The sequence below is a fragment of the Acetobacterium wieringae genome (genome assembly GCF_026646375.1).
Classification (GTDB): Bacteria; Bacillota; Clostridia; order Eubacteriales; family Eubacteriaceae; genus Acetobacterium; species Acetobacterium wieringae_A.
Map to the genome: position 1 here is coordinate 1 of NZ_JAIPPU010000004.1, position 57,671 is coordinate 57,671.

At 44.8% G+C, this 57,671-nt stretch carries 52 protein-coding genes, 2 tRNA genes, 1 pseudogene and 1 riboswitch (1 of these 56 running past the window's edge); of the genes and pseudogenes, 16 read left to right on the forward strand and 39 right to left on the reverse strand.

The window, feature by feature from the left end:
- Positions 1-214: 214 nt before the first annotated feature.
- Together Q7P33_RS04790 and Q7P33_RS04795 are read right to left on the reverse strand one after the other, a co-directional pair.
- Positions 215-291, reverse strand: a tRNA-Arg gene (locus Q7P33_RS04790).
- Positions 292-389: 98 nt separating this feature from the next.
- Entirely contained in the window at positions 390-1,256 is an 867-nt protein-coding gene (locus Q7P33_RS04795) for a hypothetical protein (protein WP_303867883.1), read from the reverse strand.
- A 124-nt stretch (positions 1,257-1,380) separates the two neighbouring features.
- On the opposite strand from Q7P33_RS04795, the gene Q7P33_RS04800 reads away from it, so the two are divergent.
- The 6 genes from Q7P33_RS04800 to Q7P33_RS04825 are packed head-to-tail and all read left to right on the forward strand — an operon-like array spanning position 1,381 to position 5,951.
- Positions 1,381-2,133, forward strand: coding sequence for a hypothetical protein (locus Q7P33_RS04800; protein WP_303867885.1), 753 nt, complete (start codon positions 1,381-1,383; stop codon positions 2,131-2,133).
- Positions 2,126-2,317 carry a hypothetical protein gene (locus tag Q7P33_RS04805; RefSeq protein ID WP_303867887.1) on the forward strand — a complete coding sequence of 64 codons (192 nt, stop codon included), beginning with the start codon at positions 2,126-2,128 and terminating at the stop codon, positions 2,315-2,317. The genes Q7P33_RS04800 and Q7P33_RS04805 overlap by 8 nt, the downstream gene beginning before the upstream one ends.
- A 9-nt stretch (positions 2,318-2,326) precedes the next feature.
- On the forward strand, positions 2,327-3,010 hold the full coding sequence (locus Q7P33_RS04810) for an Ig-like domain-containing protein (protein ID WP_303867889.1): 684 nt from the start codon (positions 2,327-2,329) through the stop codon (positions 3,008-3,010).
- Positions 3,011-4,024 (forward strand): iron ABC transporter permease, encoded by a 1,014-nt coding sequence (locus tag Q7P33_RS04815; RefSeq protein ID WP_303867890.1) that lies wholly within the window; start codon positions 3,011-3,013, stop codon positions 4,022-4,024. It begins immediately after the preceding gene.
- Between the two features lie 5 nt (positions 4,025-4,029).
- Positions 4,030-4,833, forward strand: coding sequence for an ABC transporter ATP-binding protein (locus Q7P33_RS04820; protein ID WP_303867892.1), 804 nt, complete (start codon positions 4,030-4,032; stop codon positions 4,831-4,833).
- A gap of 35 nt (positions 4,834-4,868) precedes the next feature.
- A complete protein-coding gene (locus tag Q7P33_RS04825; RefSeq protein WP_303867894.1) occupies positions 4,869-5,951 on the forward strand; it encodes an ABC transporter substrate-binding protein in 1,083 nt (360 codons plus the stop codon).
- A gap of 62 nt (positions 5,952-6,013) precedes the next feature.
- Here Q7P33_RS04825 and Q7P33_RS04830 read toward each other — a convergent pair whose 3' ends face one another.
- The gene (locus Q7P33_RS04830) at positions 6,014-6,736 is read right to left on the reverse strand and encodes a gamma-glutamyl-gamma-aminobutyrate hydrolase family protein (protein WP_303867896.1); all 723 of its coding nucleotides are present in this window, start codon (positions 6,734-6,736) and stop codon (positions 6,014-6,016) included.
- A gap of 214 nt (positions 6,737-6,950) precedes the next feature.
- On the opposite strand from Q7P33_RS04830, the gene Q7P33_RS04835 reads away from it, so the two are divergent.
- Positions 6,951-7,664 carry a hypothetical protein gene (locus Q7P33_RS04835; RefSeq protein ID WP_303867898.1) on the forward strand — a complete coding sequence of 238 codons (714 nt, stop codon included), beginning with the start codon at positions 6,951-6,953 and terminating at the stop codon, positions 7,662-7,664.
- Between the two features lie 53 nt (positions 7,665-7,717).
- On the opposite strand, the gene Q7P33_RS04840 is transcribed toward Q7P33_RS04835, so the two are convergent.
- A complete protein-coding gene (locus Q7P33_RS04840; RefSeq protein ID WP_303867900.1) occupies positions 7,718-8,335 on the reverse strand; it encodes an NUDIX hydrolase in 618 nt (205 codons plus the stop codon).
- Positions 8,336-8,499: 164 nt separating this feature from the next.
- Between Q7P33_RS04840 and Q7P33_RS04845 the strand changes: the two genes are divergently transcribed.
- Complete coding sequence (locus Q7P33_RS04845) at positions 8,500-8,886, forward strand: desulfoferrodoxin family protein (protein WP_070372740.1); 387 nt, start codon at positions 8,500-8,502, stop codon at positions 8,884-8,886.
- A gap of 68 nt (positions 8,887-8,954) precedes the next feature.
- Here the strand turns inward: Q7P33_RS04845 and Q7P33_RS04850 are convergent, their stop codons facing one another.
- Positions 8,955-9,689, reverse strand: coding sequence for a glycoside hydrolase family 25 protein (locus tag Q7P33_RS04850; protein WP_303867909.1), 735 nt, complete (start codon positions 9,687-9,689; stop codon positions 8,955-8,957).
- A 232-nt stretch (positions 9,690-9,921) separates the two neighbouring features.
- Here Q7P33_RS04850 and larE point away from each other — a divergent pair, with 232 nt between their 5' ends.
- On the forward strand, positions 9,922-10,737 hold the full coding sequence (gene larE, locus Q7P33_RS04855) for an ATP-dependent sacrificial sulfur transferase LarE (protein WP_303867911.1): 816 nt from the start codon (positions 9,922-9,924) through the stop codon (positions 10,735-10,737).
- On the opposite strand, the pseudogene Q7P33_RS04860 reads toward larE, so the two are convergent.
- The 3 genes and pseudogenes from Q7P33_RS04860 to Q7P33_RS04870 form a co-directional block, all read right to left on the reverse strand.
- Positions 10,734-12,364 (reverse strand): annotated as a pseudogene (locus tag Q7P33_RS04860) (ABC transporter ATP-binding protein). The gene larE and the pseudogene Q7P33_RS04860 overlap by 4 nt on opposite strands.
- Before the next feature lie 138 nt (positions 12,365-12,502).
- Positions 12,503-13,444, reverse strand: a complete 942-nt coding sequence (locus tag Q7P33_RS04865) for an SPFH domain-containing protein (protein WP_303867913.1) — start codon at positions 13,442-13,444, stop codon at positions 12,503-12,505.
- Between the two features lie 15 nt (positions 13,445-13,459).
- Positions 13,460-13,915, reverse strand: coding sequence for an NfeD family protein (locus Q7P33_RS04870; RefSeq protein WP_303867915.1), 456 nt, complete (start codon positions 13,913-13,915; stop codon positions 13,460-13,462).
- 142 nt (positions 13,916-14,057) lie between these two features.
- Positions 14,058-14,239: riboswitch (cobalamin riboswitch) on the forward strand.
- A gap of 92 nt (positions 14,240-14,331) precedes the next feature.
- On the opposite strand from Q7P33_RS04870, the gene thiC reads away from it, so the two are divergent.
- From thiC to Q7P33_RS04900, 6 genes are all read left to right on the forward strand, one after another.
- Positions 14,332-15,633 carry a phosphomethylpyrimidine synthase ThiC gene (gene thiC / locus Q7P33_RS04875; protein WP_303867917.1) on the forward strand — a complete coding sequence of 434 codons (1,302 nt, stop codon included), beginning with the start codon at positions 14,332-14,334 and terminating at the stop codon, positions 15,631-15,633.
- A 2-nt stretch (positions 15,634-15,635) separates the two neighbouring features.
- Positions 15,636-16,919, forward strand: coding sequence for a B12 lower ligand biosynthesis ThiC-like protein BzaB (gene bzaB, locus Q7P33_RS04880; RefSeq protein WP_303867919.1), 1,284 nt, complete (start codon positions 15,636-15,638; stop codon positions 16,917-16,919).
- Between the two features lie 206 nt (positions 16,920-17,125).
- Positions 17,126-18,214, forward strand: coding sequence for a nicotinate-nucleotide--dimethylbenzimidazole phosphoribosyltransferase (gene cobT / locus Q7P33_RS04885; protein ID WP_303867922.1), 1,089 nt, complete (start codon positions 17,126-17,128; stop codon positions 18,212-18,214).
- Positions 18,195-19,247: a class I SAM-dependent methyltransferase gene (locus Q7P33_RS04890; RefSeq protein WP_303867924.1), complete on the forward strand. Its 1,053-nt coding sequence runs from the start codon at positions 18,195-18,197 to the stop codon at positions 19,245-19,247. Before cobT ends, Q7P33_RS04890 begins: the two co-directional genes overlap by 20 nt.
- 33 nt (positions 19,248-19,280) lie before the next feature.
- Entirely contained in the window at positions 19,281-20,609 is a 1,329-nt protein-coding gene (bzaD, locus tag Q7P33_RS04895) for a B12 lower ligand biosynthesis radical SAM protein BzaD (protein ID WP_303867927.1), read from the forward strand.
- A complete protein-coding gene (locus Q7P33_RS04900; RefSeq protein WP_303867929.1) occupies positions 20,606-22,090 on the forward strand; it encodes a radical SAM protein in 1,485 nt (494 codons plus the stop codon). Before bzaD ends, Q7P33_RS04900 begins: the two co-directional genes overlap by 4 nt.
- 60 nt (positions 22,091-22,150) lie before the next feature.
- On the opposite strand, the gene Q7P33_RS04905 is transcribed toward Q7P33_RS04900, so the two are convergent.
- The 25 genes from Q7P33_RS04905 to Q7P33_RS05025 form a co-directional block, all read right to left on the reverse strand.
- Positions 22,151-23,407 carry an HlyC/CorC family transporter gene (locus Q7P33_RS04905; protein ID WP_303867931.1) on the reverse strand — a complete coding sequence of 419 codons (1,257 nt, stop codon included), beginning with the start codon at positions 23,405-23,407 and terminating at the stop codon, positions 22,151-22,153.
- A gap of 179 nt (positions 23,408-23,586) precedes the next feature.
- Positions 23,587-24,768, reverse strand: a complete 1,182-nt coding sequence (locus Q7P33_RS04910) for a sugar diacid recognition domain-containing protein (RefSeq protein WP_303867933.1) — start codon at positions 24,766-24,768, stop codon at positions 23,587-23,589.
- Entirely contained in the window at positions 24,769-25,938 is a 1,170-nt protein-coding gene (locus Q7P33_RS04915) for a glycerate kinase (RefSeq protein WP_303867936.1), read from the reverse strand. It abuts the gene before it with no gap.
- Between the two features lie 88 nt (positions 25,939-26,026).
- Complete coding sequence (locus tag Q7P33_RS04920; RefSeq protein ID WP_303867938.1) at positions 26,027-26,836, reverse strand: alpha/beta fold hydrolase; 810 nt, start codon at positions 26,834-26,836, stop codon at positions 26,027-26,029.
- A gap of 357 nt (positions 26,837-27,193) precedes the next feature.
- A complete protein-coding gene (locus Q7P33_RS04925) occupies positions 27,194-28,345 on the reverse strand; it encodes a toxic anion resistance protein (protein WP_303867940.1) in 1,152 nt (383 codons plus the stop codon).
- A 52-nt stretch (positions 28,346-28,397) separates the two neighbouring features.
- Positions 28,398-29,678, reverse strand: a complete 1,281-nt coding sequence (locus Q7P33_RS04930) for a 5-bromo-4-chloroindolyl phosphate hydrolysis family protein (protein ID WP_303867942.1) — start codon at positions 29,676-29,678, stop codon at positions 28,398-28,400.
- Between the two features lie 169 nt (positions 29,679-29,847).
- Positions 29,848-30,579 carry an energy-coupling factor ABC transporter ATP-binding protein gene (locus Q7P33_RS04935; protein WP_303867944.1) on the reverse strand — a complete coding sequence of 244 codons (732 nt, stop codon included), beginning with the start codon at positions 30,577-30,579 and terminating at the stop codon, positions 29,848-29,850.
- A 12-nt stretch (positions 30,580-30,591) separates the two neighbouring features.
- Positions 30,592-31,389: a cobalt ECF transporter T component CbiQ gene (cbiQ, locus tag Q7P33_RS04940; RefSeq protein ID WP_303867946.1), complete on the reverse strand. Its 798-nt coding sequence runs from the start codon at positions 31,387-31,389 to the stop codon at positions 30,592-30,594.
- 116 nt (positions 31,390-31,505) lie between these two features.
- Positions 31,506-32,519 carry an energy-coupling factor ABC transporter permease gene (locus Q7P33_RS04945; protein WP_303867948.1) on the reverse strand — a complete coding sequence of 338 codons (1,014 nt, stop codon included), beginning with the start codon at positions 32,517-32,519 and terminating at the stop codon, positions 31,506-31,508.
- A gap of 230 nt (positions 32,520-32,749) precedes the next feature.
- Positions 32,750-34,165, reverse strand: a complete 1,416-nt coding sequence (locus Q7P33_RS04950; RefSeq protein WP_303867951.1) for a D-alanyl-D-alanine carboxypeptidase family protein — start codon at positions 34,163-34,165, stop codon at positions 32,750-32,752.
- Positions 34,166-34,187: 22 nt separating this feature from the next.
- Positions 34,188-37,142 (reverse strand): insulinase family protein, encoded by a 2,955-nt coding sequence (locus Q7P33_RS04955; RefSeq protein ID WP_303867954.1) that lies wholly within the window; start codon positions 37,140-37,142, stop codon positions 34,188-34,190.
- Between the two features lie 25 nt (positions 37,143-37,167).
- Entirely contained in the window at positions 37,168-38,496 is a 1,329-nt protein-coding gene (locus Q7P33_RS04960; RefSeq protein ID WP_303867958.1) for a replication-associated recombination protein A, read from the reverse strand.
- 58 nt (positions 38,497-38,554) lie between these two features.
- Positions 38,555-40,618 (reverse strand): N-6 DNA methylase, encoded by a 2,064-nt coding sequence (locus tag Q7P33_RS04965; RefSeq protein ID WP_303867961.1) that lies wholly within the window; start codon positions 40,616-40,618, stop codon positions 38,555-38,557.
- Positions 40,619-40,776: 158 nt separating this feature from the next.
- On the reverse strand, positions 40,777-42,150 hold the full coding sequence (locus tag Q7P33_RS04970) for a chitobiase/beta-hexosaminidase C-terminal domain-containing protein (protein WP_303867965.1): 1,374 nt from the start codon (positions 42,148-42,150) through the stop codon (positions 40,777-40,779).
- A gap of 367 nt (positions 42,151-42,517) precedes the next feature.
- Complete coding sequence (locus Q7P33_RS04975) at positions 42,518-42,802, reverse strand: hypothetical protein (RefSeq protein ID WP_303867969.1); 285 nt, start codon at positions 42,800-42,802, stop codon at positions 42,518-42,520.
- 222 nt (positions 42,803-43,024) lie between these two features.
- A tRNA-Leu gene (locus Q7P33_RS04980) sits at positions 43,025-43,109 on the reverse strand.
- A gap of 90 nt (positions 43,110-43,199) precedes the next feature.
- Entirely contained in the window at positions 43,200-43,481 is a 282-nt protein-coding gene (locus Q7P33_RS04985) for a DUF1294 domain-containing protein (protein ID WP_303867971.1), read from the reverse strand.
- 13 nt (positions 43,482-43,494) lie between these two features.
- Positions 43,495-44,184 (reverse strand): GntR family transcriptional regulator, encoded by a 690-nt coding sequence (locus tag Q7P33_RS04990; protein WP_303867973.1) that lies wholly within the window; start codon positions 44,182-44,184, stop codon positions 43,495-43,497.
- Positions 44,185-44,198: 14 nt separating this feature from the next.
- Positions 44,199-44,897 carry a GntR family transcriptional regulator gene (locus tag Q7P33_RS04995; RefSeq protein WP_369693287.1) on the reverse strand — a complete coding sequence of 233 codons (699 nt, stop codon included), beginning with the start codon at positions 44,895-44,897 and terminating at the stop codon, positions 44,199-44,201.
- Positions 44,893-45,573: a B12-binding domain-containing protein gene (locus Q7P33_RS05000; protein ID WP_303867975.1), complete on the reverse strand. Its 681-nt coding sequence runs from the start codon at positions 45,571-45,573 to the stop codon at positions 44,893-44,895. The genes Q7P33_RS04995 and Q7P33_RS05000 overlap by 5 nt, the downstream gene beginning before the upstream one ends.
- Positions 45,557-46,930 (reverse strand): trimethylamine methyltransferase family protein, encoded by a 1,374-nt coding sequence (locus Q7P33_RS05005; protein WP_303867977.1) that lies wholly within the window; start codon positions 46,928-46,930, stop codon positions 45,557-45,559. Before Q7P33_RS05005 ends, Q7P33_RS05000 begins: the two co-directional genes overlap by 17 nt.
- Before the next feature lie 92 nt (positions 46,931-47,022).
- Positions 47,023-48,507, reverse strand: coding sequence for a BCCT family transporter (locus tag Q7P33_RS05010; protein ID WP_303867979.1), 1,485 nt, complete (start codon positions 48,505-48,507; stop codon positions 47,023-47,025).
- A gap of 150 nt (positions 48,508-48,657) precedes the next feature.
- On the reverse strand, positions 48,658-49,461 hold the full coding sequence (locus tag Q7P33_RS05015) for a methyltetrahydrofolate cobalamin methyltransferase (protein WP_303867980.1): 804 nt from the start codon (positions 49,459-49,461) through the stop codon (positions 48,658-48,660).
- Positions 49,462-49,573: 112 nt separating this feature from the next.
- Positions 49,574-50,206 (reverse strand): B12-binding domain-containing protein, encoded by a 633-nt coding sequence (locus Q7P33_RS05020; RefSeq protein ID WP_303867981.1) that lies wholly within the window; start codon positions 50,204-50,206, stop codon positions 49,574-49,576.
- An 87-nt stretch (positions 50,207-50,293) separates the two neighbouring features.
- On the reverse strand, positions 50,294-51,751 hold the full coding sequence (locus Q7P33_RS05025) for a trimethylamine methyltransferase family protein (RefSeq protein WP_303867983.1): 1,458 nt from the start codon (positions 51,749-51,751) through the stop codon (positions 50,294-50,296).
- Positions 51,752-52,040: 289 nt separating this feature from the next.
- Between Q7P33_RS05025 and Q7P33_RS05030 the strand changes: the two genes are divergently transcribed.
- Positions 52,041-53,333, forward strand: a complete 1,293-nt coding sequence (locus Q7P33_RS05030) for an MFS transporter (protein WP_303867985.1) — start codon at positions 52,041-52,043, stop codon at positions 53,331-53,333.
- Positions 53,334-53,477: 144 nt separating this feature from the next.
- Here Q7P33_RS05030 and glyA read toward each other — a convergent pair whose 3' ends face one another.
- The 6 genes from glyA to Q7P33_RS05060 all read right to left on the reverse strand — a co-directional run.
- Positions 53,478-54,719, reverse strand: coding sequence for a serine hydroxymethyltransferase (gene glyA / locus Q7P33_RS05035; protein ID WP_303867988.1), 1,242 nt, complete (start codon positions 54,717-54,719; stop codon positions 53,478-53,480).
- A gap of 22 nt (positions 54,720-54,741) precedes the next feature.
- Positions 54,742-54,930 (reverse strand): hypothetical protein, encoded by a 189-nt coding sequence (locus tag Q7P33_RS05040; RefSeq protein ID WP_148636259.1) that lies wholly within the window; start codon positions 54,928-54,930, stop codon positions 54,742-54,744.
- A 223-nt stretch (positions 54,931-55,153) separates the two neighbouring features.
- Complete coding sequence (locus Q7P33_RS05045) at positions 55,154-55,591, reverse strand: MOSC domain-containing protein (protein ID WP_303867994.1); 438 nt, start codon at positions 55,589-55,591, stop codon at positions 55,154-55,156.
- 20 nt (positions 55,592-55,611) lie between these two features.
- Entirely contained in the window at positions 55,612-56,109 is a 498-nt protein-coding gene (gene moaC, locus Q7P33_RS05050) for a cyclic pyranopterin monophosphate synthase MoaC (protein ID WP_303868362.1), read from the reverse strand.
- A gap of 19 nt (positions 56,110-56,128) precedes the next feature.
- On the reverse strand, positions 56,129-57,088 hold the full coding sequence (gene moaA / locus Q7P33_RS05055) for a GTP 3',8-cyclase MoaA (protein ID WP_303867998.1): 960 nt from the start codon (positions 57,086-57,088) through the stop codon (positions 56,129-56,131).
- Between the two features lie 26 nt (positions 57,089-57,114).
- Positions 57,115-57,671, reverse strand: the 3' portion of a protein-coding gene (locus Q7P33_RS05060; RefSeq protein WP_303868000.1) for a molybdopterin biosynthesis protein. 1,384 nt of this gene lie beyond the right edge of the window; 557 of the gene's 1,941 nt are visible here — the last part of the coding sequence; the start codon falls outside the window, past its right edge — the gene reads right to left on this strand; the stop codon is at positions 57,115-57,117.

Here is a 57,671-nt window from a genome sequence, read left to right on the forward strand (position 1 = left end):
TGCTAATGGGTAATTTTTACCGTTTATTTTGGGAAGTTTCAAAACGATATTGACATGTACATCATAAATAATCAGTGGTGCAACAATTTAAAAAACGATTTTGCATATCCGCCTTCTATTTGCATCAATTAAAAAAGATACACCTTCTATATCGGTTAAAATATAAAAAATCCCATCCACAAGAAACTTGCGAATGGGATACCACTGCGATTTATGGCGTGCCCTGAGGGATTCGAACCCCCGACCTTCCGGTTCGTAGCCGAACGCTCTATCCAGCTGAGCCAAGGGCACGCATATCGTGACCTAGGATACTTCCGTTGGCCACGGAAGTTATTATAGCATATTCAAATCCAGAATAAAAGTCTTTTTTTGAAAATTTTGTATGTTTTTCACAAATCATGGTGATGTTTGTGTTCGTAATGTTCCTGTTCCTCTAAAATCTCCGCCGCAGTTTTGCGACGGGGCATAAATCGCTTGGCAAAGTTCCCCTTGCTTCGGTTTTTAATATAAAAATAGCCAATGATTGAAAAGATCACCGCCCCGATAAAGTTAACAAACAGGTCATTCATGGTATCATACAAACCGATATCGATATAGCCACCGTAATTCCAAGGCACCCCATTAACCACTATGCTATCGATGGGCATCACGACAGCCACATTTTTTCCCTCGGGATTAAAGATCACCGAACTGATCACCGTCTGGATTGAGTCCTTCTGCATATCCGTTTTGAAAAACATATCCATCCCAAATTCAAAGAACTCCCAGACTACCCCCACTGTCATTGAAAAGCAAAAGGCCACCAGGGCTACAAAAGCTGGCGACAACGAAAAGGTTACTTTTTCGTTACGGTTAAGGATATCAATCATCGAGAAACCGATGGCTGCGCAAAGAAAGCCGTTGATTGTATGAAGCATATCATCCCAGCGGTCAAAAACCAGATAATACTCGTTAATTTCCCCAAGGATTTCAGCGCCGAAAATAAATAACAGCACAATAATCTCCAATGTGCCAGGTAAGACGATATTCAACCGCTTGTTGAGAAAATTGGGGATCATAAATAAAACCAGGGTCAACAAACAAAGAAAGACATTATTGTAATTTCGGTTAAAAATCTCAGCGATTAAAACAATCACCACCAAAATTCGCAGCGAAATATAAACAAAGGCCTTGATTTTATTATCTCTGGCTTCTTCCCAAAAATCTTGGAGATGCTCAAGTAGCCACGTTTTTTTATCAATTTTCGTTTTCGACATCGCATTTTTCTTCCAATTTCTTAATGATTTTATTATTATACCATCATTGTCAGACAGTTTACAATTATAATCACTTCACTTATAATGACTATATTCGACAAACTAAACCAAGGAGTTTTCCGTTATGAAATTTTACCTTTGCATTGACGACACCGACAACCTCGATTCCATCGGCACCGGAACCATCGCCGAACAGATTCAGGAAAAAATTATCAACCGGGGATACGGGCCCTGTTCCCTGGTGTCCCGGCACCAGCTCTTTATCCATGAGGACATACCCTATACCTCCCATAACAGCTCAATGTGTTTTTGCGGCGAAGCCCCCGATGGCACCCTTAATACAATCATCGAATTGGCTACCAATCATCTCGATACCGTTGCCGCAGTCGGTTCTGACCCCGGTCTATGCGTGCTGGCCTATGATGACCGTTGTCACTATGACGAACTGATGGAGTTTGGTATTCAGGCCAAGAAAAAAATCCTGACTAAGGATGATGCCATGGCCTGCGCCCGTGATCATCAGATCCATTTATCCGAACATGGTGGTACCGGTCAGGGGATTATCGGCGCCTTGGCCGGAGTTGGACTGCGCTTATTCGGCTGTGACGGAGAAATCAAAGGAGCTCTCAAAAATGCCGTGATCAACCAAAACTATACCGTTGCGGATCTCAAAAACCTCCCTGAAGTCGAACAGGTTCTCGATCTGACCAGTAAGGAACCACTAGCCGATACGACCCTGATCCGCTTGGGCAATCGCTCCAAAACAGTGCTTTACCACCATCAGTATGTCCTGTTTGTCAGAAGAGACGAAAACCAACAGTATACCTCTCTTCCCAAAGCTGAAATCCGCCAACTGGGAGAGCATTTCTATGTCTGATCAGCATCAACTTCCGATGGAAGCCTGGGAACAGGCACAAACCTTGGCAATAAACTGTCCAGAATTTAAGCCCGATGTGGAAGAAGAATGGCTGGCCGAAGAAAGCGTCTCCTGCTATAATTGCCGCTACCGGCGCTTGGTTGGTGGCGGAATCCGTTGTATGAAATCTTTATTTAATTTTTAGGAGGAAAATATGAAACCAAAAAACTTTTCAAAGACAATTGTATCCTTACTGTTAATCAGCCTGTTGGCCTTTGGATGCTGCGGTAGTATCATGGCAGCCGGCGGTAATGGCTCCGGTGGTGGCAATGGCGATGGTTCCGGTGGTGGCAGCGGGTCTGCTACTGAAACCACCACGGCACCAGGTAGCGGTGACGGCACTGGCGGTGGTAGTGCCGAACCGCTGACTATCGTCACTGCCACCCCGGCCGACAAATCCACTGAGGTCGCTGTTGATACGCCAATCAAACTGGAATTTAGTAAAAACGTCGCTTATGCCACCGTCCGGGATGCCAACCTCAAAGCTGTCAGCCTCTGGATCGGAGATCAGCCGGTGGCAGCCGAAATCACCATGGCGGATGACCAATTGGAACCGGATCTTAGAAACTTCATCAACATCGTTCCCAGCGACCCGCTTAAAGAGGGCTCTATTTATACGATCAAGGTTGACACCACCCTGAGTTCCAAAAGTGGTGATGTCCTGACAACGCCCATCACGTTAACCTTTACCACCGCCGGAACAAACGAAGCTGCCAGCCAAGCCACCTCGGAGACCGCAAATAGTGATTCCGGTCTAAACACCAACGGGATTATCATTGGCTTGATGGCGATTGCAATTGTCGTGGGAATTGTCATCATCCGACGTAAAAAAGCCTAAATGTCACCGCAAAAAAAAACGCTTGTCACCATCATCCTGATTTTCCTGCCACTGTTCTTTTTCTTTGGCACCCTTTGCATCGGTCGTTACTATGTATCTTTAAACGATGTGCTGATAACCCTATGGCAGGGGCTCACCGGCACCCGTAGTGGGGTCAGTGCTGAAACTGCTACAGTGATCCTACAAATTCGTTTGCCTCGGGCCTTTCAGGGTGCCATGGTGGGGGCGGCTCTGGGAGCCAGCGGAGCCGCCTTTCAGAGCCTCTTTCGCAATCCTCTGGTTTCCAGCGGTATTCTTGGGGTTTCGGCTGGCGCTGGCTTTGGTGCTGCTTTAGCGATTGTGCTGTTCAACTCAATTTTTTTAACACCCGTGTTCGCTTTCAGCTTTGGAATTTTGGCAGTAATTCTCAGCTACTTTGCCGGGAAAATCGACAACACTTCCACCACCATCACCCTGGTACTGGGCGGTACCATTATTCAATCGATTTTTTCGGCGCTGATCTCCCTACTCAAATACCTGGCCGATACCGCCACTCAACTGCCAGCCATCACTTTCTGGTTGATGGGCAGTCTGGCCTCCACTAAAACTGCTGATGTCTTTTTGGCCCTGTTCCCAATGGCTCTGGGGATGGCTGGTATGCTGATTCTACGCTACCGCCTCAATGTCCTGTCGATGGGTGATCGTGAAGCCCGTACCCTGGGGATCAATGTGCTGGCCAATAAAGCTGCTATTATCGCCTTTGCTACCCTGGCCACCGCCGGAGCCGTCTGCGTCAGCGGCATCGTCGGCTGGATCGGGCTAATTATTCCCCATGTGGGTCGGATGCTGGTGGGTAATGACAATAAGTGGCTGGTACCAGCCAGCATGTCGCTGGGAGCCTGTTTTGTTATTTTCTGCGACACCCTCTGCCGCAGCTTAACCGGCGGCGAAATCCCGCTGGGAATTGTCACCGCCCTGATTGGCGGTCCCTTTTTTATTTATCTGCTAAAAAAAACCAAAGGAAGGAGCTGGTAACAACCGTGTTGCGTTTAAACAACCTGAGCTTTGGCTACACCCCCAAGCGGCTTATTTTTGAGAATATCAGCTTTGTGGTTCAACCCGGAGAAGTCTTCTGTGTGATCGGCCCCAATGGCTGTGGCAAATCCACTCTGATTGACAGTATCCTGGGGATCAATCAGCCGCAACAAGGAACCATTGAAATCGGCGGGACCAGTCTTACCCAGTTGAAACCTCGGGAATTTGCCCAGAATATCGCTTACGTGCCCCAGAGTCACACCAAAACCTTTCCCTATACCGTACTGGACATTGTGGTCATGGGTCGCACCGCCGCCACCCGAGGCTTTGGCGCACCGGATACAAGCCAGCGACAGCGGGCTCGAGATAGCCTTGAACAAGTGGGTCTCAAGGGTTTTGAGGAACGGCTTTACACCGAACTCAGCGGCGGCGAACTGCAACTGGTGCTAATTGCCCGGGCCCTAACCCAGGACGCCCGCATCATGGTACTGGACGAACCCACTGCTCACCTTGATTTTCGTCATGAGTTGATGGTAATGGAAATCATTACCTGGCTGGTCAAGGAACGGGGCCTGACCATTATCATGGCCACCCACTTTCTCAACCAGGCCTTCTATCTGGAAAATGCATCGGTACCCACCCGAGTGGCGCTGATGAACGAGGGTAGAATCAAAGCCATCGGCCCTCCCTCGACGGTGATTACCAGCGATAACCTCAAAGACGTCTTTAAAATCATCGCCACCACGGGTACCACCGATGAGGCCGGAATTCATCGGAAATTTATCGTACCACTAAAAAATATCCGCTGATTGACTTAACTGATTTATCCAGAAAGGATCACTCCATGCTCAAAAGAAATTGCTTTCTCTTTGGCACCCTGCTACTCATCGGATTGCTGCTAAGCACCCTGACCGGCTGCCAGATCCAGAACCAAACCACAACAGTACCAACCAAAACAATTGTCGATTGTCTAAATCGGGAGGTAGAAATTCCGGCAGATCCCCAGCGGGTTGCCTGTCTCTACGCCTCTACCGCCCACATCATGACGATGCTGGGCCAAGAAGCGAAGATCGTCGGCATTCCCAACGGTATCAAGCGAGATGTACTGATGTCCTATAAACGGCCAGATATTGGTTCGCTATCGGTTCCCTTTAACGATGGTGCCATCAATATTGAAGAACTCCTGGCCACCAACACTGACCTGGTGCTACTGCGCAAAAGCACTGCCGAAAATGCCGGAGAAATCGAAAAAATCGATAAGGCCGGAATTCCCTGGGTCGTCATTGATTATGCCAGCCTGGATGAGCTCCAAAAGGCCATCACAGTGACCGGTACCGTTTTTAATCAGAAACAACGGGCCACCGATTACAATGCCGCCCTCGAGCAAACCTTGACGCTGATTTCCCAGCGGGTCAGTAGCCTGCCGGAATCTGCCCGCCCCCGGGTTTACCATGCTGTCAACGAAGCTGCCCGAACTGATCTGGCTGGCGATCTCTGTAGCCAAATTACTGATGCTGCCGGGATCATCAATGTCTCAACTCAAGGTGGCAGTCTGATCACTGATGCCGAAAAAACGATGACCACCTTGGAGCAAATCTACAGCTGGAATCCCGACGCCATCATTGCCAATGACATCAATGCTACTAATTATATGCTCAGCGATCCCAAATGGTCAGGTTTAAGAGCCGTTGCCGAGCAAAGAGTCACCACCCTTCCGGTTGGTGTCACCCGTTGGGGTCACCCTGGTTCGATGGAACCCCACATGGCGGCGTTATTTATCGCTATGACCTTTTATCCCGAGCTATTTGCCGATGTTGATTTAAACCAAACCGTCAAAGACCACTATCAGCAATGGTTTGAGCTTACTTTGACCGATGCCGACGTATCTGCAATCCTATCTGGTGAGGGGATGCGGTTGGCTAAATAAAGTTATTCTTTACTCAGATAAAAAAGGAATCCCGGTTGCATAAAGCAACCGGGATTCCTTTTTTAGTCTCGGCAGGCAGCGATAAAAGCCTGCAGAACGCTCAACGTATTTTCATCATCCCGCCATAAAAACTCGGGATGCCATTGCACTGCCAAACCGAAAGCAAGACCCTCGATTTCCACCGCCTCCACCAGGCCATCCTTGCTATACGCTACAGCGGTCAATTGAGGTGCTAAGCGGGCAATCGCCTGATGATGCATACTATTGACCCGGATCATTTCCATCCCAATGATTTCATACAGCCGGGATTTTTTATTGACACTAACCTCATGAACTGGAAATTCAAAATTATTTTGTTGAAAATGCTGGATCGGTAATTCCCGGTTGACCTGCTTATTGATATCCTGGTAGAGTGTTCCTCCCAATGCAACGTTTAATAATTGAAGTCCCCGACAGACGCCAAAAATCGGCTTATCCCGATCCATTACTGCCCGTATCAATCGTAATTCCAACTGATCACGGGGTGGATAGATTTCATTGCTGTATTTTAGCAAAGCTTCGCCATAGTGCTGCGGATCGACATCCTGACCCCCACTAAAAACAAAGCCGTCCAATCGGTCGGCAATCGCTTCAATGTCCTCGTCGTTATTCAAAATTGACAGAATCACCGGAATTCCGCCGGCAGCAATTATTCCCTCGGGATATCCCGGATACATCCAAATGCTTTTTTTATTGCTGTCATATAAAGGTAAAATTCCAATTAAAGGTTTTTTTTCTACACTCATTTTCGTTTCCTCGTTTCTTACACCTGGTTAAAGCTCGGGCAAAATGAAAATTATAACCCGTTCCGACAACCTCAACCATTGATACTATTTTAAACGAAAAGCATCATAATCACAAGGAAAGTTTGATTCTTGGACATAATTGTGACTAAAGTGTGATTGCTATTGTACCAAAAGTGTTATAAAATATACTTAACTTTGAAACAGGAGCGACGGCATGTCAAAAAAAAGATTCTTATCTATCGTAATAATTTCCCTGATTGTTTTCCTATTTGCCGGTTGTGACAAAGATGACGGCACTACCGCCTATCTCACCTTGATGACGGTTCCCACATCAGCGACCATTCCCAATGGACTGCATCTTGACTCGATTTTAAGCATTACTAATCCCATCCCGGATGATCCCAATGGCGCTACGACCACTGTTCAGTTTGGTGTTTTTGGTTATACCAATACCGCCGGGGAACCGGTTTACTATGTTTACGGCAAAAAAGAATCGATCTCCGATGACCAGTCTCATTTACTGGAGGAAGGTTTTTATCAAATGGATTACTGGGTTGATGAACAAAACGTTTATCTGGCCTTGAAAAATAGCAGTTCTCCGCTGACCAAGGTAGACAAAGGGAACGGAATTCCCACCAATTACGATGGCGAACTCCCCTTTGGATTCTATACCCCAGTGGAAAACAAGGATGGTTTTTACACCTTTGTCGATGCCAACGGCGTAACTCAATACCGCGTATATGCCACCTTCCTGAATAAGAACGGAAATTTCTTCCCGGCCTCAGAAGACGGCCAAATGATTGCCGGTGCCTTACCCATTAATAAATCAACTGAAGAAACGTTGCAGGCTCAGGGACAGAGCGCTGTTTCCAAAATGATCACAACCCCGATTACCTGTACCAACATACCAACCACATATGTTGTATGAGCTAACCCACAAAAACCAGCCACTTGGCAGTTTTTGTGGGTTTTTATTTAGCTTTAATCGTACACCGGGTGATAGTCAGGATTTTGGTGTGCTTTAAAAAACAGGGCCAACTGTGCTTCGGTGGTTCGCCCCAGCGACAGTGGTGGTAGCTGATCCATCGCAAAGAAGCCACTCTCGATGGTTTCAGCATTACACTTAAAGTCTCCCTCCAGTAATTCACACAGCATCAAGATCTTATAAATCGTATAAGGACAGGTATCCTGTACCCATTTACTGCGATCCAGCAGCCCCACCAGTCGGGTTGGCTTAACCAACACGCCGGCTTCTTCAAAAGCTTCTTTAATTACATTTTCCTGAGGTGTCCGGTTGACGTCAGCCCAGCCCCCTGGCAAAGACCAACGGCCATCAATCTTTTCCCGAACCAACAAGATCTTATTGTCAACAATCACGCCACCCCGAACGTCGACCTTGGGTGTTAAATAGCCGTCTTCCCTGATATAGTATTCTTTGATCACCTCATGGGAGACCTCGGTATGTTTTTCGATGATTTCTCGAGACAACTTTTCAATTTCACGATAGCGAACCAGATCATAATCGTTTTTGCAGTAAGTCAACCCCGACTGAGAGATTGATTGTAATTCTCTTGCCCATAAAAGCCATTGTTTTTCCATCTTTCTTCTCGAAGCAACGCTTCGCTCCTTTCAAAATCAACAATTTTGTCTTCACTTTTTAGAATCCTATGTTATAATATAGATAAGAATTAATCTAATCTGTTTATTTCTTTATTTTGGGGGAATATAACAAAAGAGATTAATATTGACTTAGGAGGTCTATTATGTGTAAAGAACCAAAATTTTTCGTCTGTAAACATTGTGGGAATTTTGTAGGAATGATTCATGAATCAGGTGCTCAAATGATTTGCTGTGGCGATCCCATGACTGAAGTTGTGCCCAATACGACTGATGCCGCTCAGGAAAAACACGTTCCCGTCATCACCGTAAATGGCAATACTGTCACCGTTGATATTGGTAGCGTTCCCCATCCAATGACGCCTGAACACCATATCGCCTGGGTCTATCTTGAAACCACCGAAGGTGGCCAGCGAAAATGTCTGGCCGAAACTGGCGCTCCCAAAGCCGAATTTGCTCTAACTCCTGGGGATAAAGTCATTGCAGCCTATGAATATTGTAACCTTCATGGTTTATGGAAAGCAAGTTTATAATTAAACACCTCTTTTGAAAATTATTCAGTAACCAAAAAAGCTGCCATTATGGCAGCTTTTTTAAATTGTCAGAAGAATTCTTCAATAAATTCAGCGTAAGTGCCGTTGTAAAGGTTCATGTCAATAAACGTTTCATCTCCATCATAACCGTCCATCATGCCCCGGTGGCTATATTGCCAGAAGGTGAAGGTTTCGCCGTTTGGTAACGTTTCGGGCCAGGCATTATCCAGATCGACAATCCAGATTGGATAGTCCTTATAGTCAGATCCAATATACATTTTAAAAATGCGCTGGGTGGTGTAAATAATGGGTTTTACCCCATAGTGATCTTCCAGTTCTTTTAGGAATTCATCAAGGATAACCTTGACCTGTTCTTTTGGTAAGGCATTGTCTTCATAAATTCCATACAATTCCAAATCAACAACCGGTGGCAGGTTCCGATCAGAAACCGGTACATTCGCAATAAAGTTTTGTGCTTGGGCTTTACCCGTCGTATCATAATTTAAGAAATGATATGCCCCCACCTTAAGGGCCGTTTTCTGACTCGCTTCCCAGTTCGTTTTAAATTTTGTGTCCACATAATCATCACCTTCAGTGGCTTTGATGAAGGCGAAATCAATATTCTGATCAGCCAGTAGTTCCCAATCAATATCGCCCTGGTAGGCGGACAGATCCACCCCTTTGACCAGATGATCCTCACTTTTGGTCTGATTAAATGTATGGGTTACCCCATATATAATTAACACGATGATAAATAAAACTCCAATTCCCACCCCGAGTGAGATGGCTTTTTTAACGGACATTCCAAATTCCCCCTATTCTTTAATGTAAACCTGGTAATAACGATTTGCTTCGCTGGCGGTTTGTGAAAGCCAACATCAAAGCAAATTTTTTCAATGTTTATGAATTACGCAATTACTTATTTAGTGTAAACATTATAACAAAATATTTACTGGCGGGGAACCCTCTTAAGGAGTTATAATATAGCCATTATCCGAATCAAAGAATTCAAATTGATACATGCAAGGAGATACCATGAAGATAAATACCACCCTAACCCCGGTTCTTACCGAAAAACTGGCTACTTTGAGAGATAATATCAAACGTTTTCCCAAAGTCAGCGTTGCCTTTTCCGGTGGTGTCGACAGTACCCTGCTGCTGCAGGTGGCGGTTTCTGTGCTGGGAGATGCTGTATTGCCCATTACCGTTAACGGCGCGATGCTACCCCGATCAGAATTTGCCGAAGCCCAAGCTTTAGCAAAAAAAATCGGGGCGATCCCCCTAGTGATTGAAGCGGATGTCTTTTCATTGGAAAATTTTGTCAAGAACCCGGCTGATCGCTGTTATCACTGCAAAAAATTTATTTTTACCCAGATCAAAGATGCTGCTCGAGCCAATGGTTACGAGGTCATTCTGGACGGCTCCAATCTTGATGACATGAAAGACTACCGTCCCGGGATTAAAGCCCTCGGTGAGCTGGGGGTTTTTAGCCCATTAAAAGAATCAGGACTGACGAAACAGGATATCCGGGATCTCTCTGCTTATTACGGCTTGCCCACAGCAACCAAACCGGCGATGGCCTGCCTGGCCACCCGGATTCCCACCAACACCCCGATTACTCCGGCCGCTCTGACGGCCATCGAAGCCGGGGAGGATTTTCTCAAATCCCTGGGCTTAAGCCAATACCGGCTGCGACTACTGGGCGATACCGCTAAAATCGAATGCGACCCTGGTGATTTTACCGCCATCATCGACAACCGGCTGTCCCTGATTGCCACCCTGAAAAGCCTCGGCCTCAAAACCATCACTCTGGATCTGGCCGGCTACAACTGCGGCAATATGAACGGCTAAAACTCTTCGCTTAACTCATCCAGCTCGCGATACATCTGGTAGAGGTCATAATAGACACCTTCTTCCCGAAGCAATTCTTCGTGGGAACCTTTTTCGACAATCCCATCTTCAGTCAGTACTAGAATTGAATCGGCATTTTTGATCGTGGTCAGGCGGTGGGCAATGGTAAAGCTCGTTCGACCTCGAGTCAGCTCTTTTAGGGATTCCTGAACAATCCGTTCGCTTTCATTATCCAACGCTGAAGTGGCCTCATCAAGAATCAGAATCGGCGGATTTTTCAAGAATACCCGGGCAATACTGATTCGCTGCTTCTGACCGCCTGAAAGTTTGATCCCCCGTTCGCCGATATAGGTATCGTAACCCCGGGGCAGCTTCTCAATAAACGAATGGACCCCAGCGTGTTTGGCCGCCTGAATGACGCTTTTGCGGTCGGCATCATTCCGACCATAGCTGATATTCTCATAAACCGTGCCCGAAAAAAGATAAACATCCTGCTGAACAACCCCCACCTGGGTTCGCAGCGAATGGAGGGTCCGACAATGGCAATGTTCTGTCCCGCCTTCACCTCAATATCAATATGAGACAGCACCGCATCACCACCATCGTTGTATTGAAAGCAAACATCTTCAAAGCGGATATCACCCACCACGTCGGTAAGTTCCACCTCATTAGCCTGATTTTCAAATTCGGTTGGTTCATCAAGAATTTCGATAAAGCGCTCAAATCCAGTCATCCCCCGTTGAAACTGCTCGGCAAACTCAACAATCCGACGGATCGAAGCAAGCAACGTCGTGACATACATCAGATAGGCCACATAGTCCCCAGGATTGATAGCACCCTTGATCATGAAAATCCCCCCACAGACCATCACCAGCAGGTACATCAACCCATCAAAGAGCCGGGTCGTAGTCTGGAATCCCGCAAAATAGCGATAGGTTTTCTTTTTTATTTCCAGAAACTGATTGTTTCCCGCTTCAAACTTGAGCTCTTCAATATTTTCATTAGCAAAAGACTTAACCACCCGAATCCCCAACAGATTGTCTTCCACTTGGGCATTAATCTCCCCAGTCTGCACCCGGGAGCGCTTCATCTCCCGGCGCATCCGTTTCCGAAAAAAAGTAGTGGTTAAAAACATCACCGGTAGGGCCATAAAAATAATTATTGTCAGCCAGATATTAACCGAACTCAGAATCGCAAATGATATTCCGATTTTTAAAGCGGCAATAAAAAACTCCTCCGGACAATGATGGGCGAATTCGGTGACATCAAAAAGATCCGAGGTCATCCGGGACATCAGCTGACCGATTTTCGTGTCACTGTAAAACGAAAAAGATAACTTCTGCAGATGGGAAAAAAGATCCCGACGCATATCGGTTTCAATCCTTGCCCCCATCACATGACCGATATCGGCCATAAAATAATTGGCTACCGCATCAATGAGCCGCAATACCAGATATAACAGTCCCAGTTTTAAGACAACCTCCACCGTCAGACTGGTCAGATCATTGATCGCTGCATTGGTGATAAACCGCACAATTAAAGGCAGTACCAGATCACAGACGGTCGTCAGGGTTGCGCAAAATAAATCCAATAACAGAATCCACTTGTATTTTTGATAATAAGGCATAAAACGTTTGATGAGCTGCGTGTTCGTGATTCCCAAAAATATTCCTTCTTTCTTAATTGGTGTATTGAAAAACTTAGGGCAATTGAGAAGTGGCTAGCCATTTCTCAATTGCCCATTCATGGTCGTTTATAAATTACTCTACTGACTAACTTTCGTCTGATCCTTCATAATTTCACTGAGGGATGTGGCCAGACCAGCCAAACTCTGAATTTCAGATGGTATAATGATCTTGGTGGCTTTGCCATCGGCTACCTTTTCAAAGGTTGATAAGCTTTTTAACGCAATCACCGACTGGATTGGATCAGCAGCGTTTAACATTTTGACCCCATTGGCAACGGCTTCCTGAACCGTGATAATCGCTTCAGCTTCCCCTTCTGCCCGTCTGATCTGGGCTTCCCGATCTGCTTCAGCGCTAAGAATAGCCGCCGCTTTCAAACCTTCTGCCTGCAATATGGCTGCAGATTTTTCACCTTCTGCCACCAGAATAGCGCTGGCTTTTTCCCCTTCGGCCTGAAGAATTTTCTCGCGTCGTTCCCGCTCAGCCTTCATCTGCCGTTCCATCGCATTTTGGATCGCTTCTGGCGGCATAATATTTTTAAGCTCCACCCGATTGATTTTAATCCCCCAGGGATCGGTGGCTTCATCGAGAATCACCCGCATCTTGGTATTAATGACATCTCGTGAAGTGAGCGTCGCATCGAGTTCCATATCCCCGATGATATTACGGAGGGTTGTCGCCGTCAAGTTTTCAATCGCCTTCATGGGATTATCCACCCCATACATATAGAATTTGGGATCGGTTACCTGTAAATAAATAACCGTGTCAATTTGCATCGTGACGTTATCTTTCGTGATAACCGGCTGTGGTGGAAAATCGGCTACCCGCTCTTTTAAACTGATTCGCTTGGAAATCCGGTCAATAATTGGTATTGCAATATGAAATCCGGTCTCCCAGGTTGAATGGTAAGCCCCGAGTCGTTCAACTACATAGGCATTGGCCTGCGGAACAATCTTGGCATTGACAATGATCACAACAATAAAAATGATAAAGATGATACCTAAAATAATAAGTCCATACATGTTTTTTTCCTCCTTTTATTTTGAACTAGTTTCTTTCTCAACCGTCCGAACCATGGCCTTAACGCCTTCGATTCCCACAACCGTCACTTCAGCGCCAATCGGAATAACAGCCTCACCATCAACATTTCGGGCAGACCAGGACTTTCCGTCTATTTTGACCGCTCCCTGGCCTTTGAGGTTATTGATTTCTTCTTCAACAATTCCCCGGTTTTTTAGGATCCTGTCAGCATTGGTCGCCATTGTTTTAGGATCCAGATGTTTCTTTAAAAACGGCTTTGTCCCCAATAGTAAACCAATGGAAACAACAAAAAAAACAATCATTTGCACCCATAAAGCGGCCCCAAAATAAGCGGCAACTAAAGCCACCAAAGATCCTACACAAAACCAGATTGAAACCAGCGCTCCAGCTGTCACCAGTTCTGCTATCAGAAAAACGATAAACAAAATCAACCAGATAAAAACAAAATTCATCCTCTCACCTCCCTCATTCATTTGGTTTATTATAACATAGTTTGATTCTTTTTTTATTTTTTTCATCTCAACTATCCAAATCATTTTTTTAATTTTTTTCTTGCACATTTATTTTTTAGTGTGTATAATCAAAAACAAGTAAATCGAAAAGCGAGCATATGGTGCCTTAGCAACAAGGAGAATAGGGAATCAGGTGAGAGTCCTGAACGAACCCATCACTGTAAGGGCGGAGCAAACCACAAAGACCACTGTTTTATAATGGGAAGGTGTGGCATAGCGCTAAAACCCCGAGTCAGGAGACCTGCCTATGATCGATCCTGAATGAACGAAGGTAAAGTTCATGGCGGTTATTTTTATAATAACCACTGTGGACTTTTTTATTTGCCAAAATTCCAACAATCATTCAGGAGGAAACAATGACAATTCTGGAAAAAGCACGGGCGGGTGAAGTCACCGCCGAAATGATTTATGTGGCCGAAAAAGAAGGGCTCGATCCCGAGCTGATTCGCCAGGGAGTGGCCACTGGTGAAATCGTTATTCTTAAAAGCACCCGCCCCAATATCAACCCGGTGGCAGTCGGTAAAGGACTGTTTACCAAGGTATCGGCCAGTGTCGGGATGTATGAAGTCGATGATACTATCGCCAGTGAAATGGCTAAAATTGACCAGGCGATCAAGGCCAAAGCCGATACCCTGATGGACTTAAGTGTTCGGGGCCCGATAGACGAAATGCGCGAAAGTGTTTTATCTACCGTGGATCGGCCGGTGGGTACCCTGCCCCTGTATCAGACCCTGGCCATGGCTCAGGAAAAATACGGTACCGCTTTAGATATGACCGCCGACGACATGTTTGCAATGATGGAAAAACAGGCTGCCGAGGGCGTCAGTTTTTTAGCCCTGCACTGCGGCACCACCATGGACGTGATCAATCGTGCTAAAGATGAAGGACGGATTGACCCTCTGGTCAGTTATGGAGGCTCCCATCTGATCGGCTGGATGGTGCATAATCAGTGTGAAAATCCTTTTTTTGTCCAATACGATCGGGTTCTGGAAATCTGCAAAAAATATGATGTTGTCCTGAGCTTTGCCGATGGCATGCGTCCCGGCTGCATCGCTGATTCGTTAGATGGCGCTCAAGTTCATGAATTGGTGATCCTTGGCGGGCTAGTTAAAAAAGCCCGGGCGGCTGGAGTTCAGGTGATGGTTAAAGGTCCTGGTCACGTACCACTGGATCAGATCCAAACAACAGTCCAACTGCAAAAACAATTATGCGATGGCGCACCCTACTTTGTCTTTGGCTGTCTACCCACCGATTCCGGGGCTGGGATGGATCATGTCACTGGCGCCATTGGCGGAGCGATTGCTGCCTATTATGGTGCGGACTTTCTCTGCTATGTGACTCCGGCCGAACACATCGGTATGCCCAGTGCCGACGATGTTTATCTGGGCGTGATGGCCAGCCGTATTGCTGCCCATGCTGGTGATGTCGGCAAAGGTCATCCGGCGGCGATTGCCTGGGATCTGGAAATGTCCCATGCCCGCCGGGAACTTAACTGGGGCCGACAGATGGAACTGGCCATTGACACCGAGACGGCGACACAGGTCTGGAAGGATCGCAGCACCAACTTCGAATCCGAGTGCAGCATGTGCGGTGACTTCTGTGCCATGAAAATTGTCGGCAAGTATTTACGGGATGAAAACCAGGAAGTGAGGAACTAACGATGACCCAAATGTTAAAAGCCCGGGCAGGTAAAATTACCGAAGAAATGGAAATGGTGGCGAGAAACGAAGGCTTCACCCCGGAATTTATCCGCGATGGAGTGGCCGCTGGCCGGATTGTCATTCCAAAAAACAAATTGCGCAACCGTTCAAAAATCTGTGGTATCGGTGGCGGTCTGGATGTCAAAGTCAATGGCCTGATGGGCACCTCAGGCGACCGCGATGATATGGAAATGGAAGTCAAAAAACTAAAAATTATCGAAGACGCCGGTGCTCACGGCTTTATGGATTTAAGCATGGGTGCTGATATCGACACGATGCGAACCTTGAGTTTAACCAATTCCAACATTGCCGCCGGCTGTGTTCCGGTGTATCAGGCGGCCAAGGAAGCGGCTGAAAAACGGGGCTTGATGATCAATATGACCGCCGACGACTTGTTTGAAGTGGTGGAAAAACAGTGCCAGGCCGGGATGGATTTTATGGCCGTGCACTCGGCCTTAAATATGGATCTTCTCAAAATATTGAAAAAAACCGGTCGGGTGGCCGATATCTGCAGCCGGGGCGGTTCGCTGCTGACTGGCTGGATGTTCCATAATGATAAAGAAAACCCACTTTATGAACAGTTTGACCGGTTGCTGGAAATTCTTAAAGCCACCGATACGGTCTTAAGCATCGGCGATGCGATTCGGCCCGGCGCCAACGCCGACTCCCTCGATCAGGCCCATCTGCGGGGCCTGATGGTCGCTGGCGAACTGACCAAGCGGGCCCTGGCCGCCGGCGTTCAGGTGATGGTCGAAGGGCCTGGCCATGTCCCCTTAAACCATATTTCTGCTGCGATGCTGCTGCAAAAACGGCTTTGCTATGATGTCCCCTACTATATTCTGGGCTTCCTGGCCACTGATGTGGCTCCCGGTTATGACAACATCTCCGGTGCCATCGGCGGGGCCTTTGCCGGTATGCACGGGGCTGATTTTCTTTGTTATCTGACGCCGGCCGAACATCTGGGTCTGCCCACTGAAGATGATGTCCGGATCGGCGTTGAAACCACCCGGATCGCCGCCAATGCCGCCAATGTTTTAAAACGTGGTAAAGCCGCCTGGAACCGCGATCTGGCGATGTCCCGGGCTCGAGTTGCCCGCAATCAGGAAGAACAGATCAAAAACGCCATTAACCAGGCAAATCTGATTGCCGCCCTGGCAGCCCAAACGCCATCCCACGGCTGCGCCGTTTGCGCCGACAGCAAATGTCCAGCCGATGTGGCAGCTGAATTTTTCGGAATCGCATAAACCACCCGGGTGCGGGCGAACACAGTTCGCCTCTACGAACGGATATATCACTATGTTGCTAAAAGTGATGTCTCATTATTGTTTATCAGATTGTTAGTGCACTAAAGACACCGCACCCGATTTAAATCATCAGACTGTAGGGACGGTCCGTGACCTCCCGAAAACCGTTGCATTATAATTAATATCATAGAGAAGGGATAAGTACCATGATCAAAACCAAATATTCTTTAAAACACGTCATCGATAACACCGAACCAGCTGATCCCAAGTGGCAGCAGGCGGCCCGGGATCATATTGAACAATTGGCCATTCCACCCTGGAGTCTCGGTCAGCTACTGGTCGTAGCTGAACAACTGGCCGGGATTCAGCGGACCATCCGCCCCAACGTTGATAAAAAAATGGTCATCACCATGGCCGGAGATCACGGCGTTGTGGCTGAAGGCGTTTCCGCCTTTCCCCAGGAGGTTACCCCCCAGATGGTACAAAACTTTGTCAAAGGCGGTGCTGGCATTAACATTCTGGCCAAAGCCTCTGGAGCCGAAGTGATTGTCGTCGACATGGGTGTCGCCGTGGATATGCCCGAGCTGGTTAAGCAAGGTGCGATCATCGACTGCAAAATCGCTCATGGCACCAAGAATTTTTACCACGAACCGGCAATGACACGGGAGCAAGCCATCGCCGCTCTGGAAGCCGGAATCAACGTGGCTACGCAGGTCATTGAAGAGCAGGGAATTAACCTTTTGGCCACCGGCGATATGGGTATCGGCAACACCACGCCCAGTGCTGCAATCCTGGCCGTCATGGCCGAGTATCCGGTTTCATCCGTCACCGGCCGAGGCACCGGGATTGATAACGCCGCTCTGATTAATAAGATCAAAGTGATCCGGGAATCGATTAACCGCCATCAGCCCGACAAAACCGACCCCATCGATGTCCTCGCCAAAGTCGGCGGCTTCGAGATTGCCGGGATTGCCGGAGTGATTCTGGGTGCCGCCTTCAAACAGGTACCAGTCCTGGTGGACGGCTTTATTTCCACCGCTGGCGCACTGATTGCCAAGGCCCTCTGCCCTCAGGCGCTGGATTACATGATCCCCTCCCATCAGAGTGAAGAACCGGGTCATCAGCTGATGTGGCAGGCCCTGGGGCTCAGACCGCTGCTTAACCTTAATTTCCGCCTGGGTGAAGGCACCGGGGCAGCGGTAGCCATGCATCTGGTGGAATCTTCTGCCCGGGTGATTGGTGATGTCTTAACCTTTGCCGATGCCGGAGTAACCAATGGTCATGAAGGGATATGATCCTAAGACCAACGGCGGTCAGTATCTGGAAGACCTGGCCACGGCCTACTGGGTTTCCGATGCCCTGTTCACGGCGCTGGAAATGGATCTTTTTCAGACCATCGATGATTTCGGAATCCGGGGTGCCAGTCTCGCTGAGCTCGCCCCCAAACTTGGCGCCAACGAAAGCGCCCTGGAACGATACCTGGCACTTTTAAAAAGCCTTGGCTTGCTGGGACAACACCAAAATATTTACTATAACCAATTGATTACCAAAGAATATCTACTGAAAGATAACCCTCTTTATCAGGGTGACTCAATTCTGTGGCGAAAAAACCTGCGCGATGACTGGAATACCCTCAAAGCCTCGCTGTCTGCCGGCGGTCGGGTTAATTTTTTACCGGAAGATATCAGCGAGGCTGAACTGAACCGGCGCCGGGCCAACTATATCCGGGCTATGGACAATGTCGCCAAACTTAAAGCCCGGGATTGTACCGCCTTTTTTACAGAACTAAGCGGTGCTATTCTGGATGTGGGAACCGGTTCCGGGGCCATGGCGCTGGCCTTTTTGGATGCTTTCCCGGATACCGAAGCAACCCTGTTAGATATCAAACAGATGCTGCCCCAGACTCAAAAACTTGTTGAGCCCACCACTTTTTCTGATCGGGTTTGCTATCATGCCACCAATATTCTGGAACCAGAATGGGGACTTACTCAGAAATATCAGCTGATTATTCTTTCAAATATTGTTCATGCCTACGCCGAAACTGAAAATGAGCAGGTCTTAAAAACCGCAGCCAACCACTTGAGCGATGACGGTATCATGCTGATTCATGATTTTTTTAATGAACACCACCCTGTCAAAGCACATCTAAGCGATATCAACATGTTTTTAAACACCTACAACGGCAAAGTTTTTTCCGGAGCCTGGGTGATTGCTGAATTGGAAAAGCACGATTTGGTCACCTCACCATTGCTACCACTAACTACTGACACGGCCCTGATCTTTGCCGCCCGATCCCAGTCGGCACTGGATCACCTTTGTTCTAACTAATTATTACCCTAATCCTCAAACCAAGGAGAACTCATGAAAATACTTTTCATCCAGGCCCTTTCAATGGAGGGCATCGACATCGAGCGGGTTTATCCGATTGGAATCGTCGTTTTAGCCTCCCAGGTTGAACGCTGTACCGATCACGTGCTAACGCTTTTTGACATGAATATGGCCCTCGATCCCTATGGGGATCTGCGGCAGCAGCTGGATCGCGTACAGCCGGATGTAGTCTGTCTCTCTTTGCGTAACATCGATCCTTTGGGCAATAAAACCTCATCGCTGATTCCCGGCTTTGCCGTAACCCTGGCGGTGATTAAACGCTACGCACCCACTGCCAGAATCTTAGCAGGTGGTACTGGTTTTTCGTTGTTCCCGGAACGCCTGATGCAGGACTACCCGGAAATTGATTTCGGAGTTACTGGTGAAGCCGAAAATATCATCGTCCCGTTACTTAATAACCTTAACAATCCGCCCCGGCTACCCGGGCTTTGCTATCGAGAAAAGGAAGCGGTGATCGTTGTCCCACCAGTCGGCGATTATGATATGACGGATTATCTGATGCCCAACCGCAATCTACTGGATCCCCGACCCTACCTCACCGTTAACAAATATGTCGAAAGTGTTGGCGTGGAAACCAAACGGGGCTGCTGTTTTTGCTGCGGCTATTGTTCCTATCCGCTGCTGCAGGGTACGAAAATGCGCTGCCGCACGCCCGTAGCGGTGGTTGACGAAATCCAGTTTCTTTATGAAACTTACGGTGTCACCCGAATTCACTTCACCGATTCAGTGGTTAATATTCCTGTCGATCATCTTGATTCGATCTGTGCCGAAATTATCCGGCGGGGTCTCCCGATCAACTGGAGCGGCTTTTTCCGGGAGAACCTGTTAACCGAGGAAAACGTCGCCCTCTATACCCAATCCGGCTGTGAATGTTTTTCCCTGTCCCCCGATGGCCTCAGCCAGACTGCGCTGGATGCTCTGGATAAAAACATGAAGGTTCAGGATATTCTGGATGCCGCCCAGGTTCTGGCGAGCAGCGGCGTCGTCACCGTTTATCATTTTTTGGTCAATACACCTGGCGATACTGCTGCCACCCAGCAAGAAGCTAAAGAACTGATCGATTCGATTTATAAAATCCATCACGCTTCCAAAACCCTGGGTACCATCGTCCTTAATAATATTCGGATTTTACCAGGCACCAGGGTAGCGCAACAGGCCCTCGATCTCGGCGTAATCACTCCAGAAACCGATCTGCTCTACCCTACTTACTACAATCCGGCACCCTATGACCGGGCCCGGTATGAACTGGAAATCTATCACACTAAAAAAAATATCTTTATGTGGCAGGAGGTCACCTCATGAACGTCATCCTACTCGAACATCCCCGTTCCATCAGCGCTGATCGCTGTAATGATATCGCCAATGCCCCCCTGTCCGCCTGTCTCAACACCGGCTACATCGGCGGCATGCTAGCTGCGAACAATATTCCCATAACCATTGTGGATGCCTATCTCGAACATCTGGATTATCCGGCCATTGAAGCACAAATTGCAGCCCAACTACCGACAATTTTAGGGATTCATCTGGTGTATCATTGGAAGGACAATCAGACCCTGTACCAGTTTATCGAACACGTCAAACAGACCTATGGCATTGCCCATATTTGTGTCTATGGTTTTTATCCAACCTTTGCCTATGAAGAAATCCTTAACCGCTGCCCGGCCATTGATTCCGCCGTGTTGGGAGAAGCGGAACTGACCTTTTTAACGCTGGCCAAAAACTATCCCGCCATTCCTGATTCGGGAATGGCCATCCGCAGCGTAAACGGCATTGTCGCCACCCGGGGCGAGGTGGTTATCGATATCGATGCCTTGCCTTTTCCCCTGCGTAGCGTGGGTTCCTATTCGTTTGGTGAGGTCAATATCTCCGGTAGCCGGGGCTGCTATGGTGGCTGTACATTCTGTTATATAAACCCTTACTATGGCGATACCAAACGAAAGTGGCGGGGTCGCAGTCCGGAAAATATCATCGCTGAAATCGATGCGGTGCTTAAAGAAACCGATATTCGTTACTTTTATTTTATGGATCCCAATTTCTACGGCCCGGGACGAGCTGGTAAAGAACGCGTTTTGAAGCTGGCCCGTCTCTTAAAAGAACGTCAGATCAATTTTGGGATTGAAGCCAGAGCCAACGATATCGAAGACGAAACCATCAAAGCTTTAGTAGATGCGGGTCTTAAACACATCCTGATCGGTTTGGAAAGCGGACGGGATGAAGCTCTTAAACGCCTGAATAAGCTGACGACCGTTGAAGATAATGAACAAGCCCTGCGAATTTTGCGAAAATACGGAATCGAACCCAGCGTCGGTTTTATTATGTTTGAGCCCGACTCGACTCTGGAAGATCTGAAAGTCAACTACGACTTTTTAATGCGAAACAACCTACTGGAAAAACTGGAGATCAGCGTCAATGTCCTCTATCATCACATGATTATTCTTCAGGGTAGCGCATCCTATAAAGCCCTGCAAGAGCAAGGGCGACTCAATATTTCACCGCACTCTACCTATGAGGCGGATACCGATTATCAAAACCCCCGGGTCGCAATGCTGTCCGGGATGATGCGGGACATGACGAATCATATTTTTTCTTATATGAAGGATACCTGGGAATTGAGCTTTAACAAAGATCCGGTGATCCTCGAAAAATACCGCCTGGTCAATCAACTACTGGTTCAAACCTTTGAAGATTATCTGTACCTGCTGATGCATCAACAACTCAGCAATGATCAGCGCAACAGCTTTGTGGACACTTTTATTGATACCGTTGACGGTATTATGGCCTGACATGAAAATACGCCTGACAGTTTTTTGTCTGTCAGACGTATTTTTTTATTTTTGCACACGCTATTTTTCTTCTACATCAATCATCTCATGTTTGACTGCGACAATTTCGATCACATGCCGTTCGTCCGCCTGGGTAATGGTAAAGCCCAAATTTTCAAACTCAAAGCTTTCGCCAACATTCGGAACCCGATCAAGAAATTCGACAATCCAACCGCCAACGGTAATCACATCAAATTCATCTTTCATATCAAAAAGATCGAACATTTTTCCGAGGTTGGCCTTGCCCAGAATCCGGTACTCATAATCAGAAATTTTTACAAATTCATCAATGACCTCATCATGTTCGTCCCAGATTTCGCCCACCAGTTCTTCAATAACATCTTCCAGGGTAACAATCCCGGCAGTTCCACCGTATTCATCGGATACCACCGCTATGTGGCATTTTTTCTGTTGGAGCAAAGTCAGTAGCTTGGAAATTTTCATGTTTGGGGTAATAAAAACCACCGGACTGATAATTTCCTCCAAACTACTTTTGCCATTGGCGACGTAATGGGTAAAATCCTTATAACTGATAAAACCGATAATCTGATCAATGGTGCCCTGATAAACCGGCAACCGGGAAAAGCCGGTATCAAAAAAGATTTTGGCAATATCTTCCTTAGGGTTATCCATATCAATCGCAACGACATCGACCCGATGCGTCAAGATGTCATCCACGTCCAGGTCATTAAATTCGATGGCACTACGAATCAGTTCGCCGTCCTGGAGATCGATACCGCCATCATTTTCGGCTTCCTCGACAATTGTCAGTAGTTCTTCTTCCGTCATACTGCGTTCGTTGCTAACCTTAAACAATCGATCCAGCATTCTCTTCCACTGCGAAAAAAGAAAATTGACCGGTGTTAAAAGAAACATCAGCAAACGGATAAAGGGGACTGAAAACATCGCAAAACTTTCCGGTGAATCTTTGGCCAGACTTTTGGGCGAAATTTCGCCGAAAATCAGCACCAGTACCGTCATTACTGCGGTAGAAATGGTTACGCCGGCATTGCCAAAATACTGAACAAACACCACTGTGGCAATTGAAGCCGAGGCGATATTAACGATGTTATTACCAATCAGAATCGTTGATAATAACGCATCATAGCGATCAGAAAGCGCCAGTACTTGTGCTGCGCGCTTATTACCATCCTTTGCCAGATTCTTAATGCGAATACGATTAAGGGATGTAAATGCCGTTTCTGTCGCCGAAAAATATGCCGACATCAGCAACATCACCCCCAGAACAATTATAAAACCTATCACACTGTTATCCATTGACTAAGATTCCTCCCAGTAAACAGATCCATCAGTCATCACTGTGACTGGCTTGATACATTGAGTTTTCGTTTTTGTCTCATATAACGGTACGTCGTCCAATTTTATTCCTCTTTCAAATATTATTTGTCACTATAATATCATATTTTTAGTTACAATTCCATAATATCTGCAAAATTTTACCTGATTGGCTGATCTTTAATTTTTTTTAATTTTTCATAATGATTAAGAATTATCATAAATAAAAGATTGTCATCACTGCCACATTTGATCGGAAATCCCAGACACTCCTCCATTTTCTTTTTTCTAAAAATGACCGTATTTTTATGGATAAACAAATCCCCCGCCACTAAATCAAAATGAAAGTGATGTTCAATTATTTTGCGCATGGTCAACATCGCTTCATCCGTACCTTTTCCGAAATATTTCTGTATTTTTTTTATATACGGTTCCACCGCCAAAGCGTAAGTTTCCATGTCCAATTGATTATAGAGCCGCCAGAAATAGTGCTGATGTGAAAAATAAACATGTTGATCTTTTTTATAGACACCACTGCGATACATTCCATAGGCATCGGCATAAGATTTCACATAGCCCTTGATCCCCAGATAGTAGCTACCCACAAAACACTGCATATTTTTGGCATCTTCACTCGTGATTGAATTATCTAAATATTTTTTGATGGTTTTCTCGATTTCCCAGGGTTCGGTTTTTTTAAGGCTTTTAAATACTAAAATAAAACCACCGGACATCACAGATGAGATGTCATTTTTTAAATGACTGTCTGACTGCTTGATCTGGTTAAGGATTTTTTCAAGCATGCTTTCTTCAGACTTTTGATAATCCACAGCAAAACTCAAAATGACCGCCACTCGATTACTTTCCATATTATAACCGATGCGCTCGCCCCAATCCGTTATTTCTTCTTCACTGATGGCTCTTTGCTCGCTGATTAAGGTATTTAAGAATATTTCCTTGTCGTTACGGTGGGTATAGAAGAGATTCATCGTTTCCTGCTGTTCAATGATCAGTTCAGCAGTCATTTTCACCAGTTTGCCAATGTTGCGTACCTCATCCGGATCGCCGGTTATTCCCACCACCCCGATAACATCACCGGCTTTATTCACAATCGGCATATTAATCCCTGGTTTTACCCCTTGAAGTAGCTTTGATTCCTCTTCGGTGACTTCACAGGTAACGGAATTACGGATGGCAAACATCGCAGTTTCATGAAAGGTGCCCAGTCGCTCCGGTAAACCGCTCCCGATAATAATGGCATTCTTATTCATAACATTGATGTTGTAACCCAAGGTGTTCATCACCTCATCGGCTATTTTTTGTGCTATTTTTTTATCCAACATCTAACCACTCCTTTTGTTCTGCCGTGAATTTTGTGGGATCATGCAAATTATCGCCAGAAAACGAAAAAGATCACAAATGCGTTGCTCCAATAATTCAGCCGCATTCTCCATGTGCCAAGCTAACCCCCGATCATTGCTAAAGAGGGCAAAAGCTGCCACCACACCAGACTGATAGATGGCTTCATATCCTGTATCCAAAGCGCCGGAGATCACCACAACGGGAATATTCTGGTTTTTCCCGTGTTTTCCGACCCCAGAAATTACCTTGCCCATCACACTTTGCGCATCGGTTTTCCCTTCACCGGTAATAATCATATCTGCCCCGCTAATTGCAGAATCAAAACCAATTTCATCAAATACAATCTCCAGACCAGGTTTTAGCTGAGCATTGAAGAAAGCGACCAACGGCAAGGCCATCCCACCGGCCGCACCGATCCCCTCTAATTGGATCAGCTTCGTCGCCGTCTTCGTCTCCAGCAGCTGACCAAAAGCCTTGAGGCCCTGATCCAGAAAAATCACCATATCAGGGTTGGCACCTTTTTGAGGTCCATAGACTGCCGCTGCTCCCTGATGGCCGCAAAGCACATTTTTTACATCACAGGCAATGGTAATCTCCACTCCCTTTAATAAGATCTCGGCTTTACTGGTATCAACTGTTTTCACCCGACATAAATTTTTACCAATTGGTTCTATCAGTTCCATCTCCTGATCATAAAAACGTACCCCCAGAGCACTGGCAACACCCAATCCGCCATCATTGGTGGCACTGCCCCCTAAACCCAGAATGATCTTACGACAGCCTCGCTTAATGGCATCAGCAATCATTTCTCCGGTGCCATAGGTACTTGTTTTTAACGGATTGCGTTCGTCATCAGCAAGCAGTGGCAGACCAGAAGCGGCCGACATTTCAATAACTGCCACCCCGTCGTGGAGAATTCCGTAGGTCGCTGTTATTTCTCTAGCTAAAGGATCTTTTGTTTTTATTGCGATCATTTCACCAGATTGGTGCCTGACCAGTACTTCTACCAGCCCCTCCCCACCATCAGAAATGGGTATCTTCACAATCTCAGCCGTTGGCATAATTTTTAGAATCGCATCTCCGACAATGTCACAAACTGCAGTGGCTGATAATGATCCTTTGAAGGAATCCGGAGCAATCACGATTTTCATTTGGGTTCTCCTTTCAATTCGTTTTCTTGGGTATTAAAAACAATAGCATGGGTAAAGCAACAACCCATGCTATTGTTGACACTGTATTTTAGGCTTTGATAAAATCGGCAACGACTTGGTTGAATTTCTCGGCTTCTTCCCAGAAAAGCATATGACCGGAATCTTCAAAAAACACCAGTTGTGCTTCGGGAATCTGCTCAGCAACATAAGCACTACCCTGCCAGTCAAAAACTGCACTGTGTCGGGCCACGCACACCAGGGTGGGGAGATTGATCAATGGCAACAAATCCCGCCAATCTAAGTTGGTATGATCCCGCATAATCTCAATTCGCACCTTCGGTGGGCATTTTGATATTTCATCGGCGATAAATTTTACTTCTTCCGGTGTCGGTTGATGGTAGAGACAGCCAAAAGCCAGACCTTCGGCACTTTCACGCGGTGCATATTCGATGGCACAGCAGGTTCGAATAAACATTTCCACATCATAACAACCATTCTGTCCCCAAACCCAATCTGGCCCCGTATACTGGAGTGGTGCCTGGTCAATACAAATCAGTTTGCTCACCCGATGGTTACCAAATAATTCCAGATAGCTCCACAGTACTGCAACCCCCATGGACCACCCCAACACGGTGACATCCTTTACATCGAGTTGATCCAGCAATTCTTTGACATCCATGGCATAGCGGGAGATCCGGTGACTGTGTAAGACCTTTTCCGATTCGCCATGTCCCCGGAAATCCAGTAAAATAACCTGAAAATCTTTGGCCAGAACATCGCTGTTCTTTTTAAAAAACTGGGTTGTACACGTCCATCCGGGAATCATCAGTAAGGGGCTTCCTGTACCCTTTACCTCATAATACAATTCAACATGATCATTGGTAAAAAAAGTTGCCATAGCTTTCCTCCTATAATTGATAAATACCTTGCCCATGTAGCCTGTTTGTTAGACCTTGTTGATTTACGCCACTTCAGAAAATATCGGCTTAACCAAGATCGAACTACGATGATTCCCACTTGATGCGCTTAGCAAAATACTATTGATTATAATTATACCCAATCTCTAACAGTTATCAATGGTATTTAAGCCAACTAATCACCTATCCATTGGACAATTATACAATTAATTTTTTAATCAAATATCGCATCATCTTCTCAAGCCGCTGACCGATTAGCGATCAGGAAGCGAGTATCAACGGAATTATGCTTATTAAGAAAAAAACAACCAGTCTTTAGCACTGATTGTCTTTTTTGTTTATCTTCTAATTTCTAGCATCTTAACTTTTAAATCATTTTCCAGTTTTTCCAGTTCAGCTTCCACTTCTTTTCGTTTCTGGCGTCCTTCGGTCTGGATACGCAACACCTCGTCAAAGGTTGAAATCAAAGACTCATTGGAAATACGCAGGGTTTCGATATCGACAATGCCCCGTTCCGATTCTTTAGCGGTAGCAATGGATTCCATCTTCAAGGTTTCAGCGTTTTTTCGTAATAATTCGTTGGTCATATTGGTAACTTCCCGTTGGGCTTTAGCAGCCTGGCCAGAATGTACCACTCCCAGTGCCAGCACCATCTGGCTTTTCCAAAGTGGAATGGTATTGACAATGGAAGATTGGATTTTTTCAGCCATCAGGGTATCATTATGCTGTACTAGTCGGATCTGTGGAGCCATTTGAATCGAGATCATCCGCGTCAGTTCCAGATCATGAATTTTTTTCTCAAAACGGTTGCACATTGCTGATAAATCATTCACCGCCTGTGCATCTTCCGGCAATCCGCTGATCTGAGAGCGCTTAATCAGCTCCGGCAATTCTTTGGTTTCGACTTCCTGAAGTTTCTTTTTCCCAGCCAAAATATACATTGATAACTCTTTGAAATAAGTTTTGTTGACATCATAAAGCTTATCCAGCATCGCCACATCTTTTAATAGTTGCACCTGATGTTTTTCCAGAGCCTCACAGATCCGGTTAACATTACTTTCAGCGGAGGCATAGCGGGTCTGCATTGAGCTGAGCTTATTGCTGCTTTTTTTGAAAAAACCTAAAAAGCCCTTATCTTCCTCCTCGATATCAAAATTCCGTAGTTCCATCACCATATCACCGAGCATTTTGCCCACTTCACCCATGTCTTTGGTGCGGACATTATTCAGAGCCGTTTCGGAAAAATCGGCAATTTTTTTCTGGGCCCCAACCCCAAACTGCATCACCAGGCTGGAATTGGTCAGATCGATTTTGCTGGCAAAATCATCGACCATTCGTCGCTCGTCCGGGGTCAATCGACTTTCGTCAAATACTTCCCGTTCCCTCTTTAGCTCCTGATGGGTGTTAGTCGTTACGGCTTTTTCGTCCTCAAATGGGTCAAAGGTCAGGGTCGGGGTTACCTGGGAATAATCGTTCATACTATCTTCCATTGCAATTCTCCTCGTATAATTTTTAGCTCGTCATCTTTTAAAACTGATGCGATTATTTTTTGAATTCTCGATTGGTCAGCCCTTCCTGGGCCAGCATGGTGTTGAGTACCGAGATATCAGTAGAAACATCCATGGCGGTATCCTCATAAAAACTGTCGAGCAGATTTTCAAAGGCATGGCTGATGGTATCCAAGGTATCTTCGATTTCTTTTTTGGTGGCCAGAATGTTGGCCCCTTGAATCGGTTCAGCATCCAGATCTCGATAAACCGAAACCAGCTTAAGGGTAGTTGGCAGATAATAGCCCATAAATTTGCGGATTTCTGGTAAACCATCAGGATTCTCTTCAATAAATTCAAAAATCTTGGTGATCACTTTTTCCAACCGATCCAGTTTCTGAGAAATGATTTCGCCTTCAATGGCTATATTTGCCTCATTGATCTGCCGGATGGTATCCTGTCCCTCGGCAATTACCTCATGAACTGCCTTCATTTCCGGGTTTTCGTTTTCAATCTTTCTTTTCTGATCCAACGCTACCTGTTCCATACGCGCTTTTTCTTCCTGAAGTTTTTTCCCTTCTTTAAGCTTTAAATGGTTCTGATAGGCTTCATCGCTAATTAGCAAATATTCTTCATCTTCATCAAATCGTCCCTGGGGAAACATTCCCAGACTAATCATTTTGCGCAGATCCTTGACCACATATTTCTTACTGCGACCAATCGGATCAGACAAATCACTGACCTTGCAGAATTCGCGACCTCTCAGGCGACTGGAATACTGACGAAAGCGTTTCACCCGCCCCCGCAGGTTTGAGCCCTTTGCCGACATCAGCGCACTGACCGTAAAAATTGGCAACAGAATCCCGGCACTGATTCCCATCAGTGGCATACTGGTAAACGCAAAACCAAATACCGATGAAAATATCAGTAACAACAACAGGGTCACCCCAATGCCGATATTGCCAAAGATCATCAATAACATGCCAGAAATCCGACCGTGCGGCGATTTTGAAATCAGGTTATTGGGCTGTTTTTTAACCGGACTATAGGTATTTTGAACCATGTTTCTGGCAACCATCTCCGATGGCTGCGGCTTATTTATTTTTTCCCGATTTCTTCTGCCATTAGCCGCTTGCCGTTTGGCTTTCTGATTATTTTCCCGCTGCTGACGTTGTTGTTCCTGCCAATACTCGCCACTACGTTTGACCTCATCCATGGCCCGGGCGACAGTTGCAGTAATGTTTTTATTCAGTTCTTTAAACTCCTCCGAATTCAAAGCATTCTGAACAATATCTTTAATATCATTACCAATATTCGAATAATCTTTTTTTGCCATCCTTGACCTCCCAAACATTGCATTAATTATATCGTATTAAATTTAAAAATTCAATTAAGAAACCATTTCCCTGTGCTATTCTTTAGTAAGTTTATAATCTTTTGCCCTAGCTTTGAAATCTAAAAAAAGCTTGACCGCATCAAGCTTTTCTTTTCCCGGAATCATCCATTTATCGAATCCGCGGTTTTTGCATACACAGGGGTAACTCCAGGTGACATTGGGATAAGAGCGCCTCATCCAACAAGATGTCTTTGACACTGCCATCGGCAAACACGCTGCCATGGTGTAAAATGATTACCCGGTCACAGATATCAAGAGCCATATCCAGATCATGGGTAGCAATAATTTTAGTCATCTTCAAGGAATCCAGGGTATTAATGACGTTTCGTCTGGCCTGAGGATCGAGAAACGAGGTCGGTTCATCAAATAAAATCACCCGGGGATCCATGGCCAATACTGAAGCAATGGCAATGACCCGCTTTTCGCCCCCAGATAAGCGATGGGGCATCCGATCCCGGAGATGAATGATACCCAGTTGTTCCATGGCATTGACCACCCGCTCTTCGACCACATGCTCATCCAGTAATTCATTGCGTGGGCCAAAGGCAATGTCATCATATACTTTGGTCATAAACAATTGATCATCAGGGTTTTGAAAAACCATCCCAACCCGGCGGCGAATATCCTTCAGGGTCTTTTTTTCAACGGCCAGTTCATCAACCATTATGGATCCCTCTTTAATCTCGGAAACACCAACAATCAGTTTGAACAAGCTGGATTTCCCGGCACCGTTGGCTCCCACTAAAGCGATACTCTCCCCCTCTTCAATTGTTAGATTGATATCCCGGATCGCCTGATGACCATCAGGATAGGCATAGTTTAATTTATCAATTTTTAACATTGAAACTCCTCATTATAAAAAACTGCCGATAAACAGGCTTAAATCAAAAAATCGCATCAAGCACAGAACCCCCGAAGCTAAAACCAGAAACAGCCAATCACCTTTTTGAATCGGACTGGGCTTAGCGTATAAATAATTGCCGTCGTAACCACGACATTTCATGGCGACATAGATGCTCTCGGCCCGATCAAAGCTCTTTAGCAACAACTGCCCGACAAAAACACCCATATCCTTCATTTTAATCCCTTTGGCAGCCGGAGCCCTTAAAATATAGGCTGTATACATATTTGAGACCTGTTCCAGCAAAACCGATATGTAACGATACGTCAGCATGATCTGCTCCACAATAATTTTGGGTACCTTAATGGATAAGAGTTGATAGGAAATTTTAGGGAGTGAGGTCGTGGCAATCAGGATCATCACCGCCATGACCGTAAAAATCGTTTTAACCATAATCGAAATAAAGGACAATAGGCCATAACTGATTGGCATCGGCCCAATCATCAGAGCCAGCTGTTGATTAAAAATGATGTTGGATATACCCGCAAAAAAGGAAAAAGGCAGTGCAATCAAAAGCCGCTTCAGCAAGGGTTTATAGGGAATTTCCGCCAGTGCCATTAAGATCACCGGATAGAATGCAAAGACCATCAGTCCAGTAATATTATAGGGATTAAATGAAATCACCAGCACCAGATAAAGCATCGTGGTGATCAGTTTGACCATTGGATGGAGGCGATGAATGATCGTGTTACCCTCGGCCATTTCCTCAAGGGAACTGATTGTATTCATGGAATCGGTAATTGTTGACATTGGGACTACCTTTCACTTAAATATTAAATAACCTCTGTTACTAAACAGAGGTTATTAAGCAAACTATTGTTAATAGTACCATATAAAGATTTTCATTTCAATTAGAATTAAAACATCTATACTGTTTTTTCTTTTCGGCGTTTGACGGCATATATCAGATAACCCGTTCCGCCTGCCAGGATCAAGGTAATTCCGGCGCCGATGATACCAGAAACGCTGGTTCCAGCGGCTGAGCCTTCACCATCTGTTGACTTGAATCCATAATCCGGTAAGAAAGCAGTGCTCTCCTGAATCCCAGCGGCACTGTCGTAGGCATTCCCCGAGGCTTCCAGCTCGGCAGTACCCGCTACATTTTCCATTGACCATTCCAAACCATCCGGATTGGATGATGCCAGTAACGACAAACCGCCACCAATAACAATGGCAAATACCAGTAAAAAGCCCAGTACTTTTCGAATTGATAAGTTTTTCGGTAATTTTTTATTATCCATGGACGATTCCAGTAGTTCTGGTCTCATCTTGTAGATAAAGACTAGGATTCCGCCAGTAACAATCCCTTCAACCAGACCAATCGCCAGATGAATTGGAATCATCATCCCCATAAAAGTTGCCATCGGTAACTCAGTAATGCCGGAAGCCAGAGTCTGGATGACCACTGAAGCAGCACCCAGAGTCAATGCTAAAATAACCGATACCACCGATGCGACCGATATCCGGGTCGGTGTCAAGCCTTTTTTTACAATCGGTTTAAAGACAAAGGGATAAACCAGTAGACAGGCATAAAAACCAAGATTCCAGATATTTGCCCCCAAGGCCAACAGACCCCCATCAGCAAAGAATAAGGCCTGAATGAGTAATACTGCTGTCAGCGTCAGAAATGCTGGAAATGGTCCCAACAACGCTGCCAGCAAAATCCCCCCACCAATATGTCCGCTGGAACCAGTTCCCGGAATGGTGAAATTAATCATCTGTCCGGCAAAAATAACGGCGCCCATAACCCCCATTAACGGGATCTTCTTTTCATCTAAATCATCTTTACATTTATACGCTGAATAAGCGATTGCTCCGGCACTCGCCGCAAGCATGATTCCTCCGACTGCCGGAGAAACTAAAGCATCTGCCATGTGCATAATAAAACCTCCTCAAAATTTAACTTAACACAAAAAAACACGAAGAACACCTCCAAGTTTCAACTCTGGAAATACCTTCATGGCATCATTTTCGCATCTTAAAATTGATTCGTATTCTGCACTTCAATGCTTTAAATACTATCTAAATTATAAACCACTTGTCTATACATGTCAAGTAAAAATAGTCGGAGTCTGTTGTTTTTTAACAGACTCCATTATTTATTCTTATACTATCGTCTTCGCTTCGGCGATTGACCGGAAGATCGACTCCCGGAAGAATTTTGTTTTCCCTTGATTTTGATTTTTTTATATTTGATATTATTTTTGCGCATAAACTGAACAAACATGATTCGCAAAATCGCCAGTAATATCAAGATCACAATGATGGTTACATACCAGTAAAGGATTGGATAATCCGTCCAGTTGCGGGCTTTCATATCATTCACCGCATACACCGGGGTAGCTTCCACAAAGGTTTCGCCATTATAAACCTGCAATTCCCCAATCTGCTCTCCCGCTTTCACATCAGCTTCGAGGTTTGTCAGGGTATCGTCTCCAATTACTTTGGTTTCATCCCATTTCACCTTGGCCGTGTAGCTATCCTGATTGGCCTGAGGCACCGCTGTAATCAGCGGATCATTGGTCTTGTACTTAAGTTTATTGCCATCAAAAACATGATAATTAACCACCTGAACGACCCGCTCTTCATCTTCCGGATTGGACCATTCCATCAACTCATATTCTTTGATTACCGCATTAATGGTATCGCTGGCTTCTTTAAAAAGCACCGTCTCATCCGCATATAAAATAATGCCGATCATATTCTTATCATTGCCTTCGCCCTCAAAGACCAGACATTTCTTTGCTTCTTCGGTAAAACCCGTTTTTCCGCTTGTGGCATAACCATTGAAGACCGGATTGGTTCCCGAGAGGTTATTGGCCACCCGATATTCTTCGGACAGTTCATTGAAGTTGGGATACAATAAAAGGTTGGAGTTATTCCACTTGTGTTTCGTTTTATTGGTTTGCACTTCATGAACCTTGGCCCGGGTAATTGCTTTGATGGTGGTCTCCTCAAAGGCCGCTTTAGCGAGAATCAGCATATCCGCTGGGGTAGTATAGTGATTGCTGCTATGGAGTCCATGGGGGTTGGTGAAATTACTGCCGGTCATCCCCAAATCCTTAGCTTTTTTATTCATCTCTGCCACAAAAGTTTCATAGGCTTTTTCAGAACTGATCGAGCTGTCGCCAGCAATTTTTCGACCAATATTCACCGCAATGGTTTCCGCCGCATCGTTTCCGGACGGCAACAGCAGAGCATAGAGCAATTCGTTGAGCGATAGCACCTCTTCAACTTCAAGACCAGCCGTACTGCTGTCGGCATCCAGACTTTCAATTTCATCCCCCACCGTAAAATTCTCATTGAGATCACCGTGCTCAATGGCCACCAGCGCCGTCATCAATTTAGTGGTACTTGCCGGATAGAATTTTTCATTTTGTTTTTGGGCAAAAAGAACATCGCCGCTATTCACTTCATAAATGATTACACCTTCATCAGCACCATAGGCCGGCAAGCCCGCCGCCAACACTCCAGATGTGCCAAAGACCAAGATAAGTATCAACAATAATCCTATTTTTCTTTTCATTTCCCCTCTCCCCTCAGAGCAGCTACTTGATATAGCGGGTTACTTTGAACAATTCTTTTTCTTCATTAATAGCTTCTTCACTACCTAAAACACAAATGGCATTTTTAGCAAGCACTGCAGCAATCATGTCCCCATGACTTTTTAATTGCGCCACAGTGGTTTCTAAAATTTCATCCCGCTCTTTTTGCAAATCTGTGGCAGTAACACCACTAAAATAAAAATTATCCGCAATTTCACCTTTCACCGAGGCACTGAGTGGAACATCTTTGCTGCTGATCGTGCCAATAATATACTTTTCCAATTCGCGCTGGGAGAGCTCAAGATTTTTAATGTAATCAACCACTCCCTGATACGCTTCAAAAGTCTTTTTTAGTTTAGGATCACGATACGAACCAAAGTACAGGTCGCCACCACGACCAATACTCATAAATGCACCATAGGCACCGCCCTGAACCCGAACCCGGTTCCAGAGATAGTCCATTGATAAAAGGCCCTTTAAAACCAGCTGGGAACCGGTGTATTCATATCCTAGAGCACGAATATTATACCCCTGAGAAACATACTGAATCTTGGCCGCCGTTAAGAAACCTTCATTGGCAATTTCAGTTTCAAACGTAAAGGCATTCTTCACCGCTTTAATTGACGCCAACCCCACGATGTACGGACTCAGAGCCGTCACAGTCCGATCCCGGATTTCCTCGGTACCGGTAATACTGATAATTGGTTTTCTGCTGGTAAACACCATATCGGCGATGCCGGCAAGCTTTTCGGCTAAAACTTCAAACTTCTCGTCAAAGTTCGCTTCCAGATCGGCAATAAAGCGATAAAACTCAATTCCGCCAAATTCTTCAAACAGCCGGGCTGACTGAGAATAATAAGACTGCAGCCGTTGTACCCCGACGACGTGGCCGGCGGTTAAAAACTGGGTTTCCTTATGGGTCTTAATTTCCCGGATCATATCGTGAATCAGATTTTTTTCCGTAAACAGCGTCCGGGTAATCACATCGGTCATAATTTTGACCAATGTCGGGATGTTCTCCATCACCGCTTTTCCTTTAACATAGCAGTGCGAGGTGAAATCCCCAAAATGGTGAACGTCGTCATACGACTCAATCCCAAAGGACAAACCACCGGTATAAATTTCTATTTCCTGACTTAATCGTCTAAAATCCATTGTTTCGGTACTAAGACTGCCCAGCAGCTTGCACATTAACGATAAATATTTCAAATCTTCCTGTGGCAGTTCACTGTAATCAAAATAGAGTTTTAAATACGAAATTCCGCCAGTAAAACCAGGATGGAACAGCAGCGTGGTATCCAGGGTCTCCAAGACTTCCAGAGGATAGCTCCGACCCGTACGATTGATATCGGCCAGCGACAGCTTGGGAATTTTTTCCAGATCCTCCGGCTTATCTTCTTCATTTTGCTTTCTTATCAGGGTCTGGGTTTCATCAATCAGAGCCTGGAGTTCTTCCGGGGTCAAACCCGCTTTAAAAGATGCCAGTTTTTCCGCTAATGTCTGGTCGGCTTTTTCCTGCAGGGTATTGTCCGGCACAATCGTCACCAGGGTTTGATGGGTGTTGTCGATCAGCATCCGTTTAAGCAGTTTTTCAAAGTAGCCGTCTTTCCAGCTGTCCTTGAATTTTTTAAAGGCCGCCTTGTATTTAAGATAGGCAATCGGGTCTTCGCCATAAAGCCAGTCATCCATCATTTCAATCCCATAAATCAGACCTTTGGGATAGGAACCGTACTCCCCTTCGATATGGGAAAATTCATGGATATTGATTCCCGCTTCAACACTGCGGGGATCGAGGCCATCAGCAACCAGCTTGTTGAGCACCGATTCCACCGTATTGACAAACAGATCCCGATGTTTCTCCTCTGTGTTTTTCAGGACAATTGAAAAGTAGGGCTGTCGTAAGGAACTGCTGTAATGATAGCTGACATCGTCAGCAATTTTAAGATCCAGCAGGGCCTCTTTAAGTGGTGATGAATTATTGTTTAATAAGATATGGGCAAGGATATCAAAAGCCAGAGCCTCCTCATAGGATAGCTTATCACCCAACACCACTGAAAGGGCCAGATAATCTTTGTTTTCCAGCACTTCTTCCTTGGATACTCCGTATGAGGTTCGCAATTCAGTTCGGGTTGTAAGCGGTGGCTGGGCGATGATTTCACTGTCAACCGCCTGTTTTTCGAAAGCACTGAGATACTCATCATTTAAATATTTTAAGTGCGCCCGGACATCCCCATCGCCATAAAGATAAATATAGCTGTTGGAGGGATGATAATATTTTTTATGAAAGCTCAGAAAATCAGCATAGGTCAATTCCGGAATCACATCCGGATCTCCGCCCGATTCAAACCGATAGCAGGACTGGGGATAAAGGGATTCAAAAATTTTATTTTGCAGCAATTCCTCGGGATTGGAGAAGGCACCTTTCATTTCATTATAGACCACCCCATTGTAGATGATCGGATCATCGGCATTTTCAATATGATAATGCCAGCCCTCCTGCAAGAAGGTATAGGGGTTTTCATAAATATTGGGATAAAAAACCGCATCCAGATAAACATCCATCAAATTCATAAAATCTTTGGCATTGGTGCTGGCAATCGGGTACATCGTTTTATCCGGATAGGTCATCGCATTGAGGAAGGTGTTTAGTGATCCTTTGGCCAATTCCACAAAGGGTTCCTTGACCGGGTATTTTTTTGAACCGCATAATACCGAATGCTCGAGAATATGCGGTACCCCGGTGCTGTCGGTAGAGGGGGTGCGAAAGCTGATTGAAAAAACCTTATTATCATCTTCTGCCGAGATATACACCAAACGGGCTCCGGTTTTTTGATGCACAAAGGTTCGGGCAAAACCATCTATTTCATCTACAAATTCTTCTTTTTTCAAGATAAACCCATGAATATTTTCTTCCAGTTTAAACATTTTTTCTTGTTGATCTCGCAATTCTTTTTTCAAATGTCTCTCCTTTTCTGTTTTTAATTTATTCGATTATTCCTTTTTTTTGGAGGTATTCTTTCATTTTTAGTTCATGACCCATTTCTGTTGGTTGATAAAAATGAGTGCCAATCAAATCATCCGGAAGGTATTGCTGTTTAACATAGTGACCGGGATAATTATGGGGATACTGATACGTCATGCCACGTCCCAGGTTTTTACTGCCAGAATAATGGGTATCCTGTAAATGCGCCGGAACATTGCTGTTTGACACATGCTTGACCGCCTCAATGGCGGCATCCACCGCTAGATAGGAAGCATTGCTTTTCGGTGCACAGGCCAGAAAAACCACCGCCTGGGCCAGATTAATCCGGGCTTCCGGCATCCCGATAAAGGAAACCGCATCAGCAGCGGCCATCGCTACCGGTAAGGCCAATGGTTCGGCATTACCAATATCTTCTGATGCTGAGATAACAATCCGACGGGCAATAAACTTGGGATCTTCTCCCGCGGTAATCATTTTAGCCATCCAGTAAAGCGCCGCATCAGGATCGGAACCCCGGATACTCTTAATAAAGGCTGAAATGGTATCATAATGGTTATCGCCATTCTTATCATATTGAACTGCCCGCTTTTGGATACACTCCTGCGCCGTCTCCAGATCGATATGGATGATCCCATCGGCATTTTTATCCACCGTCAGAATCCCCAGTTCCAGGGCATTCAAGGCCCGACGGACATCGCCATTGGCGACCTCGGCAAAATGATCAAGGGCATCCTGATCACAGTTTATTTTCATCACGCCATAGCCCCGATCCCGATCGATAATGGCCCGTTCAATTACGCTCCGAATATCATCCGGGGTCAAATTGGTAAACTCAAAAATGGTGGAGCGGGACAGTAGTGGCGAATTGATTTCAAAATAGGGGTTTTCAGTGGTGGCGCCGATCAGGGTTATCAACCCTTTTTCAACACTGGGTAAGAGCGCATCCTGCTGAGCCTTATTAAAGCGATGGATCTCGTCAATAAAGAGGATGGACTTTTTATTGTACACTCCCAGGTTATTCTTAGCCTTCTCCAGTACCTCGGTAATTTCTTTTTTTCCCGAAGTCACCGCATTCAGCTCGTAAAACACCGCATTGGTGCGGTTGGCAATGATTTTTGCCAATGAGGTCTTGCCGGTACCCGGTGGCCCATAAAATACCACCGATGACAGTTTATCTGCTTCAATCAGCCGATACAAAAGCTTCCCCCGGCCAATGATATGTTGCTGGCCGACAAATTCTGCCAGAGTTTGGGGCCGCATTCTTACCGCAAGGGGAGCATTATCGGCAATTTGGCCTTCATAATTCTGGTTAAAAAAACTTTCTTGCATAATGTCCTTTCACGATAGCGCTCTATTCGGATTCTGCAAAGCAATGATCCGTTCACAATCACCATTTCGTTTCAATTGCTGCTACTTCAATCTGATTTAACTCAAAAAAATCATAGAACCACTGGTCTATTTCAGCAAGAATCTTGCCTAATCCCACATTGTCTCCATTATTCTTTAATTCTACGATTCTATCATAAGAATCTTTAAAAACCTTAATGGTTTCATCTTTTATGTCCGGTATTCCCAGCCGCAACAGCGTGTTGGGATAGTACTCATAAAGCTTATCGCCCAATTTTTTTCCATAGGATTTAAAATAGTAATTATAGAGCTTGCTGTTTAACAGCAGCACCAGAAATTCCTCGGTGATCTGATGATAAAGCCGCGGTTTGAGAATTAAGCCATAAACATCAGCGCTGAAATAACAGTGCGCTTCATCAATGGCAAAACGGTTTTGCGTTGCCTTATAGGGAAAAACGATCTTACGCCGATCAAAATGATCCGGATCCCGTCCCCACTGCAGTTTATACCAGGCAAGTTTGCCGTTTTTGCATTCCCGGCGATTTCTAAGCTTCTCCCGGTATGCTTCCAGATGTGCAACGACCTCAGGATGCTCGTCAATCGCACTGATCTGGTTGGTATAGAGGATTTGCTTTTGCGGCTTGGCAACTTCAAACGCTTTAACATCCTTATTCTTGATCCACGGTTTTAAAAAACTAGATTCAAAGCCCAAAAGAACCGGATCTGTCGCTTCAAAAATAAAAGCCTTATCGTTTCCAGTGATAATGCCTTGAAAGCTGTGGACGACATTGTCAAGGGTAAACGGTGTTTTAGTCTCAATTTTCTCAATGATTCCCCGGGTCAGCGGTGAATAGAGACGCCAGGAATCGTCATTCAGCTGGGTCTGTACGAGTTCAAAGGACTCATAAAACGGGCTTTGCTGATCGGTTTGAGCAAGCGATTGGATCAGTTTGGCGTAGCTTTCAGGTTTGTGGTTTTTAATAAAGAATCGCTTGACTTGAATTATTTGATCTTCATCAATCCGATTCATTTTAAGCAGCCGGATAATGGCCGGATCAACTCCAACCCCCTCAATCACCCGGAGTCCGTTGAAATCAACAAGTTCCTGAATTGCAAATGCTTTTCGGATAAAGGCCCGTAATGGTTTTCCATACAAGGCTTCGATAAAATAACGGGAGGTGATATGGATAAGCTGCCCCCCCGGTTTTAGCAGTTCCCAGCCCCGATAGATAAAGCAATAGGAAAGATCCCCTTTATCCCGATAGACCTCAGCATAGCGGTTTTTGAGCAGCTTCATGTAATCCGTCTGGATTTCTTTATGACCGACATACGGCGGATTCCCGATGACTACATCAACCGACTGCTCAGCAACCAATTCTTCGGTGAGAATATCGCCGCAATAAATCCCCAGTGGCTTAACGTATTCTTTTCCTTTTAATGTTAGAATCAACCGGGTTACCAGGCAGGCGATCGGATCCCGGTCGACTCCCAGCAGGCCAGTTTCCAGTAACTGACGATGTTGACAGGCTCGTTGCTCCGGACTCAGTTCACCATTTCGAACCATGATCTCATCGTAAACTGCACTGAGCAACGATCCGCTTCCACAAGCCGGGTCGAGAATCCGAAAATCCTGTTGTTTGTCGCCCAGTGAAAATGCTTCAAGCACATCTGCCGCCATATACCTGGCGATGTTTTCCGGAGTATAAAAGACCCCGTGATTTTTCTTATGATTTAGTAGCAGACTTGCTTCGTAAAGGCCGCCAATCAAGCCGGGGTTTTCTCCTGCCAGCACAGGGGATGACTGAATTAAATCAGAGACCCACTCCCATATCTCATCACCAATGGGCTGCGGCTCTGTTTGTTCCTGCTCCCAAAATGATGTCGCAAGGGGGCGGCCCTGCCAGATTGCCAGGACATAATCCAGCGTAAAGTTCTTTTTGATGGCCTTCTGGTGGGCTTCAAAGTCAAGGTGCTGATTATCTGCCAGGTATTTTAAAACAATACATTTTAATAAAAAAAGCAGATTGGCACTGCGCTCCTCAGCCAGATAGTTATAGTTATTTATAAACCGTGTCAGTTTATCTGAAATCTCCTGAAACTTCATTAAAACCTCTTTCGTTAATTGATATTCGCGTTATCTGGTTATTATACCATTATTTACCTGAAAAAGATAAAAAAAGGCTGAAATAAACAAATCAAAAAATCCGGAGAAGCGCTTCTCCGGATTTTAAAATGATGCTATCTAAAAGTTCATCACCAAAATCAGAACAGTCTGATTTCGGTGATGGCGGTATCATGTTCACCATCCGCTGGTCCCGCCACCGCCGAATCGATGACAAAAACAACTGAATCGCCGGGATTAATGGTGACCGGGCTGATCGCGATCACCTGTTCATCCCGGATTCGTTCAAGAATCATGTTGGCCACTGGACTGGTATTAACATACATCACCAGTCCCCGAACACTACCATTTTCGGCAAAGGATGTGGCGGTCTTGACATAACCGTTTTTAATGGCCACTCCGTGAATGGTCAGTGCAGCGGTTCCATTATAGACACATTGAACATATTCACCAATTCCATCGCCAGACACCCCTTCAACCCAGGCGGTATTATCACTGCCATCCATCACATTACCGACGTAGTAACTGATCCCACCCATGTCCGGTAGGGTCGAGGAAGCATAGAGACTAAAATTTAAATAGTCCCAACCGGTGGCGGTGCCGCCTCCCGAGTCGGACCCTTCTGACTCGGCGCCACCCGATGTGGTTGGAATATCATTGATAACGTATTTGCCTTCGATTATTTTACTGGCAAAACCAGCTCCATTGACTTCAATGGCTTTGATTGTTTTTTCACCTTTTGTCAAGGTAATCGGTTCTGCATATGCTATTGAATTGACTGTAGGCTGAGATCCATCCGTCGTATAAAAAATCATATCGTTGGCATCCGCCTTAACGATTTCCAGTTTTTGCTCCCCCTGATAAGTTCCCGGATTCAGATTAAAGGATGGCGCCTTAACCGTATAGCTGCTTTTCTGATCGGCATATTTACTGTCTCCGGTGACATCGGTGGCCCGATCCAGCAGAGCAAAAAGATCTGTTTCTGAAACTCCGGCCTGAATTTCCGAAGCAATATAGGCATCAAAGATCACCTTTAATTTTTCTGAGTTTTTTTCTTTTCGGATTGCTTCTTCGAAGAAGGTATTGGCCATTTTATAATTGCCCGCCCCGGTGTAAGCTTTGGCTTTTCCAAAAATTGCTTCTGCGTTATTCGAATCCAGCTTTAACACCCCATCGAAGGCCACCAGCGCTTCGCTATAATTTTGAACAGCCAGCAAATCTTCGCCGTTTTTGAGACCGCTGTTGATGGCATTGATTTTCTGAAAATTCAGAAATCCAAAAGCGCCTCCCGCAATCAGAAAGACTCCGACCACCACCACAATTGCAATAATAATCCCCTTATTCTTTCCCTGATGCCCAGCTTTAGGATCCGGAATCCCACTGTCTATTTTTTTCGGGTTTGCGACCTCCGCTACCTGGGACTCCCACTTTTCCAGGCTTCGGATCGGATTTCCGCAATTTTGACAAAACAAGCTGGACGATTCGTTCTCGTGACCGCATTTTTCGCATTTCATCTAACTTCACCCCTTCAACATAGAATCGGCTGTTTTTCCACTCATTTGTTTCTGATGCTTCCAACATGATTACTAATTGAGTATACAAATTGTTTACCCATTTTTGTTTTGATTAATCCCGAAGGAACATTAGACACTCAGCTCATAAGTGGCATATCAGAAATGATACTGGTCGTATTTGTAGCTTTGGCCATTCGCCTTTCTAATTCTCGCTCAAGACTTTCCGCAATTTCAAGCTGGTACTCATACCCTCTCAATATTTCGTCTTTAACTTTATCCTTTCGGCCTGCAAACAGTTTTCGCTTCTAATATCCATTTCCTCCATATTAAAACTATTTCAGAGCATCTTGGGGTGAAAGCGCTCATTTTATTTTTCCTGGATAATCACCACAGCATTATAAACGATGGTTCTCTTCCCATTTAGATCAAACAATACTTTGTTCCCATATTCAGAATCCTCAATATCTACCCGACCATCATATTCTGCTAGTAGTGTGCCACTCTGAGAGTAAACCGAAATATGACGATCAAGACCACCGGCCCATTCCGATTGAGTTGTTTTAATATCCCGTCCCATGGATTCGCAACCCGCAAATATCAGTAGGCTAACAGCCACCATCACTCCAAAAATAATTCGTTTAGACTTGCTCATTTCTTTTTCCTCCATGTTTTTTCTTTATAATCGCATGGTTTTTGGGTTAAATCAATCATTTTGTGTTTCTATTTCTGTTTTCCTTTCCCGCAACTAAAAATGAAAATGAGAAAGTCAGAAGCTGAGAAATCTAAAAAATATCAATTGATATGTCAATTGCCCAAAACCAGCTTTTGGGCATAAAAAAAACGGCCATCTCATGCCGTTTTTGTAAATTCTAAATGGTGCGAGAGACGGGAGTCGAACCCGTACGCCTTGCGACACACGCCTCTGAAACGTGCTTGTCTGCCAGTTCCAACACTCTCGCATAAATCATTTTGAACACCACTATAGAATACACGCTTTTAAACAAATTGTCAAGTCATATTCAAAACTTTTTTTATTTTGGCACTTTATTTTACAACGGCCAATGAAGTCCTTTAAAACACAATAGCAACACCAGCCCGATCTGAAGCGCAATAATTATCGGAATTCCCCAAACAAACAAAGCGTGTCTTGTTTTGTGATGAAAAACCCGCATACCCAGTAATCCGCCAATAGAGCCGCCAATCACACATAAGCCCATCAGGGTTTTCTCGGGAATTCGCCATACCGCCTTTTTTGAACGCCGTTTGTCCTGCCAGAACAGTCCAAAGGTAAGCAGATTAACAAGGATCAGATAGAATATTATATAGTTCATTTGTTATTTTTCCTTATTCGTAAAATGATTTTCCATTCAGTTCAATATTTTCGCCTAGAACATACAAGGTTCTTTTACCAATCGGATGATCGGTTATGGTTGAGAAAAATATATTTATACAAAACATTGGCATGTTTTCGTCAATTAACAGCCGGTTTGAGATGTATTTATTGGGATAATCCATTGTCACTTCGATACTTTTTTTCACCTCAAAACTATTAAAGATCCGATGCATGATGGCAATGTTTTTCTCGGCTTTTTTTTCAATCCCTGCGGTCAGGTAACGACCATTCAAAAACAGCGAATCAATGCTGTATCCCACCGGCATTGCATCCGAAAAATACATTCGTCTGATTTCAAGCGTCTTTAATTCACGCCGCTCACCTTTTAGTTTTGTCATGGAAATCAGTATGTCTTCAGTCTGGATATCGGTTATTTCCTCGTTGATGTTTCCTTCCAGGGAAAAATTGACTAAAAACAGATCCTTTTCGCGCTCTTTGACAAACGTTCCGACGCGTTCAATCGAGACCAGATAGCCTTTGTTTACCAGTGTCGCCAAACTTTTCCGCACCGTCACCCCGCTGGTATTATATTTTTCAGCCAGCTCCTGATTGGTTGGTAATTTTTCATTGGGTTTTAGTGAACCACTTCTGATATCAGACAAAACATCGTTGACAATGCGTTCATATATTTTTACTTTCATTTAAGTCCTTCAATCTATTCCTGATAAGACGTTCCACGGACGCAGCACCATTCACGCTTGATAAACAACTGGCGAAAACCCATGGGTTCATTATCGTCTAAAATTTTTTGGGTAATTTGCATCACTGGCGTTTCTTCCGGAATTTTTAGAATTTCCGCCACTTCCTTCTCACAATTCATCGCCGTTACGTTCATCCGACCCTGCATTTGAAACAGTTTGTTTTTCTGTGATAATATTTCACTGAAGCTGGTATATTCAAAATTATCATTCCAAACAGTAATTCCCGGAAAATAAGGAATGTACTGAATATCATAGGCAATCGGCTTTTCTTCAAAAAGCAGTACCCAGCGCACATAAACAACCCGGGCATTGGGGGCTACCCGCAGATGGTAAACCAAATCGATAGTCGGTTTAATAATCTCTGATCCCAACAACTCGACCCGCTGGTACGGTTTTTTTAAGAGCTGTTCAGTTTTTAATGAAATCAGGTATTTGTCATTACTTTTTTCAAGTACATAATTCCCTTTTCCCGGTATGGAATAAATATACCCTTCATCAATCAACTTCGAAATGGCATTTCGAATCGTGATGCGACTGACACCATATTCATCAGCCAGGGTATTTTCCGGCGGGATGGCGGAATTGATGGCGTAAAAATTCTTCTGGATCTTATATTTAATACTTTCGGCAATTTCTTCATATTTGTGATTAATGCGCTTCGCCCCCCTCCGTTATCCAAGTTTTGCATTGCTTGACGCCTTCATAGACATCATGGGCAAAGGCATCCACTCCGGTGTATTCAATTGCCTGGCGATGGGTCGAGAGCCCCCCGACAATAATTTTAACCTGCTCCCTGATTCCAGCGGCCACCAGCGCGTCATTCACTGCTTTGATATATCGAACGCCTTCGGCCAGGATCGAACTGATGGCAATCACGTCGGGCTTTAATTTGATGGTTTCTGCCAAAATTTCCTGAGCGGTAATGTTAATCCCCAAATCAATGACCTCAAAATTTGACATTAACGCTGCACTTTTAAAAATCGACTTGCCAATATCATGCAGATCCCGCTCGATGGTACACAGCAGAATCCGGCCAATCGGTTCACCCGATCCTTCGTTGATAAGCTTCAAACTCGGCAATTTCAAGACTTCTTCAAAAATGATGCCCGCCATCATTAAATCCGTTACACCATACCGCCCTTCTTCAAAACAATGACCGATGTGATCCAGACCACGCTGAATCGCTTCGACAATCTGAGCCTGGGATGCGCCTTCCCGAATGGCATAATTAACAAGTTTGAGTACTTTTTTTTCTTCAATTTTTTTCATAGCCTCAACGATACTCTCAAAAGTAGTCGTATTCATGGCATGATTAGTCGATGTATTCATCTGGCAGGTAACCCCTTAATATTTTAATTTGTTCTTTTGTCGGCGCGGTAAAATCATAGCTTTCTAAACGTCTGATAATCTCATCATCGGTCTCTTTCAGTACCGCTGGCTTCGTTTTCCCTTCCCCAAAACCATGGGGGCGATATTGCTTTCTGATTAATTTAAGGTTTCGTGATGAGATGTAATTTCCGGTTGATCCCACCTTCAGGATTTCATCCATCATTGTCGTGACATCATTAATTTCCATTCCCTGGACAAAGTCTTTAAGACTTAAGAAAGCATATTCATCAAGAATATATTTATTGTAATTAATTGTTTTTAAAGCATCTTCCATCCCAAAACTATGCATTAGACAATCGACCTCTGCCAGCAGCGTTGAGAGCAGGTTGATCCCGCTTTCGAAACCACTTTGATAATCGAGGTATTTCGAATCAGTAAATGTTCCACCGGCCCGAAATGGGATCTTATAATATTCCGCCATCCCCTTCGCAGCCAATGTAAACAATGCGGTTGCGGGACTCCCAACTAATGTTTCGGCCTTGAACGGATCCACTCCAAACAGTGGCAGACCATAGATTATGGGCAGGCCGGGGCTTTGAATCTGGGCAAACACAATTCCGGCAATAATTCCGGCGTTGGCCAGCAGAAAATTACCGCCGGGAGTAGGTGGCGCTGTTAAACCGCTTAATCCACTGCCGCAGGCAATCATCAGTGGTTGATTTTCCTGACAATGAACACTGATCACCTCTGTTGTTGAATGCCCCATAATCATCGGCGCCGATACATTGACATTCCCAAGAACTACCGGTTTATGGTCAATGCCACGGTAGCGTTTAATCATTTCAATGCAAGCACGAGACTCTTCCTGACTGCCTACAATTGAAAGGCAGGGTTTATCCGAGTACTTTAAAAGCATCGCCATCCGATAGGCGCTTCGCAACTCCAGAGGAATATCAAAGGGCTCAATGGTATATGGACTCGCTGTTTTAATCAGTTGATTCTGTTGATTAAGCTTAGTGAAATTCAAATAATCTTCTCGGGTTCCTAAAGCAATCACTTCATTTCGTGATACATAGGTTCCACCATAAGCTGGCAGCGTGCAAATTTCACCTTTTCCGACTACCACACGGCCGCTATTTGAATAGATAGGAAAGGCAGAAGGAACCAATTTGAGACTTTCTTCAACCAGCGGCGCATCAAGAAAAACCTGTTTACCATCAACTCTGGCCCCGGCTTTTCTGAAAATCTCCTGTGCTTCATTCGAAAATACGGTGATCCCCATGGTTTTTAAAAGTTCCAGTGACTGTTCATGGATAAGATCACATTCTTTTTTCGAAATACTCAGCGTTAATTTCATGATCACTGCCCCCTGCAATCCCCTCAGTTTTGATACATTTTAAAATTATATCACAATAACCCTGGTTTGTTTACCGTTTCATCATGATAATTTTAGGTCTCATTCTTAAACGCCTTCAGAATTGAGACACACATCATAATCAGAACAAAGACAAAGGGCAGGGCCATAATAATGGCCACATTGCGGATTGCCACCAGACCGCCACTTAAGAGCAGCACAATAGCCATGGATGAAAGCACAATGCCCCAGACAACCTTGATTTTACGATCCGGATTTAAATCACCGTTTCGTGAAAACATTGACACGACAAAATTAGCCGAGTCAGCTGATGTCACAAAAAATGTAACAATCAGCAATGTCGCCAAAAATGAAATGGCCTGACCAAAAGGCAAATGTGATAACGTGACAAATAATCCGACCGCCACATCACCGGTGATGGCCTCAGCAATACTTAGTTTATCGATGATTTCAAAATGAAGGGCGGTTCCACCAAAAACGGTAAACCAGAGACAGCAAAAAAGCGCCGGAATAATAATCACACCCATAATAAACTCTTTGACGGTTCGCCCCTTTGAGATCCGGGCGATAAAAGTTCCCACAAACGGGCCCCAGGACATCCACCAGGCCCAATAAAAAATGGTCCAGTTACCCAGCCAGGGATCATCGCTAAATGGTGTTAAGGCCAGACTCATTGGCAAAATATTATGAAGATAAGCACTTAAGCTGACAAAAAAAGTATCAATGATAAAAACCGTTGGCCCAGTAAATAGCACAAAAATCATGATTAGCAGCGCAATCACGATATTGGTGTTACTGAGTGTTTTTATCCCTTTATCCAGTCCTGTTATCGAAGAAATCAAAAACAGCACCGTAATGATGACAATAATGCTAATCTGTACGGTGATCGTATTGGGGATGCCAAAAAGTGTTTTGAGACCGCCATTAACCTGCAATGCTCCTAACCCCAATGACGTTGCCACACCGATCACGGTTAAAACCAGCGCCAACACATCAATCAGCTTGCCAACAATTCCTTTGGTCTTTTCACCCAGCAGCGGCTCAAGAGTCGAGCTGATCAGACACGGCTTTTTTTTCTTAAAGGTGACATAAGCAAGTGCCAGACCAACGATGGCATAAATGGCCCAGGGATGAAAGCCCCAATGCAAAAAGGCATACTGAAATGCCTTGCTGGCCGACTCACTGGATGCTGCCTCAATCCCCAGTGGTGGCTGTAAATAATGATAAACCGGTTCGGCTACGCCCCAAAATACCAGCCCGATGCCCATCCCGGCACTAAAAAGCATTGCAAACCAGGAGAAATTTGAATATTCGGGGCGATCGTCCTCATCCCCCAATCTCAGTTTTCCGTATTTACTGAATGCCAGTACCAGACAAAAAATCAGAATGCCCAACACCGAGACCAGATAGAACCATCCCAGATTGTGGGTAATCAAACCAAACAGGACATTTGTCACATTCAATAATTCATCCGTAAAAATAAATCCAAAAAACAAAAAAATAACTAACAAAAAAAGTGAAATATAAAGTACCATAGTGTCTGCCTCTTTCTTATTCATGCACCAGTAATGCCATCTATAAAGTATCAACCGATCAGGTACAATTTGTAACCATTGCTTTCCTTTGCGATTTACAACCCGCATAAGCTAAAAACTTTCTCCATCGTGATGATCCGTGAGAAAGTTTTTAACCCGGGTTTTAATTAAATATTATTTAACCGGTCCGATTTGCCCTTGTCGGTAGGCTTTGCTGTACTTACGGCAGTGCTTATCCTGACCAAGCAGAGCATACGTGGCAAAGATGGTACCCATCATATCACGGTTGAGCGGATCAATGACAGCGCAGTCCATCCCTGCTTCCATGGCAAAGGCCATACAGGTTTTGTTCAGTAACGATCGCACCGGCAAGCCAAACGACATATTGCTGACGGCTCCAGTTACATGAATAGTTGGATACAATGCTTTGATTTGGCGGATTTCCTCTGCGAAATTAAGCATTGAGCTGTTCTCAGTTGACAAGGCCATAACACAGGGATCAATGTGCATCCGATCCGGCGTAATCCCATATTTAGCCGCTTTTTCAACCATGATTTTAGTGATGGCCACCTTTGTTTGGACATCATTGGGAATTCCATTATTATCGCAGGTTAAACCGACCACCTGCCAGCTATTTCCTTCCAGCAGAGGCAATAACACCTCGCATTTATCGCCTTCTTCTGAAATCGAATTGATCAGGCCGGGTTTGTTGGCGTATTTAAAAACTGCCTCAATCACCCGGGGATTCGGGCTGTCGATGCACAGCGGTGTATCGGTTGCATTCTGAACAATATCCATCAACCATTTTAACGTTTCAATTTCAAACTCCGGCGCAGTGCTGGCACAGACATCAATATAAGTCGCTCCTGCCTCGGTTTGTTTTACCGCCAGGGAGGCGATGTACTCAGCATCTTTTCTTTCGATCGCTGCTTTGACCGATGGAATCGTGCCATTGATCTTTTCTCCAATTATTATCATTTTTTATCTCCTTGAAATGCACATAGAAGACGGCTTTATCACTGTCTTCTATGTGTTTGATTATGTTAATCGTTTAGTCACCTGAGGATGTTCACTTAATTAAGCTATAAACTTAAGCGACCCATTCCTGACAGATTTTGACACCTTCAGCGGCATTGGTCGTATACTGGTCAGCCCCAACATGCTCACAAGCTTCTTTTGTAACCGGATTTCCACCAATGATAATTTTGGCATCAATTCCCGATGCTTTTAACATATCAACCGTTTCCTTCATGGCATCGATTGCCAGGGTCAAAACACCGCTCATTCCGATGATACAGCCCTGATTTTCTTTGGCGGTCTTAACAAACAATTCCGGCGCAACATCAATTCCCAAATCAACGACTTCAAAACCCGCTGCTTCTGACATGCTTTTAAAAATATTCTTACCGATATCATGTAAATCGCCATGAACCGTACCAAGTATGATGGTTCCGGCTACCGTATCAGCGCCACTTCCCAGCACTGGTTTTAAAACATTGATTGACTCGGTTAACAGCTCGCCGGCAAAAATCAGATCGCCAACAAAATAGTCGCCTTTTTCAAACAGTTCACCGACAATTGCCATACCTGCCTGACAGGCAGCAATGGCTTCCTGAGCTTCCGGCTCTGACGGATTTCCTTTAACAAACTCATTAAGTAAATCCATTACCAGTTCTTCTTCCAAATCACCTACTGCTTGTGTTAATTCTTTTAAATCTAACATTTTTTATACCATTCCTTTTTTATTTTTATTGACATGATGGTAGCAACCATCATGCCCTGGCTTGATGCACTATTTATTATATTTGTTTTAGAATTTTTCGCTTTCTGGCAGGTAACGATTTAACAGTTCCTGTTGTTTTTTTGTCAGGTCTGGAGCCTGGTAGCTTTCCAATCGTTCCTCAATAATTTTGGAAGCCCGTTGTCTGATGTCGCCTACTTCTTCAAAAATTACAGCTGGATCACCCGCGGCTTTATTAAAAATCTGAGACAAATGATGCTGATCACGGTATTCTTTCGGGGTTCTTCCGGATAAATAATTACCCAGTGGGCCGGCCTTCTTGATTTCTTCAAAAACCTTGCCAGCTTGTGTATCCGAAATTTTAATTCCTTTATTTAATCGCATCAAAATACGATTGACCTCTTCATCAAGAACAAACTTTTCATAACTTCCGACAGCGTAGGATTGAAGGATCCCGGCATTATTCAAGGCAAAGTCTGATTTCCCCAGATAAGTGGTCATCAATGTCGTCATTGATTCAACTCCAGCCTGATAATCCGGTTTGAGTGAATCCGAACCACTGACACCGGTTCTGACCGGTAGACCATAGTAACGACCTAATGCCAATGTCGCCATTTGGATCAACTGTGCTTCTGGTGCCCCAATGGCAATGGCGGTTTTACGCATGTCAGTCGGCGAAGACACGGTTCCGTAAATAACCCCGACGCCTGGATTAATCAATTGCGTTAAGACAATCCCAGCCAGAATGGTCGCATTATCCTGAATTACCGAACCCATCAGTGCTGCTGGAGCGGTCAGATTGGTCATCGAACAGGTGATAATGGTCACCGGCTGACCTTCTTCAACCAGACCCATGATGTTATCCAGCACCTCATAAGAATAGCCCAATGGTGAAAGGGCGCAGCAATTGGTTAACAATACTGGTCGATCCCAAATGTCATAGAATTCTTTGTACAGGTTGGCGATTTCTTTGGCCGCATCTTTCAAACTCTGTTTTTTGACATTTAAACTGTTGGCAACATTACCATAGGTCGGTCGGTCTGAATATTTAAGACATAATGCCACCTGAGGGATATAGAAATTATCCTGGGTTTTGTCTAAATCAGGGGTATCATACGCTGAATTGTTAACAAAATCAGTCACATCACTGGTATGCATCAATTTAAGAAATTTAACCACATCCGGCAGTAATGCCGCTCTGTAAGTATCATCTTCAAATAAAAATTTTGAAGGACCGTAACAGCCGACTGTTTTCGGTTTAAAGCGCTCACCAATGTGTGTTTCACCAGCACTTGTGGTCACGGCAAATGATTTCGGTGCTGTCGCCAGAGCTTTGTTTAAAAGTTCTTCACTTATTTTTACAATGTTCCCTTCGACGGTTGCACCATGTTTTTTAAAGATTGCCAGGGCCTCTTCGCTGGCAAAGGAAACACCAACTTCTTTTAAAACTTTTAAAGAATACTCATGCAGCAGTTCCACATCACTGGTGGAAACGTATTTTTCATAAAAGCGTCTGTTCATATACATTTGAAATAACCTCCGGTTTTTTAATAAATACATGTATTTCGCAATTAAACTATAGCACAGCTTGGAAATTGTTGTCAATACTTATTTTGTAATCGAAATCACACCTGTGGATGATCTACATTATAAGAACTTCGCATAAATATTTCTGAATCACCTCAATTTTTGGGCTATTTATTAAGATTTTCAGTTATTTTCCTTTCTTTAAAATAATTGTTGACCGTTTACAATTATCGTGTTATACTCCATTGCATTAGACATGTGTTTCGCAATCATGTTTCAGGAGGATGAAATGAAAAATTTTGGATTTAGGAATGCAATGGTATTTTTAATACTAAGTGCTACAGTTGCTCTTGCCTATCAGTTACCCTTTTTACGCTTTACCTTTTACGATCAATTTGCCGCTGCGTATCAGCTCAGTAATACGCAAATTGGCGTTCTGGCCTCGGCCTTGAATTTAACCTACACCTTCTGCTATCCCATCGGTGGCTGGATGGCCGACCGCTTCTCCATGCGTTCAATGATTTCCACCACCCTGGCGGCTTATGCTGTGCTGACTTTCGCTTTTGCGATGACCACAAACTTTACGGCTTTGCTGATTATTCATTTTCTTTACGGGTTTTTCGGTATTGCCACCCTGTGGTCGGCCTACCTCAAAGGGATTAGAAATTTAGCGAACGAAGACAATCAGAGTAAAATGTTTGGAGGCAGCGAAGCTTTGCGCGGTGTTATTCAAACCCTGATGGGATTTGCCTTTCTGGCGATTGTCGGTTTAGCCGCTACCCCAGCCGCTGGAATGAAAGTTCTCTTTATATTTGGTGCCGGAGTTTGTGCCCTGTTTTTTGTTCTGGCCCTATTCTTTCTTCCCAAAACAGATATCAAACACGAAACACAAGCCGTCGTTAGTGAAACCAAATACAGTGTTATGGATGTTCTAAAAAACAAAGGCGTCTGGATCACAATTCTGGTGATAATGTTTGCCTATATTACCTGGGCCATTGGCAATGCCTATATGACGACCTATACGGTACAGGTGCTTAACATCTCAACAACAACAGCCAGTGCGATCGGTATCGTACGCAGTTACATCATTGTCTTGTTAGCTGGGGTAATTGGCGGCTTTTTTATGGATAAGTTCACGTACAAAGGCAAAGGCTTTATGATCGCTTTTGGCGCCATCGCCGCTGCTTTGGTTGCTCTGCTCTTTTCTGCGAAAGTTATCGCCATCAGCATCGTCCTGACCCTAGTGATCGCATTCATCGCAAATATTATGAAATCCACCTACTGGTCGATAATGGATCAGGCTGGTATCCCCGTTGGAATGACCGGAATGGCTACAGGTATTATCTCATTTATCGCTTTTATCCCGGATGTCTTCTACGGCCTGATTTGCGGTAAGTGGCTAGATGATGCCAAAGCTGCCGGTGATATTGCCACTGGCTTCAACCAGATTTTTATCTTACTGATCGTTTGTGCGATCCTCGGAATTGGTTCCTCGCTGTTACTGGTAAAACGAACCAACGATTTAAAAAACATGGAATCTGTATCATCAGATTTAAAACCTGAAACTACACCTATCTCGTAAAAAAAGGCTCCAACTGGAAATTATTCCGGTTGGAGCCTTTTGGGGGCTTAAAACCCATTTTTTTAATATGATTATATTTTTAAAAAACAGCATTTAAAAGCGCCTGATCGAGCAATGTCGGTCAAGCGCTTTTTGTTTATATTTTTAACCCATTAAACCCGGATAGAGCGGATATTTTTCGGTTAAGAAGGCGACCTTTTCCAGGGCCAGTTCCATATCTTTTTTAATCAGTGCCGCTTCAATGGCGTCGGCGACCACTTCCATATCTTCTTCCACCAGCCCACGGGTTGTTACTGCCGGTGTTCCGACCCGGATTCCACTGGTCACAAAAGGACTTTCCTTATCATAGGGAATCGCATTCTTATTAGCGGTGATGTTGACTTTTCCCAAGGTTTCATCGGCCTCTTTACCAGTCAGACCAACCTTGCTGACGTCTAAAAGCATCAGGTGATTGTCAGTTCCGCCGGAAACAATCCGGAAACCACGTTTTTCAAGGGCTGCCGCCAATACTTTGGCATTCTTGACGACCTGTTCCTGATAGGCCTTAAACTCGGGTGTTGCAGCTTCTTTGAAAGCAATTGCCTTAGCGGCGATCATATGCTCCAGCGGACCGCCCTGGGTACCGGGAAAGACACCCTTATCAATCAGTTTGGCATATTCTTTTTTGCAAAGGATAATCCCCCCACGAGGACCCCGCAAGGTTTTATGGGTAGTGGTGGTAACAAAATCGGCATATGGCACGGGACTTTGATGCTGTCCAGCCGCTACCAGACCAGCAATGTGGGCCATATCCACCATCAGATAACAACCGGCGGCCTTGGTCAGCTTTGAAATCCGTTCAAAGTCGATGGTGCGAGGGTATGAACTGGCACCCACTACCACCAGTTTCGGATGGTGTTCGTTGATCAGCTTCTCGATCTCATCATAATCAATGGTTTCGGTTTCCTGATTCACCCCGTAAGAAATGAAATTGTAATATATTCCCGAAAGGTTGGCCGGACTGCCGTGGGTTAGATGACCGCCCTGATCAAGGCGCATCCCCAGAACCGTATCGCCAGGTTCTAAAATCCCCATGTAGACGGCAGTATTAGCCTGAGCCCCGGAATGTGGCTGAACATTGGCATGTTCGGCCCCAAATAAGGCCTTGGCCCGATCAATCGCGATCTGTTCAATGGTATCGACATGAATACAGCCACCGTAGAAACGGTGTCCAGGTGTACCTTCGGCGTATTTATTGGTTAAATGACTCCCCATGGCTAACATCACTGCATCTGACACAAAGTTCTCAGAGGCGATTAGCTCCAGATGACTTTGCTGTCGATACAATTCCTTTTTCATGAGTTCATAAATCTCAGGATCAGCAACTTTTACTTTTTCAAAATACATAATTTCCTCCATAAAACTCTTTCTAATAGTCATTTCGCCGATTTGAAAGCCTTTCAAGGGAAGCCGCAATACTTTTTAAATAGATCGATATTTCTTCAATTTTCACTTTGAAATAAAAAACAAACATGATGCCTGACATCAAAAAAAAGATCAGTAATATCGGGATGATACTCCAGGCCACACCGGCCATACTATTTATAAATTGATTCATATCGTCCTCCACTAGGCCGATGTCTTTCTATGAAAGACAGTTGTACGGCAATAACATTTACTATTGTAACATTAAATTCTGATAATGCAATACACATTCCATCATTTTTTTGTGATTTGTTTTATGACCCGGGAAATACGTACAGCTTAACAAACGTAGCCAATCCCGAAAGCCTTAACAGTGATTGCCAAAGTTAAGGCTACATGTGCAGAAATTATTATGGTTATTCCACCACTTCAATGGTATCCCCGGCTTTGATAATGCCACCTTCGAGGATAATGGTAAAGATGCCTTCTCTTGGCATTACGCAATCACCGACCTGTTGGGCAATTTCGCATCCGGCATGGCATTCTTTTCCAATCTGGGTAACTTCCTGCAGAGTTTCGCCAATTCTTAGCTTTGTCCCCACCGGCAGTTCGTAGACACAGATACCTTCAGTCGTAATGTTTTCAGCAAAATTACCGGCGCATAGTCCCTTTGCACCCATGGCAATCATCTTATCAATACTCTCCTGCCCCAACAAACTGACCTGTCGATGCCATTTTCCGGCGTGGGCATCACCCTCCAGTCCAAAATCCTTGATAAAATTTCCGACCGGAATTGGTTTTTTCATGACACCTTTTGTTTCGCTGATATTAATTGCTATTACTTTTCCACTCATGTTTTTTCTCCTATTTAATTTTATTGATGGTTGGGATTTATAAAATCACCGGATTTACCGCCGGTTTTCTTAGCCAGATAAATCGCTTCAATCGTCATTTCCTTGTCGACCGCTTTGCACATGTCATAAATGGTTAAGGCCGCCACTGAAACCGCTGTTAGGGCTTCCATTTCCACCCCGGTCTGACCAGTGTTTTTAACCACGGCTTCGATTAGAATCCGGGAGTTTTCCTCATCAATTTGAAAATTAATATCACTGCCCGAAATAAATATATTGTGACACATCGGGATCAGATCGGCCGTCCGTTTAACCCCCATAATCCCTGCAACCTGAGCCACTCCCAGAACATCGCCCTTTTTCATCTGACCGTCGATGATTTTTTGCAGCGTCGCTTTTTTCATACTGATGGCTCCTCTGGCAATGGCCATTCGTTCGGAGCTTTTTTTCTCGCTAACATCCACCATTTTACTGCGGCCCGCCTCATTAAAATGAGTGAACTCGACTATCTCTTTATCCATTTCATCCATTTCGTCCATATCATCCTCCAATTTCGTTCATATTTCTTAATAACTGTTTTTCATGTTCATTAATATGATGTTTTTCCGGTTTTTCGTTAATCGCCTGTAAGAGAATTTCTTTATAGGTCATTCCGGCTTGGTGCAACGCCACCAGGTCAATCTCAAAATCTGAATGGAGACAGGGTTTGATTTTACCATCTGTAGTCACCCGAATCCGGTTGCATTCGCTGCAAAAATGCTTGCTGATGGGATTAATCAGTCCGACTCTCCCCTTGGCTCCGGGCAGCTGGTAATACTCTGCTGGTCCGGTTTTATCCGGGATCAGTAGTGGTGTTAAAGTCGGCATACGCTTCAACACCTCATCATTGGACAGGTATTTGTTTTCTGCAAAACCGCTGGATTCACCCAGCGGCATGAGTTCAATGAACCGTACATAAACAGCTTCGTCCCGGGTATAATTAACAAAAGCTTCAATTTCATCATCATTAAACCCCTTGATCAGCACGGTGTTGATTTTAATGGGGTGCATTCCTGCTGCCTTAGCGGCGGCAATCCCGGAAAAAACATCTTCCAGATGTCCCCACCGGGTAATCTCATGAAATTTGACCGGATCAAAAGTATCCAGACTGATATTCACCCGGTTTAAGCCGGCATCTTTTAAATCCTTGGCGTACTTCGGCAAGAGAATCCCATTGGTGGTCATGGTAAGATCCTCAATCCCGGGAATTTCGCCAATCTGTCTAACCAAATCGACAATCCCATGGCGTACCAGCGGTTCCCCGCCAGTTAAGCGTATCTTATTAACCCCCAGAGTAACCCCAGCTTTAATCAGATCCAGAATTTCTTCAAAGGACAAATTCTTCTGATGCGGGTGTTTCTCAATTCCCTCCTCCGGCATGCAGTAGACACATCTTAAATTGCATAAATCGGTGATGGAAATACGCATGTAATTTATTTTTCTTCCATAATGATCTTTCATCTGTTTCCTGCTTTCTCCCCTGATGTCTAGGGTTTAACGATTTCTCCCGACTGCTCCAGTTCATATCCCCCCAGCCGTTTCAGTGCTGCTCTAAATTCTTCTGATCTAAGCACCTTGATAAATATCTGCATCCGGGGATCATTCAGATTTTCTTTTAGAATAGCAAAATCGTAGTCTTCGTCACCAATCGGGATAAAATCCAGTTCCATCATATTGGCGGCCGATAAAACCCCAATTCCGACATCGCAGGAACCGGACGCAACCGCCGAAGCCACCATCATATGGGTGTTCATTTCGCGGGCATAACCCAAAATCTGATTCGCCTCAAGCTGCTGTTGTTTTAATAAGTAATCCAACAATACCCGGGTACCTGAGCCTCGCTGCCGATTGACGAAACTGATATCCGGTCGGATCAGGTCATTAATGCCCTTGACATTTTTGGGATTGCCCTTGGGGATGATCATCCCCTGGGTTCGTTTAACCCCTTTAATCAACACCACTCCCTCGTTAGCCAGATAACGCTTTAAATAGGATAGATTATATATCCCGGTTTCTTCATCCAGTAAATGAATTGGCGCAATAT

Excerpts from the sequence above, each read along its gene's own strand:
- Q7P33_RS04795 (WP_303867883.1), bottom strand. The coding sequence starts at position 1,256 with ATGTCGAAAACGAAAATTGATAAAAAAACGTGGCTACTTGAGCATCTC.
- Q7P33_RS04800 (WP_303867885.1), top strand. The coding sequence starts at position 1,381 with ATGAAATTTTACCTTTGCATTGACGACACCGACAACCTCGATTCCATC.
- Q7P33_RS04805 (WP_303867887.1), top strand. The coding sequence starts at position 2,126 with ATGTCTGATCAGCATCAACTTCCGATGGAAGCCTGGGAACAGGCACAA.
- Q7P33_RS04810 (WP_303867889.1), top strand. The coding sequence starts at position 2,327 with ATGAAACCAAAAAACTTTTCAAAGACAATTGTATCCTTACTGTTAATC.
- Q7P33_RS04815 (WP_303867890.1), top strand. The coding sequence starts at position 3,011 with ATGTCACCGCAAAAAAAAACGCTTGTCACCATCATCCTGATTTTCCTG.
- Q7P33_RS04825 (WP_303867894.1), top strand. The coding sequence starts at position 4,869 with ATGCTCAAAAGAAATTGCTTTCTCTTTGGCACCCTGCTACTCATCGGA.
- Q7P33_RS04830 (WP_303867896.1), bottom strand. The coding sequence starts at position 6,736 with ATGAGTGTAGAAAAAAAACCTTTAATTGGAATTTTACCTTTATATGAC.
- Q7P33_RS04835 (WP_303867898.1), top strand. The coding sequence starts at position 6,951 with ATGTCAAAAAAAAGATTCTTATCTATCGTAATAATTTCCCTGATTGTT.
- Q7P33_RS04840 (WP_303867900.1), bottom strand. The coding sequence starts at position 8,335 with ATGGAAAAACAATGGCTTTTATGGGCAAGAGAATTACAATCAATCTCT.
- Q7P33_RS04845 (WP_070372740.1), top strand. The coding sequence starts at position 8,500 with ATGTGTAAAGAACCAAAATTTTTCGTCTGTAAACATTGTGGGAATTTT.
- Q7P33_RS04850 (WP_303867909.1), bottom strand. The coding sequence starts at position 9,689 with ATGTCCGTTAAAAAAGCCATCTCACTCGGGGTGGGAATTGGAGTTTTA.
- larE (WP_303867911.1), top strand. The coding sequence starts at position 9,922 with ATGAAGATAAATACCACCCTAACCCCGGTTCTTACCGAAAAACTGGCT.
- Q7P33_RS04865 (WP_303867913.1), bottom strand. The coding sequence starts at position 13,444 with ATGTATGGACTTATTATTTTAGGTATCATCTTTATCATTTTTATTGTT.
- Q7P33_RS04870 (WP_303867915.1), bottom strand. The coding sequence starts at position 13,915 with ATGAATTTTGTTTTTATCTGGTTGATTTTGTTTATCGTTTTTCTGATA.
- thiC (WP_303867917.1), top strand. The coding sequence starts at position 14,332 with ATGACAATTCTGGAAAAAGCACGGGCGGGTGAAGTCACCGCCGAAATG.
- bzaB (WP_303867919.1), top strand. The coding sequence starts at position 15,636 with ATGACCCAAATGTTAAAAGCCCGGGCAGGTAAAATTACCGAAGAAATG.
- cobT (WP_303867922.1), top strand. The coding sequence starts at position 17,126 with ATGATCAAAACCAAATATTCTTTAAAACACGTCATCGATAACACCGAA.
- Q7P33_RS04890 (WP_303867924.1), top strand. The coding sequence starts at position 18,195 with ATGGTCATGAAGGGATATGATCCTAAGACCAACGGCGGTCAGTATCTG.
- bzaD (WP_303867927.1), top strand. The coding sequence starts at position 19,281 with ATGAAAATACTTTTCATCCAGGCCCTTTCAATGGAGGGCATCGACATC.
- Q7P33_RS04900 (WP_303867929.1), top strand. The coding sequence starts at position 20,606 with ATGAACGTCATCCTACTCGAACATCCCCGTTCCATCAGCGCTGATCGC.
- Q7P33_RS04905 (WP_303867931.1), bottom strand. The coding sequence starts at position 23,407 with ATGGATAACAGTGTGATAGGTTTTATAATTGTTCTGGGGGTGATGTTG.
- Q7P33_RS04910 (WP_303867933.1), bottom strand. The coding sequence starts at position 24,768 with ATGTTGGATAAAAAAATAGCACAAAAAATAGCCGATGAGGTGATGAAC.
- Q7P33_RS04915 (WP_303867936.1), bottom strand. The coding sequence starts at position 25,938 with ATGAAAATCGTGATTGCTCCGGATTCCTTCAAAGGATCATTATCAGCC.
- Q7P33_RS04920 (WP_303867938.1), bottom strand. The coding sequence starts at position 26,836 with ATGGCAACTTTTTTTACCAATGATCATGTTGAATTGTATTATGAGGTA.
- Q7P33_RS04925 (WP_303867940.1), bottom strand. The coding sequence starts at position 28,345 with ATGGAAGATAGTATGAACGATTATTCCCAGGTAACCCCGACCCTGACC.
- Q7P33_RS04930 (WP_303867942.1), bottom strand. The coding sequence starts at position 29,678 with ATGGCAAAAAAAGATTATTCGAATATTGGTAATGATATTAAAGATATT.
- Q7P33_RS04935 (WP_303867944.1), bottom strand. The coding sequence starts at position 30,579 with ATGTTAAAAATTGATAAATTAAACTATGCCTATCCTGATGGTCATCAG.
- cbiQ (WP_303867946.1), bottom strand. The coding sequence starts at position 31,389 with ATGTCAACAATTACCGATTCCATGAATACAATCAGTTCCCTTGAGGAA.
- Q7P33_RS04945 (WP_303867948.1), bottom strand. The coding sequence starts at position 32,519 with ATGCACATGGCAGATGCTTTAGTTTCTCCGGCAGTCGGAGGAATCATG.
- Q7P33_RS04950 (WP_303867951.1), bottom strand. The coding sequence starts at position 34,165 with ATGAAAAGAAAAATAGGATTATTGTTGATACTTATCTTGGTCTTTGGC.
- Q7P33_RS04960 (WP_303867958.1), bottom strand. The coding sequence starts at position 38,496 with ATGCAAGAAAGTTTTTTTAACCAGAATTATGAAGGCCAAATTGCCGAT.
- Q7P33_RS04965 (WP_303867961.1), bottom strand. The coding sequence starts at position 40,618 with ATGAAGTTTCAGGAGATTTCAGATAAACTGACACGGTTTATAAATAAC.
- Q7P33_RS04970 (WP_303867965.1), bottom strand. The coding sequence starts at position 42,150 with ATGAAATGCGAAAAATGCGGTCACGAGAACGAATCGTCCAGCTTGTTT.
- Q7P33_RS04975 (WP_303867969.1), bottom strand. The coding sequence starts at position 42,802 with ATGAGCAAGTCTAAACGAATTATTTTTGGAGTGATGGTGGCTGTTAGC.
- Q7P33_RS04985 (WP_303867971.1), bottom strand. The coding sequence starts at position 43,481 with ATGAACTATATAATATTCTATCTGATCCTTGTTAATCTGCTTACCTTT.
- Q7P33_RS04990 (WP_303867973.1), bottom strand. The coding sequence starts at position 44,184 with ATGAAAGTAAAAATATATGAACGCATTGTCAACGATGTTTTGTCTGAT.
- Q7P33_RS05000 (WP_303867975.1), bottom strand. The coding sequence starts at position 45,573 with ATGAATACATCGACTAATCATGCCATGAATACGACTACTTTTGAGAGT.
- Q7P33_RS05005 (WP_303867977.1), bottom strand. The coding sequence starts at position 46,930 with ATGAAATTAACGCTGAGTATTTCGAAAAAAGAATGTGATCTTATCCAT.
- Q7P33_RS05010 (WP_303867979.1), bottom strand. The coding sequence starts at position 48,507 with ATGAATAAGAAAGAGGCAGACACTATGGTACTTTATATTTCACTTTTT.
- Q7P33_RS05015 (WP_303867980.1), bottom strand. The coding sequence starts at position 49,461 with ATGATAATAATTGGAGAAAAGATCAATGGCACGATTCCATCGGTCAAA.
- Q7P33_RS05020 (WP_303867981.1), bottom strand. The coding sequence starts at position 50,206 with ATGTTAGATTTAAAAGAATTAACACAAGCAGTAGGTGATTTGGAAGAA.
- Q7P33_RS05025 (WP_303867983.1), bottom strand. The coding sequence starts at position 51,751 with ATGTATATGAACAGACGCTTTTATGAAAAATACGTTTCCACCAGTGAT.
- Q7P33_RS05030 (WP_303867985.1), top strand. The coding sequence starts at position 52,041 with ATGAAAAATTTTGGATTTAGGAATGCAATGGTATTTTTAATACTAAGT.
- glyA (WP_303867988.1), bottom strand. The coding sequence starts at position 54,719 with ATGTATTTTGAAAAAGTAAAAGTTGCTGATCCTGAGATTTATGAACTC.
- Q7P33_RS05040 (WP_148636259.1), bottom strand. The coding sequence starts at position 54,930 with ATGAATCAATTTATAAATAGTATGGCCGGTGTGGCCTGGAGTATCATC.
- Q7P33_RS05045 (WP_303867994.1), bottom strand. The coding sequence starts at position 55,591 with ATGAGTGGAAAAGTAATAGCAATTAATATCAGCGAAACAAAAGGTGTC.
- moaC (WP_303868362.1), bottom strand. The coding sequence starts at position 56,109 with ATGGATAAAGAGATAGTCGAGTTCACTCATTTTAATGAGGCGGGCCGC.
- moaA (WP_303867998.1), bottom strand. The coding sequence starts at position 57,088 with ATGAAAGATCATTATGGAAGAAAAATAAATTACATGCGTATTTCCATC.